At 61.0% G+C, this 57,671-nt stretch carries 46 protein-coding genes (2 of these 46 only partly in view); 25 read left to right on the forward strand and 21 right to left on the reverse strand.

The window, feature by feature from the left end; translation table 11 throughout:
- Positions 1–1,141 carry the 5' portion of an MFS transporter gene (locus tag CAF90_RS20970; RefSeq protein ID WP_085608351.1) on the reverse strand. Its footprint begins 68 nt before the window's first position, so only the first 1,141 of its 1,209 coding nucleotides appear in the window; the start codon lies at positions 1,139–1,141; its stop codon lies beyond the left edge, outside the window.
- 147 nt (positions 1,142–1,288) lie between these two features.
- Positions 1,289–2,440, reverse strand: a complete 1,152-nt coding sequence (locus CAF90_RS20975) for a M14-type cytosolic carboxypeptidase (RefSeq protein WP_007951522.1) — start codon at positions 2,438–2,440, stop codon at positions 1,289–1,291.
- Positions 2,441–2,537: 97 nt separating this feature from the next.
- On the opposite strand from CAF90_RS20975, the gene CAF90_RS29330 reads away from it, so the two are divergent.
- On the forward strand, positions 2,538–2,756 hold the full coding sequence (locus tag CAF90_RS29330) for a hypothetical protein (RefSeq protein ID WP_139834507.1): 219 nt from the start codon (positions 2,538–2,540) through the stop codon (positions 2,754–2,756).
- 163 nt (positions 2,757–2,919) lie between these two features.
- Here CAF90_RS29330 and CAF90_RS20980 read toward each other — a convergent pair whose 3' ends face one another.
- Positions 2,920–3,258: a DUF6124 family protein gene (locus tag CAF90_RS20980; RefSeq protein ID WP_007951520.1), complete on the reverse strand. Its 339-nt coding sequence runs from the start codon at positions 3,256–3,258 to the stop codon at positions 2,920–2,922.
- Positions 3,259–3,387: 129 nt separating this feature from the next.
- Here CAF90_RS20980 and CAF90_RS20985 point away from each other — a divergent pair, with 129 nt between their 5' ends.
- Positions 3,388–4,044, forward strand: a complete 657-nt coding sequence (locus CAF90_RS20985; RefSeq protein WP_085608381.1) for a LexA family transcriptional regulator — start codon at positions 3,388–3,390, stop codon at positions 4,042–4,044.
- A 39-nt stretch (positions 4,045–4,083) separates the two neighbouring features.
- Here CAF90_RS20985 and CAF90_RS20990 read toward each other — a convergent pair whose 3' ends face one another.
- The 4 genes from CAF90_RS20990 to CAF90_RS21005 are packed head-to-tail and all read right to left on the reverse strand — an operon-like array spanning position 4,084 to position 9,645.
- Positions 4,084–6,033, reverse strand: a complete 1,950-nt coding sequence (locus tag CAF90_RS20990; RefSeq protein ID WP_085608352.1) for an acetyl/propionyl/methylcrotonyl-CoA carboxylase subunit alpha — start codon at positions 6,031–6,033, stop codon at positions 4,084–4,086.
- A complete protein-coding gene (locus CAF90_RS20995; protein WP_085608353.1) occupies positions 6,033–6,848 on the reverse strand; it encodes a gamma-carboxygeranoyl-CoA hydratase in 816 nt (271 codons plus the stop codon). The genes CAF90_RS20990 and CAF90_RS20995 overlap by 1 nt, the downstream gene beginning before the upstream one ends.
- A 13-nt stretch (positions 6,849–6,861) precedes the next feature.
- Complete coding sequence (locus CAF90_RS21000) at positions 6,862–8,469, reverse strand: carboxyl transferase domain-containing protein (RefSeq protein ID WP_085608354.1); 1,608 nt, start codon at positions 8,467–8,469, stop codon at positions 6,862–6,864.
- Between the two features lie 12 nt (positions 8,470–8,481).
- Positions 8,482–9,645, reverse strand: coding sequence for an isovaleryl-CoA dehydrogenase (locus tag CAF90_RS21005; protein ID WP_007951514.1), 1,164 nt, complete (start codon positions 9,643–9,645; stop codon positions 8,482–8,484).
- Positions 9,646–9,846: 201 nt separating this feature from the next.
- On the opposite strand from CAF90_RS21005, the gene CAF90_RS21010 reads away from it, so the two are divergent.
- A complete protein-coding gene (locus tag CAF90_RS21010; protein ID WP_085608355.1) occupies positions 9,847–11,544 on the forward strand; it encodes an AMP-binding protein in 1,698 nt (565 codons plus the stop codon).
- A gap of 594 nt (positions 11,545–12,138) precedes the next feature.
- On the opposite strand, the gene CAF90_RS21015 is transcribed toward CAF90_RS21010, so the two are convergent.
- From CAF90_RS21015 to CAF90_RS21025, 3 genes are all read right to left on the reverse strand, one after another.
- On the reverse strand, positions 12,139–13,038 hold the full coding sequence (locus tag CAF90_RS21015) for a hydroxymethylglutaryl-CoA lyase (RefSeq protein ID WP_007951509.1): 900 nt from the start codon (positions 13,036–13,038) through the stop codon (positions 12,139–12,141).
- A 144-nt stretch (positions 13,039–13,182) separates the two neighbouring features.
- A complete protein-coding gene (locus tag CAF90_RS21020; RefSeq protein WP_007951507.1) occupies positions 13,183–13,584 on the reverse strand; it encodes a MerR family DNA-binding transcriptional regulator in 402 nt (133 codons plus the stop codon).
- Positions 13,585–13,639: 55 nt separating this feature from the next.
- A complete protein-coding gene (locus CAF90_RS21025; RefSeq protein ID WP_011334997.1) occupies positions 13,640–14,584 on the reverse strand; it encodes a LysR family transcriptional regulator in 945 nt (314 codons plus the stop codon).
- Between the two features lie 189 nt (positions 14,585–14,773).
- Here CAF90_RS21025 and CAF90_RS21030 point away from each other — a divergent pair, with 189 nt between their 5' ends.
- Positions 14,774–16,003 (forward strand): acyl-CoA dehydrogenase, encoded by a 1,230-nt coding sequence (locus CAF90_RS21030; protein WP_003223710.1) that lies wholly within the window; start codon positions 14,774–14,776, stop codon positions 16,001–16,003.
- Positions 16,004–16,143: 140 nt separating this feature from the next.
- Here the strand turns inward: CAF90_RS21030 and CAF90_RS21035 are convergent, their stop codons facing one another.
- Together CAF90_RS21035 and xthA are read right to left on the reverse strand one after the other, a co-directional pair.
- Positions 16,144–17,478, reverse strand: coding sequence for a substrate-binding domain-containing protein (locus CAF90_RS21035; protein ID WP_085608356.1), 1,335 nt, complete (start codon positions 17,476–17,478; stop codon positions 16,144–16,146).
- A 120-nt stretch (positions 17,479–17,598) separates the two neighbouring features.
- Positions 17,599–18,411, reverse strand: a complete 813-nt coding sequence (gene xthA, locus CAF90_RS21040) for an exodeoxyribonuclease III (RefSeq protein ID WP_007951504.1) — start codon at positions 18,409–18,411, stop codon at positions 17,599–17,601.
- 174 nt (positions 18,412–18,585) lie between these two features.
- Between xthA and CAF90_RS21045 the strand changes: the two genes are divergently transcribed.
- The 8 genes from CAF90_RS21045 to CAF90_RS21080 all read left to right on the forward strand — a co-directional run bounded on the left by CAF90_RS21045 (position 18,586) and on the right by CAF90_RS21080 (position 31,236).
- Positions 18,586–19,236 carry an N-acetyltransferase gene (locus tag CAF90_RS21045; RefSeq protein ID WP_007951503.1) on the forward strand — a complete coding sequence of 217 codons (651 nt, stop codon included), beginning with the start codon at positions 18,586–18,588 and terminating at the stop codon, positions 19,234–19,236.
- Positions 19,237–19,302: 66 nt separating this feature from the next.
- The gene (locus CAF90_RS21050) at positions 19,303–21,030 is read left to right on the forward strand and encodes an autotransporter assembly complex family protein (protein ID WP_085608357.1); all 1,728 of its coding nucleotides are present in this window, start codon (positions 19,303–19,305) and stop codon (positions 21,028–21,030) included.
- Complete coding sequence (locus tag CAF90_RS21055; RefSeq protein WP_085608358.1) at positions 21,027–24,701, forward strand: translocation/assembly module TamB domain-containing protein; 3,675 nt, start codon at positions 21,027–21,029, stop codon at positions 24,699–24,701. Before CAF90_RS21050 ends, CAF90_RS21055 begins: the two co-directional genes overlap by 4 nt.
- A gap of 116 nt (positions 24,702–24,817) precedes the next feature.
- Complete coding sequence (locus CAF90_RS21060; RefSeq protein WP_085608359.1) at positions 24,818–26,140, forward strand: DUF308 domain-containing protein; 1,323 nt, start codon at positions 24,818–24,820, stop codon at positions 26,138–26,140.
- 237 nt (positions 26,141–26,377) lie between these two features.
- Complete coding sequence (locus CAF90_RS21065; protein ID WP_085608360.1) at positions 26,378–26,860, forward strand: MarR family winged helix-turn-helix transcriptional regulator; 483 nt, start codon at positions 26,378–26,380, stop codon at positions 26,858–26,860.
- Positions 26,850–28,319 carry an efflux transporter outer membrane subunit gene (locus tag CAF90_RS21070; RefSeq protein ID WP_085608361.1) on the forward strand — a complete coding sequence of 490 codons (1,470 nt, stop codon included), beginning with the start codon at positions 26,850–26,852 and terminating at the stop codon, positions 28,317–28,319. The genes CAF90_RS21065 and CAF90_RS21070 overlap by 11 nt, the downstream gene beginning before the upstream one ends.
- Before the next feature lie 15 nt (positions 28,320–28,334).
- Positions 28,335–29,537: an efflux RND transporter periplasmic adaptor subunit gene (locus CAF90_RS21075; protein ID WP_007951497.1), complete on the forward strand. Its 1,203-nt coding sequence runs from the start codon at positions 28,335–28,337 to the stop codon at positions 29,535–29,537.
- Between the two features lie 169 nt (positions 29,538–29,706).
- Entirely contained in the window at positions 29,707–31,236 is a 1,530-nt protein-coding gene (locus tag CAF90_RS21080) for a DHA2 family efflux MFS transporter permease subunit (protein ID WP_085608362.1), read from the forward strand.
- A 117-nt stretch (positions 31,237–31,353) separates the two neighbouring features.
- Here CAF90_RS21080 and lpxH read toward each other — a convergent pair whose 3' ends face one another.
- On the reverse strand, positions 31,354–32,109 hold the full coding sequence (gene lpxH / locus CAF90_RS21085; RefSeq protein ID WP_085608363.1) for a UDP-2,3-diacylglucosamine diphosphatase: 756 nt from the start codon (positions 32,107–32,109) through the stop codon (positions 31,354–31,356).
- On the reverse strand, positions 32,106–32,612 hold the full coding sequence (locus CAF90_RS21090; RefSeq protein WP_007951494.1) for a peptidylprolyl isomerase: 507 nt from the start codon (positions 32,610–32,612) through the stop codon (positions 32,106–32,108). The genes lpxH and CAF90_RS21090 overlap by 4 nt, the downstream gene beginning before the upstream one ends.
- 250 nt (positions 32,613–32,862) lie before the next feature.
- Here CAF90_RS21090 and CAF90_RS21095 point away from each other — a divergent pair, with 250 nt between their 5' ends.
- The 3 genes from CAF90_RS21095 (at position 32,863) to CAF90_RS21105 (ending at position 37,470) form a co-directional block, all read left to right on the forward strand.
- Positions 32,863–34,563, forward strand: coding sequence for a glutamine--tRNA ligase/YqeY domain fusion protein (locus tag CAF90_RS21095; RefSeq protein WP_085608364.1), 1,701 nt, complete (start codon positions 32,863–32,865; stop codon positions 34,561–34,563).
- 20 nt (positions 34,564–34,583) lie between these two features.
- Positions 34,584–35,966: a cysteine--tRNA ligase gene (cysS, locus tag CAF90_RS21100; protein WP_007951492.1), complete on the forward strand. Its 1,383-nt coding sequence runs from the start codon at positions 34,584–34,586 to the stop codon at positions 35,964–35,966.
- Positions 35,967–36,258: 292 nt separating this feature from the next.
- Positions 36,259–37,470, forward strand: coding sequence for an MFS transporter (locus CAF90_RS21105; protein WP_085608365.1), 1,212 nt, complete (start codon positions 36,259–36,261; stop codon positions 37,468–37,470).
- Between the two features lie 16 nt (positions 37,471–37,486).
- Here CAF90_RS21105 and CAF90_RS21110 read toward each other — a convergent pair whose 3' ends face one another.
- The gene (locus tag CAF90_RS21110; RefSeq protein WP_085608366.1) at positions 37,487–39,352 is read right to left on the reverse strand and encodes a sigma-54-dependent Fis family transcriptional regulator; all 1,866 of its coding nucleotides are present in this window, start codon (positions 39,350–39,352) and stop codon (positions 37,487–37,489) included.
- Positions 39,353–39,622: 270 nt separating this feature from the next.
- Between CAF90_RS21110 and CAF90_RS21115 the strand changes: the two genes are divergently transcribed.
- The 6 genes from CAF90_RS21115 to CAF90_RS21140 are packed head-to-tail and all read left to right on the forward strand — an operon-like array spanning position 39,623 to position 45,590.
- Positions 39,623–40,717 carry an ABC transporter ATP-binding protein gene (locus CAF90_RS21115; protein ID WP_007951489.1) on the forward strand — a complete coding sequence of 365 codons (1,095 nt, stop codon included), beginning with the start codon at positions 39,623–39,625 and terminating at the stop codon, positions 40,715–40,717.
- Positions 40,717–41,829 carry an ABC transporter ATP-binding protein gene (locus CAF90_RS21120; RefSeq protein ID WP_007951488.1) on the forward strand — a complete coding sequence of 371 codons (1,113 nt, stop codon included), beginning with the start codon at positions 40,717–40,719 and terminating at the stop codon, positions 41,827–41,829. The genes CAF90_RS21115 and CAF90_RS21120 overlap by 1 nt, the downstream gene beginning before the upstream one ends.
- A complete protein-coding gene (locus CAF90_RS21125) occupies positions 41,826–42,692 on the forward strand; it encodes a carbohydrate ABC transporter permease (protein WP_007951487.1) in 867 nt (288 codons plus the stop codon). The genes CAF90_RS21120 and CAF90_RS21125 overlap by 4 nt, the downstream gene beginning before the upstream one ends.
- Before the next feature lie 30 nt (positions 42,693–42,722).
- Entirely contained in the window at positions 42,723–43,517 is a 795-nt protein-coding gene (locus tag CAF90_RS21130) for a carbohydrate ABC transporter permease (RefSeq protein ID WP_371915867.1), read from the forward strand.
- 10 nt (positions 43,518–43,527) lie between these two features.
- Positions 43,528–43,800 (forward strand): DUF2160 domain-containing protein, encoded by a 273-nt coding sequence (locus CAF90_RS21135; RefSeq protein ID WP_039767461.1) that lies wholly within the window; start codon positions 43,528–43,530, stop codon positions 43,798–43,800.
- 47 nt (positions 43,801–43,847) lie between these two features.
- A complete protein-coding gene (locus CAF90_RS21140; protein WP_007951484.1) occupies positions 43,848–45,590 on the forward strand; it encodes an ABC transporter substrate-binding protein in 1,743 nt (580 codons plus the stop codon).
- 43 nt (positions 45,591–45,633) lie between these two features.
- On the opposite strand, the gene CAF90_RS21145 is transcribed toward CAF90_RS21140, so the two are convergent.
- The 6 genes from CAF90_RS21145 to CAF90_RS21165 form a co-directional block, all read right to left on the reverse strand.
- Positions 45,634–46,512, reverse strand: coding sequence for an alpha/beta fold hydrolase (locus CAF90_RS21145; protein WP_085608367.1), 879 nt, complete (start codon positions 46,510–46,512; stop codon positions 45,634–45,636).
- Positions 46,509–47,459: a trans-aconitate 2-methyltransferase gene (locus tag CAF90_RS21150; protein WP_085608368.1), complete on the reverse strand. Its 951-nt coding sequence runs from the start codon at positions 47,457–47,459 to the stop codon at positions 46,509–46,511. The genes CAF90_RS21145 and CAF90_RS21150 overlap by 4 nt, the downstream gene beginning before the upstream one ends.
- A complete protein-coding gene (locus tag CAF90_RS21155) occupies positions 47,456–48,679 on the reverse strand; it encodes a YcaO-like family protein (RefSeq protein ID WP_085608369.1) in 1,224 nt (407 codons plus the stop codon). The genes CAF90_RS21150 and CAF90_RS21155 overlap by 4 nt, the downstream gene beginning before the upstream one ends.
- A 50-nt stretch (positions 48,680–48,729) precedes the next feature.
- On the reverse strand, positions 48,730–48,858 hold the full coding sequence (locus CAF90_RS29765; protein ID WP_007951477.1) for a hypothetical protein: 129 nt from the start codon (positions 48,856–48,858) through the stop codon (positions 48,730–48,732).
- A gap of 372 nt (positions 48,859–49,230) precedes the next feature.
- Entirely contained in the window at positions 49,231–50,640 is a 1,410-nt protein-coding gene (locus CAF90_RS21160) for a heavy metal sensor histidine kinase (protein WP_085608370.1), read from the reverse strand.
- Positions 50,637–51,311: a heavy metal response regulator transcription factor gene (locus CAF90_RS21165; protein ID WP_007951475.1), complete on the reverse strand. Its 675-nt coding sequence runs from the start codon at positions 51,309–51,311 to the stop codon at positions 50,637–50,639. The genes CAF90_RS21160 and CAF90_RS21165 overlap by 4 nt, the downstream gene beginning before the upstream one ends.
- A gap of 408 nt (positions 51,312–51,719) precedes the next feature.
- Here CAF90_RS21165 and CAF90_RS21170 point away from each other — a divergent pair, with 408 nt between their 5' ends.
- From CAF90_RS21170 to CAF90_RS21185, 4 genes are all read left to right on the forward strand, one after another.
- The gene (locus CAF90_RS21170) at positions 51,720–52,967 is read left to right on the forward strand and encodes a TolC family protein (protein ID WP_085608371.1); all 1,248 of its coding nucleotides are present in this window, start codon (positions 51,720–51,722) and stop codon (positions 52,965–52,967) included.
- A gap of 49 nt (positions 52,968–53,016) precedes the next feature.
- Entirely contained in the window at positions 53,017–54,210 is a 1,194-nt protein-coding gene (locus tag CAF90_RS21175) for an efflux RND transporter periplasmic adaptor subunit (RefSeq protein ID WP_085608372.1), read from the forward strand.
- 15 nt (positions 54,211–54,225) lie between these two features.
- Complete coding sequence (locus CAF90_RS21180) at positions 54,226–57,381, forward strand: efflux RND transporter permease subunit (protein ID WP_085608373.1); 3,156 nt, start codon at positions 54,226–54,228, stop codon at positions 57,379–57,381.
- 230 nt (positions 57,382–57,611) lie between these two features.
- Positions 57,612–57,671, forward strand: partial view of a co-regulatory protein PtrA N-terminal domain-containing protein gene (locus CAF90_RS21185; protein ID WP_085608374.1) — the 5' portion only. 141 nt of this gene lie beyond the right edge of the window; 60 of the gene's 201 nt are visible here — the first part of the coding sequence; it begins with the start codon at positions 57,612–57,614; the stop codon falls past the right edge of the window.

Raw genomic sequence — 57,671 nt, forward strand, 5'->3', positions numbered from 1 at the left:
ACAGCAACGCGACCATGTTGATTGCTGCACCCAGCCAGCAGACGCCCGGCCATCCTGCGCAGGCGTACATGGTTGTCGAGGCGATTGAGCCCAGCGCGCTGCCGATCGAATAAAACAGCATGTAGCCGGCGGTCAGTCGGCTCTGCGCCTCCGGGCGGACGCTATAGATCATGCTCTGACTGGTGACGTGCACGGCCTGCAAGCCCAGATCCAGAGTGATGACGCCAAGCAGTAGCGCCCATAGTGATAAATGGGTGAGCGCGATTGGCAACCACGAGCCCAGCATCAGCAGCAGCGACAGGCCGCTGACCCATTGTCCCCATCCTCGATCCGCCAGATGTCCGGCTCTGGCTGCGGCCAGTGCGCCTGCCGCGCCGGCGAGTCCGAACATTCCGATTTCACTGTGGGAAAGTGACAGCGGCGGGGCGGCCAGCGGCAACACCATCGGCGTCCACAGGACCATGGCGCTGGCGAAGGTGAGCAGGGCGAGGATTGCTCGTTGGCGCAGCACCGGTTCCTCACGAAAGAGGCTGAACACTGAGGCGATCAGTGCCACGTAACGCGTGCTCGGTCGTGCGTCTTCATCCTTGGGCAACACCCGAAACAGCAGCGCGGCCATCACCAGCGTCAATCCCGCCGACAGCAGATAGATCGAGCGCCAGCCGGCCAGATCAGCCATGCCGCCGGCCACCGTGCGCGCGAGCAGAATGCCGACGACAATGCCGCTGGTGATCACGCCCACAACCTTTCCGCGTTGTGCCGGGACGGCCAGGGTCGCGGCGTAGGCGACCAGCACCTGGGTGACCACGGCCAGCAGGCCGGTCAGTGTGACACCGATCAGCAGCCAGGCGCTGTTCGAGGCCAAGGCGATCATCAGCAAGGCTGCGGCGGATAACAGCGTTTGCGTGACGATCAGCCGCCGGCGATTGAGCAGGTCGCCGAGGGGCACGAGCAATAACAGACCGAGGCCGTAGCCGACCTGGGTCAGCGTCATGACGATGCCGATGCTGCCCGGCGACAGACCGAAGGCGTCGGCCATCGCATCCAGCAGCGGCTGGGCGTAATACACGTTGCCCACCGCGAGTCCGCAAGCGATGGCGAAAAGCAGTACGACACCTTTATCGAGTGTTGCAGTTTTCATGTCCCGGATCCTTTCAGGTTTCAAGTTGAAACGTGATTGACGGTAAGTAATCCAGTTTTGATTTGCAACCTGATTGGATAAAAGTCGGCGCAAAAAAAAAGATCGCAGACAGGCTGCGATCTTTCGTGAAGCGAAAATCAGGGGCGATCAGCGCAGGGTGTCGACCATGTCCGCGATGGTGGTCAGCACGTCTTTGCCCAGTTGCTTGGAGCGTTTGCCCGACCAGCCGGTGAGCGGGTTCGGCGCGTCATCGTGATCCTTGAACGGCATTTCCAGGGTCAGCGACAGGCAATCGAACTTCTGGCCGACGCTGTTGCAGGCTAGGGTCATGTTGGCCTGGCCCGGTTCGTCACGGGTGTAGCCGTACTTGGTCTGGAAGTCTTTGGTGGTGTGCTTCAGGTGGCTGCGGAAGTGCTCTTCGAGCTTCTCCAGGCGCGGGGTGTAACCCGGATTGCCTTCGCAACCGGCGGTGAACACGTGGGGAATTTCTTCGTCGCCGTGTACGTCGAGGAACAGATCGACGCCGTACTTTTCCATCTGCTGCTGTACGAAAAGCACTTCCGGGCTGATTTCCTGACTGGCGTTCTGCCAGGCGCGGTTCAGGTCCTGGCCCATGGCGTTGGTACGCAGGTGACCGTGGAAGGCACCGTCCGGGTTCATGTTCGGCACCAGGTACAGATCGGCGCTGGCCAGCAGTTTGTTCAGCACCGGATCGTCATGATGTTCCAGGCGTTCGATCACGCCTTCCATGAACCATTCGGCCATGTGCTCGCCGGGATGTTGCTGGGCGATGATCCAGATCTTGCGGCGACCTTCGGCGCCGGTGCCTTTGCGCAGCAGCTGGATGTCGCGGCCTTCGACGCTTTTGCCGGTGGCCAGCAGTTCGGTGCCGGCCTTGGTCAGCGCTTGCTCGATCAGCCAGTCATGACGGCCACGGCTGTAGGGTTCGAAGTAGGCGAACCAGGCGTGGGTCTGCTCGGCTTCGAGGCAGAAGCGCAGGCTGTCGCCTTCGAATTGGGTCGGAATGCGGAACCAGTTGACGTGGTCGTAAGAAGCGACCGCCTGATAGCCGGTCCAGGCTTTGTTGTAGGAGGATTGGCTGGCGTTGACCAGGCGGAACCAGTGTTCCTGATGAACATGCAGGCCGCTGGCCTTGAAGTGGAACCACTGGAAATGAGCGCTGCGGGTATCTGGCCGAATTGCCAGAACCGGGTTGAGCGGATTGCTGATGTCGATGACTTGGATGTTGCCGCTGTCGAAGTTGGCGCTGATGTCGAACGAAGATTTGGCCACGGTCATAATCGGTTCCTGAATATGATTTTTATGGCGGCTACTTTACACGCAAGACAGGGGTGAAACCGAGGGAAATTGCGGGTTGTGGCGGGGGGCGTCCTCCATGACGCGGATGCAGCTTAGTGGCTGTGCGATTGATTCTCAAGTGCTAATTGGCATTACTTTGCCCCAATGTGGCCGGGGTCTGCTTGCCAAGCAATATTCTTTTGATATTATCCGCGCCATCGAATTTGCGGCATCCAAAGACTTCATTAGCCTGAAGCCACAAGCCAGAAAACTGGCAAAAAAAAGACCCGGCAAAAAGCCGGGTCAAAAACCGTGATTAGCCTGATGAGGAGATAGTCCAGAAGACCGACCTAAGGTCTCTGGTCCATCGACTGATCTCGCGACCAGCTGCTTGCAATAATAATCATTATCATTTGCAAGTCAAATGTTTTTATCTGCGCGATTGGAAAATTCTTTCCCGTCCGTCCGAACTCCCGTCTTCAGCGAACCGCGCCATCGAGCGAGTGATCGACCATCGCCCGCGCCATGTCCACCATGTGCACGACCGAAAACGCGAGATCCCGACTCACGCCCTGCAAGCCGTCCGCCGCCTTGAACGCCGTAGCCGCTGCACATCGCAGCAGATCGGAGGCGTGGACCAGGGATTCTTCGCCACTCAGATTGCTGTTCACACCGAAAAAGCGCTCATCCACTTCCGGTTCTGACACAGCTGGTTTCAAGTAATAGTCCAACGCCCGTTGTGCAGCGGCGCACCCTTGCGGGGACGTGAAGGTGGTGTCCATTTGCAGGTCGGGCAAGTCTTTGCTGGTGATATTCATGGTGAAAGGTCACTCCTTGGTCGATTCAAATCCGTGACCCAAGCATAGTACTATCAGTATTTGTGACCAGAATTTAAATACTACAATATGTGTTTTGCCGGCCGCAGGCGTCCACGTATGGTGCCGCACATGGATAAATGGATTGAGTTGGTCAAGGCCAAAATGAGTGAGCTCAACGTCACTCAAGTCGAGCTCGGCGAGCGCGTCGGCATGTCTCAGGGCGGTATCGGCCATTGGCTGAACAAGCGTCGCGAGCCCGGCATCACGCAGATGAACCGCGTGCTGAAAGCGCTGGGCATGGAGTATCTCGAGGTCGCGGTGGTGATTCGTGAACCGCAGATCGATGCGGATGACGAAATGCCTCTGGCGCAGAAGTACAACCCTTACTTTCGCTATCCGGTCAGCGAGTGGAATGCGCCGGTCGAGGCCCGTGAGAACCAGCCAGCGTATTCGAGTGCCAAGGACAAGCGACGTTTCGAACTGACGGACTACCACGCCCGTGGCCCCGCGTTCTGGCTCACCGTGATGGGGAATGCGATGACTGCGCCCACCGGGCAGAGCATCGGCGAGGGGATGATGATTCTGGTGGATCCGGCGCTGGAAGCCGAGCCCGGAAAACTGGTGATCGCCCAGTGGCCGGACAGCGACGAGGCGATTTTCCGCAAGCTGATCGAAGAGGGCGGCCAGCGTTACCTGGTGCCGCTCAATCCGACCTGGCCGAAAGCCTTGTTGACCGACGAGTGCCGAATTATCGGTGTCGTGGTTCAGGCCACGGCCAAATACTAGTCAGATCGATCCTCGCCAGGCGTAGGATCGATCCACCTTTCACGCTTCTTCCAGTTCGACCAGTGCGCTGCCTTCGCTGACCATTTCGCCTTCCTGGCAATACAGCGCCTTGATCACCCCGGCGTGGGGCGCGCGGATGCTGTGCTCCATCTTCATCGCTTCCAGCACCACCAATTGAGCGCCGGCCTCAACCGATTGCCCGGCCTCCACCAGCACCCGCACGATGCTGCCGTTCATCGGCGCGGTCAGACCGCCCTGATGGCTGTGACTGGCTTCGACAGCGCTGATCGGGTCGTACGTTTCAACGCGTCGCAACTCGCCGTCCCATTGCAGAAACAGAACCTCTCCACGACGAATTGCTCGCAGCTGTCGACGCAGCCCATCGTGCTCGACCACCAGTTGTTCGCCGATCAGTTTTGCATTGCCGCCAGCACCGAGCGTCAACGCCCGATCCTGTCCCTCGCAACTCAAATGCAGAGTGATTTCACGGGGCAATCCGGCACGCAAACCGCTGTGAAGCGCCCAAGGCGAAGCCGGATCATCCGCCCGAGCCACCCCCGGCAGGCTCTGCGCAAAAGCCTGCGCCGCCGCCTCCCAGAACTCATCACTTAGCGCAGCAGGCGCTGGCAGCAACTGTTCCTGATAACGCGGAATAAACCCGGTATCCAGCTCGGCTGCCGCAAACGCCGGATGACCAATGATCCGTCGCAGGAAGTTGATGTTGGTCTTCAACCCACCAATCGCAAACTCATCGAGCATGCTCAGCAGCCGCAACCGCGCCTGCTCACGATCCTCGCCCCAGGCAATCAGCTTGCCGAGCATCGGGTCATAGAACGGCGAAATCTCATCGCCTTCCTCAACGCCACTGTCCACACGACGCCCCGGCCCTGCGGCGGATTCGCGGTACAGATCCAGACGCCCGGTCGCCGGCAGAAAATCATTCGACGGATCTTCTGCATACAACCGCACCTCAATTGCATGCCCGTTCAGCGGCACCTGATCCTGTGTGATCGGCAACGCTTCGCCACGTGCAACTCGAATCTGCCAGGCCACCAGATCGAGCCCGGTGATGGCTTCGGTGACCGGGTGCTCGACCTGCAACCGCGTGTTCATCTCCATGAAGAAAAACTCGCCACGTGCATCCAGCAGAAACTCCACCGTGCCGGCGCCGACGTAACCGATGGCCTGCGCCGAACGCACAGCCGCTTCACCCATCGCCCGACGCAGTTCCGGACTAAGGCCCGGTGCCGGCGCCTCTTCGACGACCTTCTGGTGCCGACGCTGAATCGAGCAATCGCGCTCGTTCAGGTACAGGCAATTGCCATGCTGATCGGCGAACACCTGGATTTCCACGTGTCGCGGCTTGAGCAGGTATTTCTCCACCAGCATCCGCGAATCGCCAAACGACGATTGCGCTTCACGCTGGGCGGAGGCCAACGCTTCAGCCAATTGACTGACGTCCTCGACCACCTTCATGCCTTTACCGCCACCGCCGGCGGTGGCCTTGAGTAGCACCGGATAACCGATGCGCTCGCAAGCATCGCGGAAGGTGTCCAGATCCTGGGCTTCGCCGTGATAACCCGGCACCAGCGGCACGCCGGCAGTTTCCATCAATGCTTTGGCGGCGGATTTGCTGCCCATCGCGTCGATGGCCGAGGCGGGTGGGCCGAGGAAAATCAGGCCGGCGGCTTCAATGGCGCGAGCAAAACCAGCGTTCTCCGACAGAAAACCATACCCCGGATGAATCGCCTGAGCGCCGCTGGCCTTGGCCGCTGCGATCAGTTTGTCGATTTGCAGATAACTGTCGGCCGCTTTGCTACCGCCCAGATCGATGCGAATATCCGCTTCACGGCTGTGCCGCGCTTCGCGGTCGGTGGCGCTGTGCACGGCGACGGTGGTCAGGCCCAGCGCCTTGGCGGTACGCATGACCCGGCAAGCGATTTCGCCACGGTTGGCCACCAGCAGGGTGGTGAGAACAGGTGCGCTCATCAACGCGGCTCCTTGGGGGTGGTTGCGGCTTGCCAGCTCGGCGGGCGTTTCTGCAGGAAGGCCCGCAAGCCTTCCTGGCCTTCCGGGCTGACACGGATGCGGGCGATGGCGTTTTCGGTGTAGCGGCGCAGGGCCGGGGTCAGCGCACCGTTGCCGACTTCACGCAGCAGATCCTTGCTGGCGCGCATGGCGGCGGGGCTGTTGAGCAACATGTTGTCGATCCATTGTTCGACTTTCTGTTCAAGCTCGGTCGCTGGATAGCTCTCGGACAACAAACCGATTTCCCGCGCCCGCTGCCCGCCGAAACGTTCGGCTGTCAGCGCATAACGCCGTGCCGCGCGCTCGCCGATGGCTTGCACCACGAACGGGCTGATCACCGCTGGCGCCAGGCCGATGCGCACTTCCGACAGACAGAACTGCGCGTCATCGGCGCCAATCGCCATGTCGCAGCAACTGATCAGCCCCAGCGCGCCGCCGAACGCCGCGCCTTGCACCACGGCCACGGTCGGGATTTTCAGTTTGGCGAGGTTGTACATCAGCTCCGCCAGTTCCCGGGCGTCGTCGAGGTTGGTGTGGTAATCGAGTTCGGCCGATTGCTGCATCCAGGCCAAATCCGCGCCGGCGCTGAAGTGTTTGCCACGTCCGCGCACCAGCAGGAAACGCAGGCTGGCGTCGCTGGCGACCTTGTCCAGCGCCAGGATCAGTTCGCGGATCATCTCGGCGTTGAACGCGTTGTTCTTTTCTTCGCGGCTCAGCCACAGGGTTGCGAAACCCCGTGGATCGCTCTGCAGTTCGAGGGTGTTGAAGTCGCTCATGAGGTTCTCCCGATCACATCCGGAACACGCCGAAGCGGCTCGGTTCGATAGGCGCGTTCAACGACGCGGACAAGGCCAGGGCCAGCACATCGCGGGTCTGCGCCGGGTCGATGACGCCGTCGTCCCACAGCCGTGCGCTGGAATAGTAGGGGTGACCCTGCTCTTCGTACTGGTCGAGAATCGGTTGCTTGATCTCGCTTTCCTGCTCGGCGCTGAACGCCTGGCCGCTGCGTTCGGCCTGCTCGCGCTTGACCTGAACCAGCACGCCGGCCGCCTGTTCGGCGCCCATCACGCCGATCCGCGCGTTCGGCCACATCCACAGGAAGCGCGGATCGTAGGCCCGCCCGCACATGCCGTAGTTACCGGCGCCGAAGCTGCCGCCGATGATGACGGTGAATTTCGGCACCTTGGCGCAGGCAACGGCGGTCACGAGTTTCGCGCCGTGCTTGGCGATGCCGCCGGCCTCGTATTTCTGGCCGACCATGAAGCCGGTGATGTTCTGCAGGAACAGCAGCGGAATCCCGCGCTGGCAGGCCAGTTCGATGAAGTGCGCGCCTTTTTGCGCGGCTTCGGCGAACAGGATACCGTTGTTGGCGAGGATCGCGATCGGGTAGCCGTGCAGGTGGGCGAATCCGCACACCAGCGTGGTGCCGAACAAGGCTTTGAATTCATCGAACACCGAACCGTCGACCAGCCGAGCAATTACTTCGCGCACATCGAACGGCTGCTTGGCGTCCGCCGACACCACGCCGTACAACTCATCGCTGGCGTACAGCGGCGCAATCGGCGCGCGCTGCTGCACTTCGCCGAGCTTTCGCCAGTTGAGGTTGGCGACACTGCGGCGGGCGAGGGCCAGGGCGTGCTCGTCGCTTTCGGCGTAATGGTCGGCAACCCCGGAAGTCTTGCAATGCACATCGGCCCCGCCGAGGTCTTCGGCGCTGACCACTTCACCGGTCGCGGCTTTCACCAGCGGCGGGCCGGCGAGGAAAATCGTCGCCTGATTGCGCACCATGATCGCTTCGTCAGCCATCGCCGGCACGTAGGCGCCGCCGGCAGTGCAGGAGCCCATGACCACGGCAATCTGCGGAATGCCCATGGCGCTCATGTTTGCCTGATTGAAGAAGATTCGCCCGAAGTGCTCGCGATCCGGGAACACTTCATCCTGACGCGGCAGGTTGGCGCCGCCCGAGTCCACCAGATAAATGCATGGCAGACGGTTTTGCTGGGCAATGGTCTGGGCGCGCAGGTGTTTCTTCACGGTCAGCGGGTAGTACGAGCCGCCTTTCACGGTCGCGTCGTTGGCGACGATCATGCACTCGACGCCTTCCACCCGACCGATCCCGGCAATCACGCCAGCGGCCGGCACGTCTTCGCTGTACACGGCGTGGGCGGCCAACTGACTGATTTCCAGAAACGGCGAGCCCGGATCGAGCAAGCGGTTGATCCGCTCACGTGGCAGCAGTTTGCCGCGCGAGGTGTGACGCTCCTGAGCTTTCGCGCCGCCGCCCTGGGCCACTTGGGCGAGCAGAGTGTGCAGGGCGTCGACCTGTGTGAGCATCGCCGCGCTGTTGGCAGCAAACTCCGCTGAACGGGGGTTGAGCTGGGTATGCAGGATAGCCATGGACAGCTCCGTTTAGCGGGTTTCGTTGAACAGTTCGCGACCGATCAGCATGCGACGGATCTCACTGGTGCCGGCGCCGATTTCGTACAGCTTGGCGTCACGCAGCAGACGGCCAGCCGGGAATTCGTTGATGTAGCCGTTGCCGCCGAGAATCTGGATCGCGTCCAGGGCCATTTGCGTGGCGCGTTCGGCGGTGTAGAGGATCACGCCGGCGGCGTCCTTGCGCGTGGTCTCGTTGCGCTCGCAGGCCTGGGCCACGGCGTAGAGGTAGGCGCGGCTGGCGTTGAGTTGGGTGTACATGTCGGCGACTTTGCCTTGGATCAGCTGGAATTCGCCGATGCTCTGGCCGAACTGCTTGCGGTCGTGGATGTACGGCACGATCAGGTCCATGCACGACTGCATGATTCCGGTCGGGCCACCGGACAGCACGACGCGCTCGTAATCGAGGCCGCTCATCAGCACTTTCACACCGCCGTTGAGCACGCCGAGGATGTTTTCTTCTGGTACTTCGACGTCATCGAAGAACAGCTCGCAGGTGTTGGAGCCGCGCATGCCGAGCTTGTCGAACTTGTTGCTGCGGCTGAAGCCTTTCCAGTCACGTTCGACGATGAACGCGGTGATGCCGTGAGGACCTTTTTCCAGGTCGGTCTTGGCGTAGATCACGTAGGTGTTGGCGTCGGGGCCGTTGGTGATCCAGGTCTTGCTGCCGTTGAGAACGTAGCGATCGCCGCGCTTATCGGCGCGCAGTTTCATCGAGACCACGTCGGAACCGGCGTTCGGCTCGCTCATCGCCAGAGCGCCAACGTGCTCGCCGCTGATCAGCTTCGGCAGGTATTTGGTTTTCTGTTCGTGGTTGCCGTTGCGGTTGATCTGGTTGACGCAGAGATTGGAGTGAGCGCCGTAGGACAACGCCACGGAAGCCGAGCCGCGGCTGATTTCTTCCATCGCCACGACGTGCGCCAGGTAACCCAGGCCGGCACCGCCGTACTCTTCCGGCACGGTGATCCCGAGCAGGCCCATGTCACCGAACTTGCGCCACAGATCGGCCGGGAACAGGTTGTCGCTGTCGATCTGCGCGGCACGCGGGGCGATCTCCTTGGCGACGAAGGACTGAACCTGATCGCGCAGCATGTCGATGGTTTCGCCGAGGGCAAAGTTCAGGGATGGGTAGCTCATGGGGCACCTTTTGGCTTTTTTGTAGGGTGGGGAGAAGGGCGTTTCAGTTCTCACCTTTACGTTAACGTAAGCCTGTGACGAATGGCTGTCAATCACCCTTTACGTTAACGTCAACTTGAGCGAGAGTAGAGCCAGTTCTGAATGGTCGGAGCTCATATGGCTCCGTTCCAACACCCACTAATAAAGACAATAGGGGTCGTCATGGATCAACCCAGTGCAAACCCGCAGCGCAGCTACACCCGCGGTTCCCAGGACAAAGCCTTGCTGGCGATGACCATCGGGCAGAAGTTCGACGAGACCGTCGCGCAGTACCCGGACGGCGAGGCGCTGGTGGTGCGCCATCAGCAGCTGCGTTACACCTGGCGGCAACTGGCCGACGCAGTGGATGTTCACGCCAGGGCCCTGCTGGCGTTGGGTTTGCAGGCCGGTGACCGGCTCGGCATCTGGGCGCCGAACTGCGCGCAGTGGTGCATCACTCAATTCGCCACCGCGAAGCTCGGCGTGATCCTGGTCAACATCAACCCGGCCTACCGCAGCTCCGAGCTCGAATACGTACTCAAGCAATCCGGTTGCCAATGGCTGGTCTGTGCGGGAGCGTTCAAGAGCTCCAACTATCACGGCATGTTGCAAGGCTTGCTGCCGGAACTGGCCGAGCAATCCATCGGCGAACTGCGCAGTGAGCGCCTGCCGGAGTTGCGTGGCCTGATCAGCCTCGATTCACAGCCGCCTTCGGGTTTTCTCCCGTGGTCGCAACTGGCAGATCTGGCCGCCAGTGTCTCTCCAGAACAATTGCGTGAGCGCAGCGACAGCCTGCACTTCGATCAACCGGTCAACATCCAGTACACCTCCGGCACCACCGGTTTCCCCAAGGGCGCAACCCTCAGTCACTACAACATCCTCAACAACGGTTACATGGTCGGCGAAAGCCTCGGCCTGACCGCTGCTGATCGGCTGGTGATCCCGGTGCCGCTGTATCACTGCTTCGGCATGGTCATGGGCAACCTCGGCTGCATCACCCACGGCAGCACCATGATTTATCCCAACGATGCCTTCGATCCGCTGCTGACTCTGAGCACCGTCGCCGAAGAAAAGGCCACCGCGCTGTACGGCGTGCCGACCATGTTCATCGCCATGCTCGATCAGCCGCAGCGTGCCGAGTTCGACCTGTCGACCCTGCGCACCGGGATCATGGCCGGGGCGACTTGCCCGATCGAAGTGATGCGCCGGGTCATCAACGAAATGCACATGAGCGAAGTGCAGATCGCCTACGGCATGACCGAAACCAGCCCTGTGTCCCTGCAGACCGGCCCATCTGACGAACTGGAACTGCGCGTCACCACCGTCGGACGTACCCAGCCGCAACTCGAAAGCAAAATCATCGACGAGGCCGGCAACCCGGTGCCACGCGGTACCATCGGCGAACTGTGCACCCGTGGCTACAGCGTGATGCTCGGTTACTGGAACAACCCGAATGCCACCGCCGAAGCTATCGACGCGGCAGGCTGGATGCACACCGGCGACCTGGCGAGCATGAACGACGAGGGTTACGTGTGCATCGCCGGCCGCAACAAGGACATGATCATCCGTGGCGGCGAGAACATTTACCCGCGTGAACTGGAAGAGTTCTTCTTCACCCATCCAGCGGTGGCGGACGTGCAGGTGATCGGCATTCCCTGCTCGCGTTACGGCGAGGAAATCGTCGCCTGGATCAAATTCCATCCCGGCCACAGCGCCACCGAACAAGAACTGCAAGCGTGGTGCAAGGAGCGTATCGCCCACTTCAAGACGCCGCGTTACTTCAAGTTCGTCGAGGAGTTTCCGATGACGGTAACGGGCAAGATCCAGAAATTCCGCATGCGCGAGATCAGTATTGAGGAGTTGCGCAGTAACGAGGGTTGAGGAGCAGATCTGTGGGGGCTTGGCTCCCACAGTGTCCTGCGGGATTTCGGAAAGCCAGACAGCACAAAGGGGAGCCGAAGCTCCCCTTTAATTTTGTCGTCGCGTGCTCTTTTTTATTATTGAGGGGCGGTCTGTTGTTGTTTTTGGCAACCGTGGCCCTTTACCGCTGTTTTTGGCGACCCCCATCCGGGGTCAAGAGCAAACGTATTTTTTTGAGCGCTGATCTGCTTTCTCGTCTAGCGATCCAACCGATTCGGGAGCTACCTGAAGGTAGTTTTATTGTTCTCTGCCCGGTTGCGGGTCATTCCGAGGAATACCCTGAAAAGCACACCTTCTCCAAAAAAATCTGTTAGCTGCGTCTCTGCCGTGTTGTTTTTGTTATGTCAGAGTCGGTACGTCTTATTTTTATTGGTTTGCTGCTTTTTATTCTTGTTATGCCATAGAGATAGCAGAAGCCGTGCCAACTTTTCAAAACCCTTGTAAATCAAGGGTTTGAGATTTTTGAAGGATTTTTCCTTCAGGCAAAACCAGACAATTTGTTTCCGTGTTACTCGCTTGTGCCCACGTTTCGCGCTCGGCGGTAACACCATCCCCTCACTGTGCGCTGCGAGCCTTGGCCACGCGCGAACCGGTCGGGCGACCCAGCACGGCGCTGATCTGCTGGCCGGCGGCAATCAAGGCGTCGAGGTCTATGCCGGTCTCGATGCCCAGGCCGTTGAGCAGGTACACCACGTCTTCGGTCGCGACGTTACCGCTGGCGCCCTTGGCGTACGGGCAGCCGCCGAGGCCGGCGATCGAGCTGTCGAACACCGCGATGCCTTCCAGCAGGCTGGCGTAGATATTGGCCATGGCCTGGCCGTAGGTGTCGTGAAAGTGGCCGGCGAGTTTCTCTCGCGGCACCTGCTTCGACACCACTTCGAACAGCCGGCGTGTGGCGCCTGCGGTGCCGGTGCCGATGGTGTCACCCAGCGACACTTCATAGCAGCCCATCGCGTACAGCTCGCGGGCCACCATCGCCACTTGTTCCGGCGCGACCTCGCCTTCATAAGGGCAACCCAGCACGCAGGAAACGTAACCGCGCACGGTAACGCCGTGCTGTTTCGCCGATTCCATGATCGGTGCGAACCGCGCCAGGCTCTCGCTGATCGAGCAATTGATGTTGCGCTGCGAGAACGCTTCGGACGCAGCCGCAAACACCGCGACTTCCTTGACCCCGGCCGCCAGCGCATCTTCAAAGCCGCGCAGGTTCGGCGCCAGTGCGCCGTAGGTCACGCCGGGCTTGCGCTGGATCTGCGCAAACACGTCGGCGGAACCGGCCATCTGCGGCACCCACTTGGGCGAGACGAAACTGCCGACTTCTATATAGCCAAGGCCGGCGGCACTCAGCGCGTCGACCAGTTGCACCTTGTCGGCGACGCTGATGGGCTGGGCTTCGTTCTGCAGGCCGTCACGCGGGCCGACTTCGATCAGGCGTACTTGGGAGGGGAGGGACATGGCGTTGACCTGCTCTTTTGAATTCGTGGAGAACCCTGTGGGAGCGAGCTTGCTCGCGATTGCGGTGGGGCAGCCAGCATCAATTTTGAATGTCAGACCGCATTCGCGGGCAAGCCCGCTCCCACAGGAGATGAATTGTGGCTGTTACTGCGCGACTTGCTGACTCTTGAGCGTCTGCTCCAGCGCCTGCACGCAGCGTTCTTCGGCGGTGTCGAGTTCCAGCTTCATCTGTTCGATGTCCAGCAATTGCTGCTCGAGCTGTTCCCGGCGTTCGCTGATTTTCGCCAGCATGCTGTTGAGTTGTTTGGTGTTACCGCTGGAAGGGTCGTAGAGCTCGATCAGCTCGCGGCACTCGGCCAGCGAAAAACCGATGCGTTTGCCCCGCAGGATCAGTTTCAGGCTGACCTTGTCGCGCGGCGAATAGATGCGTTCCTGGCCTCGGCGCTCGGGGCTGAGCAGGCCTTGTTCTTCATAGAAGCGGATCGCCCGGGTGGTGATGTCCAGCTCGCGGGCGAGGTCGGAAATGCTGTAGGTCTGGCTGCTCATGAAAGCGCTCGAAGAAGGGTCTTGGCGCTAAGCTAATGGCAGGTTGACGTTTACGTCAAGTAGCGGGCGCCTGCAGCTTGTCGAGCTTCTTCTCGTGCGCTGTCACTTGCTGGCACAACTCGATCATCTGCTCGCGCATCCAGCGGTTGGCCGGGTCCTGGTCGGTGCTTTCGTGCCAGTACAAATGGGTTTCCACCGGCGGTACATCGTTGACCGGCAGATTGAACGCATGCAGGTCATGGCGGCGGGCAAAACGCTCCGGCACGGTCATCACCATGTCGGTCTGCTGCAACACCTGGGACGCCATCAAGTAGTGCTGCGAGCGCAGGGCGATCTTGCGCTGGATGCCCATTTTGCCCAGCGCCAGATCGACGTGGCCCAGGCCACTGCGCCGGCTGGAAATATGAATGTGGGTCAGCGACAGGTAATCGTCGAGGGTGAATTTTTCCTTGGTCGCCAGCGGATGGCCCTTGCGCATTGCGCAGACGTAACGGTCTTCCATCAGCTTGACGTGGCGCACCTGCGGGTCGGTGTTGAGCGGCGCATCCACGGCAAAGTCGAGACGTCCGGCGGCCAGTTCCTTGGTGGTTTCCCGGCGCTTGGACAGGAAGCTTTCGATGATCACCGTCGGCGCCAGGCGGCGCAGGCGCTGGAACAGTGGCGGCAGAATCACCGCTTCGGTCAGGTCGGTCATGCTGATGCGGTAAGTCTTGACCGCTTGCGAGGGGTTGAAAATGCGGCTTTCCTGAACCGATACCCGCAGCAGCGACAATGCGTTGCGCACCGGGCCGATGATGTTCTGCGCCATGGGCGTCGGCACCATGCCCTGGGCGGTGCGGACGAAGAGCGGGTCGTTGAAGGTCTCGCGCAACCGTGCCAATGCGTTGGACACCGCTGGCTGGGTGATGCCGACAATCTGCCCGGCGCGGGTCAGGTTGGCTTCGGTGTAGATCGCGTCGAAGACGATGAAAAGGTTGAGGTCGACCTTGCTCAGATTCATTACGCGGCTCTCTTGTTATAGGTGCTTGTTATAGATGGATGGCGCGGGTCAGGGCGGCCAGGAAAATCAATCAATCATATATCGGTGATGAATGTTTATACACGCCGAGAATAGGCTAGGTAAATTATCAACGCTGTTCTAGCATCGATTGCATGACTTAAACAACCTGCCGAAAAAAGGTAATTGCTCATGGATTTCGCTTATTCGCCCAAGGTGCAAGAACTGCGTGAGCGCGTGACCGCGTTCATGGACACTTACGTTTACCCGGCTGAAGCCGTGTTCGAACGGCAGGTTGCCGAGGGCGACCGCTGGCAGCCGACCGCAATCATGGAAGAGCTCAAGGCCAAGGCCAAGGCCGAAGGTCTGTGGAATTTGTTTCTGCCTGAGTCGGAACTGGGCGCCGGCCTGACCAACCTCGAATACGCACCTTTGGCAGAAATCATGGGCCGTTCGCTGCTCGGTCCAGAGCCGTTCAACTGCTCGGCACCGGACACCGGCAACATGGAAGTGCTGGTGCGTTACGCCAACGAAGAACAGAAACAGCGCTGGCTCGAACCGCTGTTGCGCGGCGAGATCCGCTCGGCGTTCGCCATGACCGAGCCGGACGTTGCGTCCTCCGACGCCACCAACATGGCCGCCCGTGCCGTGCGCGATGGCGACGAGTGGGTGATCAACGGCAAAAAATGGTGGACCTCCGGCGCCTGCGATCCGCGCTGCAAGATCCTGATCTTCATGGGCCTGAGCAACCCCGACGCGCCGCGCCACGCCCAGCACTCGATGATCCTGGTGCCGGTCGACACCCCCGGTGTGAAGATCGTCCGTCCGCTGCCGGTGTTCGGTTACGACGACGCACCCCACGGTCACGCCGAAGTGCTGTTCGACAACGTACGAGTGCCGTACGAAAACGTTCTGCTCGGTGAAGGACGCGGCTTCGAAATTGCTCAAGGTCGTCTCGGCCCGGGCCGGATTCACCACTGCATGCGTTCGATCGGCATGGCCGAGCGTGCGCTGGAACTGATGTGCAAACGTTCGGTGAGCCGTACTGCATTCGGCAAACCGCTGGCGCGTCTGGGCGGTAACGTCGACAAGATCGCCGACTCGCGGATGGAAATCGACATGGCACGCCTGCTGACCCTGAAAGCGGCGTACATGATGGACACTGTGGGTAACAAAGTCGCCAAGAGCGAGATTGCGCAGATCAAGGTCGTGGCGCCGAACGTTGCGTTGCGGGTGATCGACCGGGCGATCCAGATTCATGGCGGGGCAGGGGTGTCGAACGATTTCCCGCTGGCCTACATGTACGCCATGCAACGCACCCTGCGCCTGGCCGACGGCCCGGACGAAGTGCACCGCGCGGCGATCGGCAAGTTCGAGATCGGCAAGTACGTGCCGAAGGAAATGCTGCGTAGCGGTCATTAAGACCGCGGCGCCTGCTATCGCGAGCAGGCTCGCTCCCACGGGTTCGCTGGTGTCCACATACTTTGTGTTCACTGGAGATCTAATGTGGGAGCGAGCCTGCTCGCGATGGGGCCTGCTCGTTCAGCGCATCAACATCAGATTCAGTAAACCCAAACCTCAACCCGCCGATTCTTGATCCTGCCTTCATCCCCGCTGTTGGTCGCCACCGGCATCAGCGCGCCAAACCCGCGCACTTCGCGCAATACCACGCCGTTCTTCACCAGTTCCCGCCGTACCGCCATCGCCCGCAGCTTCGACAGCAAATCCGCCCGCGCCGGGTCGTCCTTGGCGTCGCCGAATCCCACCAGTGTTACCGCGCGGTCGGTCTTGTCGTGGTGCTTTATATAGTCGAACACCCGAGCCAGATCCTGGCGGGCCTTGTTGTCGAGGCTGGCGCTGCCTTCTTCGAAACGGAAGTTCACCGTCAGACGCTGGGCGTGGCGGCTGAGGGATTGATAACCCTCGGGCATCAGCGCATTCGGCGTGACGGCGATGGCCTGCACGGTCTGGGCGATAAAACCGTTGGCCGCGACAATCGTCTGACCCCGACGGCTCTGCGCAAACTCCACCAAGGCCTTGGCCCACGGATTGTTGCTGTCGGGCGGCAGATAGAAGAACAGCCGCCGCGACAGCGGATAGTCTTCGGTGGCGATCAGGCTGGCGAGCGGCAGCATCGCCAGGGATTGCCCGTCGACAATCGCCACGGCTTTGGCCTGACGCACATAGGGCAGGCCGATGAAACCGATGGCCTGCGGGTCGGCACTGACGGCGTCGGACAACTGCTCGCTGGATTCAAACCGTTTCGCGGCATTGCTCAGCGATTTCCCACGACGGCTGAGGACAAGTTCCTTGAAGGTGTCGTAGGTGCCGGACTGATCATCCCGCGCATATAAATGAATTGTCCCACCCTTGCCGCCGACGTCTTCCCACGTCTTCGCCTCGCCGCTGAAGATTCGCGCCAGTTGTTCGGTGTTCAGTTGCACCAGCGGATTGTCGGGGTGAAGGATGATCGCCAGGCCATCGATGGCGATCACTTGCTCGGCGCCGGGGCTTTTCAGATCGCCCCGGGCTTGCAGGTTCAGCAGTTCGCTGTCCTTGATCGGGCGCGAGGAGGCGGCCAGATCGGCGCTGGAGTTCTTGAGTGCAGTGAAACCGGTGCTCGAACCGTGGGCGGCGATCTCCACCACGACCCTCTGGCCTTGGGCCGTCAGGCCGACGACCCGTTGTTCGTTGGCGGTGTCCGGGGTTTCGCTGTGGACTTTCAACAGTCCCTGGTCTTGCAACAGGCCTTCCACCAAAGCCGGACCGAGCGCCGCGCCAATGGTGTTGGAACCCTGGATGCGCAATACCGGGCCGTTCTCGGGAATGGGCAACGCCGCAACCGCAACTTGCAGCCAGGCACTCAGGAGAAAGACGAACAGAACACGCAGGGTCATGCCGGCACCGATTGCAGCCAAGGGGATTGCCGGGGAGATTAAGTCAAAGACGTTTCTGAAAAATGACAGCGCTCAAACTGTGGGAGCGAACTCCCACAGCGATTTGCGGTGATTGCGGTATCAGCTCAATTCCAGCCAGATCGGCGCATGGTCCGAAGGCTTTTCCATCCCGCGCAGTTCATAGTCGACACCGGCGGCTTTCACCCGTGGCAGCAAGCCATGGGACGCCAGAATCACATCGATCCGCAGACCACGCTTCGGCTCGTCTTCAAAACCACGGCTGCGGTAGTCGAACCAGCTGAACATGTCGGTCACATCCGGGTTCAGGTGACGGTAGCTGTCGGTCAGGCCCCAGTTTTTCAGGCGGGCCATCCACTCGCGCTCTTCCGGCAGGAAGCTGCACTTACCGGTTTTCAGCCAGCGCTTCATGTTGTCCGGGCCGATGCCGATGTCGCTGTCTTCCGGGGAGATGTTGACGTCGCCCATCACCACCAGCGGCTGTTCATTGTGGAACTGGCTTTCCAGCAGCGCTTGCAGATCACTGTAGAAGCGCTGCTTGGCCGGGAATTTGGTCGGGTGGTCGCGGCTTTCGCCCTGTGGGAAATAGCCGTTCATGATCGTCACCGGCACGCCGTTGGCGTCGGCAAAAGTGCCCCAGATAAAGCGCCGCTGCGCGTCTTCTTCATCGGTGGCAAAACCTTTATGAATGGCAATCGGTTCCTGGCGCGAGAGCAGGGCGACACCGTAATGGCCTTTCTGGCCGTGGAAATACACGTGATAACCCAGGGCCCGCACTTCTTCCAGCGGGAACTGGTCGTCGTGGACCTTGGTTTCCTGCAGGCCGATGACGTCCGGCTGATGCTTTTCGATCAGCGCCGCCAGCTGATGCGGGCGGGCCCGCAGTCCGTTGATGTTGAAGGAAACGATCTTCATGGTCGGCAGTCCTGGCAAAAGGGCGATGCTAGCTGACATGTAGGATCTGGGCCAGCGTGGCGGTAGTCCATATGCGCTGCTAATGTCTTTCGGGTGTGGGAACGATCCCTTCAGCCCAAGGCTCGTATAACAAGAACGGGGCCTGTTGAGTCCCGTCCAGGGAGAATCACCGTCATGCCTGAAACCCAAACCGCCATCGCCGACATCCACATGCTCGACCGCGGCTATTCCCGGGAAGCGCGATCCCTTCTTTATCAGGCTTACCGCCACGAGCCGACCTTCGCTTACCTGTTCGAAGCCGAGCGCCCGGGTTACGAGCAGCGGGTACGCGCCACGGTACGGGAGCTGGTCAAACAGCATTTCCTGCAGGATCTGCCGGCCATCGGCCTGTTGGTCAACGACCGCTTGATCGGCATCGCCCTGATCGCGCCGCCGCAACGTCGTTTGGGTGTTACCGAGAGCTGGGCCTGGCGTTTGCGCATGGTGTTGAGCACCGGTTTCCGTTGCACCCGGCGTTATCTGGAGTACCACGCCGCCGTCGAGGCCTGCGTGCCGACCGACTCGGTGCACATGCTGCCGCTGCTCGGTGTGCATCCGCAATTTCAGGGCAAGCATTTCGGCGAACAGTTGCTGCAAGCGGTGCACAACTGGTGCGCGGTGGACGAAAGCTCCCAAGGCGTGATCCTCGACACCGGCAACCCGCGTTACCTGGAGTTCTACAAGCGTCAGGGTTACGAGGAGATCGGCGAAGTGGCCGTCGGCCCGGTGCGCGAGCACGTGTTTTTCCACGCCAACCCGCAGGTGTTACAAACTGCAACGGGATAACCGTCGAACTTTTTCGGAAATTTCCTGTTCTATCACGCTCCCAAGCCCGTGATAGCATCCGCGCCTATGAAGTTTCCAGGAAGATTTACCAGTGGCGTGCTCATGCTGTTAACCAGCTGCGCGGCGCTGGCGCAAAGTGAATTGGATGTGCGGATCAAACCGTCCAACGATGAACTGAAAGCCAATATAGAAGGCTATATCGGCAGCCTCGGCGATCGTGACGAAGAAGCCTTGCAGCGCTTCAGTCGCGGCGCCGAAGAACAGGCGCGCAAAGCCGCCCAGGCCTTGGGTTATTACCAGCCGCAGATCGAAAGTGACGTCAAGGGCGGTGAAAAACCGCGTCTGGTGCTGAACATCGATCCCGGCGAGCCGATCCGCCTGCGCAACGTAACCGTGCGGGTCGACGGCCCTGCGGCCTCCCTCAAATCCTTTCGAGTCCCGAAAAGTGACGTGCTCAAGCCTGGCGCGGTGCTCAACCATGGGCGTTACGAACACGCCAAGCGCCTGATCCAGAATCAGGCTTCGCGCTATGGCTTCTTCAGTGGCCGCTTCACCAGCCAGAAATTGATGGTCGATCCACGCGCCGGGGTCGCCGACGTCGAACTGATCTACGAAAGCGGCCCGCGTTATGCGCTGGGCAAAGTCAGTTTCGAGGGCGACACCCCGTTCGACGAAGACCTGCTGCAACGCATGGTGCCGTTCAAGGCCGGCGAGCCGTATGACTCCGAGCTGATCGCCGAACTCAACCGCGACCTGCAATCGAGCGGCTACTTCGAAGGCGTGCGGGTCGACGCCGCGCCTACCGCCGCGAAAAACGACGTGATCCCGGTGGACGTCAAACTCGACACCCGCAAGCCGCGCACCATGGGCCTGGGTCTTGGTTATTCCACTGACGTCGGCCCGCGAATCAAGGCCAACTGGACCCGCCACTGGGTCAACCCGCAGGGCGACAGTTATGGCTGGGAGGCTGAACTGTCGGCGCCACGACAAAACGTCGGCCTGTTCTACGACATTCCGCTGGACCCGCCGCTGACCGACAAACTGCGCTGGGCCGGCGGTTATCAATACGAGGACATCGACGGTTCCGACACCTTGAGCAAGCTGCTGACCTTCGGCCCGGAATGGCACAGCAAATTGCCGAGCGGCTGGCAGCGGGTGATCTCGCTGAAATGGCAGCGCGAGGAATACCAGCTCGGCGACGACTCCGGTCTGAGCACCTTGCTGATGCCCGGCGTCAGCTATTCCTACCTCAAGAGCGACAACCGCATCGACCCGCACAACGGCTATCGCCTGACCTTCGAAAGCAAGGTGGCGAAAGAAGGCCTCGGCTCGGACAACAACCTGGTTTACGGCACAGCGCTGGTCAAAGGCCTGACCACCGTGTTCGACAAGCATCGCCTGCTTGGCCGGGTGCAGGTCGGCGGCAGCGCCACCAACGGCTACAAATCGGTGCCGCCGTCGCTGCGCTTCTTCGCCGGTGGCGATCAGAGCGTGCGCGGCTACGACTATCAGAGCCTGTCCCCGGAGAACTCCGAGGGCGACCGCATCGGCGGGCGCTACATGGTGGCCGGCAGCGTCGAATATCAATATTCGATTGCCGAGAAGTGGCGCGTGGCGACCTTCGTCGATCAGGGCAACTCCTTCAACAAACTCGAACTGCCGAACCTCAAGACCGGGGTCGGTATCGGTGTGCGCTGGGTCTCGCCGGTGGGGCCGATCCGCCTCGACCTGGCCCACGCGCTGGACGACGATGGCGGCATCCGGCTGCACTTTTCCATGGGGCCTGAGCTGTGAAGCGTGGTTTGAAAATTTCGGCGCTGGCGTTGTTGTCGCTGGTGCTGCTAATTGTATTGAGCATTACCGCTGTGCTCGGAACGCAGGCCGGCAGCCGTTGGGTGCTGGGACTGGTGCCGGGTTTGAGCGTCGACAATTTCCAGGGTCGGCTCGGCGGGCAATGGAGCGCCGATCATCTGTTGTGGCAGCAGGACAGCAGTCGCGTCGAGCTGAGCAAACCGATCTTCGAATGGTCGCCGCTGTGCCTGACGCGCATGACCCTGTGCATTCAACAGCTCAAGGCCGATACCGTCAGCCTGCAATTCCCGCCGAGCGAAGAAGTCACTGAAAGCGGTCCGATCACACTTCCTGATCTGCAATTGCCCGTGGCCATCGAGTTGGGCGATGTGCAGGTCGGCAGCCTGTTGTTCAACGGCAGCGAAGAGTTGAAAGGCCTGCAACTGGCGGCGCACTGGACCGCCAAGGGCATGCAGATCGACAGCGTGAAACTGCAACGCGAAGAGTTGAGCCTGAACCTGTCCGGCCTGCTGCAACCGACCGGCAACTGGCCGCTGAACATCACCGGTGATCTGACTTTGCCGTCGCCGGCTCCCGAGCCGTGGACGCTGGCGCTGAAAATCGACGGTGATCTGCTCAAGACCCTCAACCTGCACGCCGACAGCCGTGGCTACCTCGACGGCCAGTTGAGCGGCGAGCTGCAACCGTTGGCGGAAAACCTGCCGGCCAAGGTGCGGATCACCTCGGAAGCCTTCAAACCGAGCGCGGATCTGCCGGACACCCTGCAATTCAATCAATTGGTGTTGACCGGCGAAGGCGACCTGAAAAACGGTTACCAACTCCTCGGCAATGCAACGCTGCCTGCCGAGAAAGGCCCGGTGGCGCTGTTGCTCAAAAGCAAGGTCGACGCCAAAGGCGCGCAGATTGCCGGCCTCGATCTGACGGCCAACGACAAGCAAAGCCTCAAGCTCACCGGCAATGTCGACTGGAGCAAAGGCCTCAGCGCCCAGGCCAACATCAACTGGCTGGATTTTCCGTGGCACCGGCTCTATCCGGAGATCGACGAACCGCAGGTCACGTTGCGTACCTTCACGGGTGAAGTCTCCTACACCGACGGTCAGTACCTCGGTAACTTCGCCGCCGCCGCAGATGGCCCAGCGGGGGCGTTCACCCTGAGCAGTCCGTTCAGCGGCAATCTCAAGCAGATTTTCCTGCCACAACTGAAACTCGAAGCCGGGCAGGGCAAGGCCGAAGGCCATGTGAACGTGCAGTTCGCCGATGGCATTGCCTGGGACACAGCGCTGGAACTGTCGGCGCTCAACCCGGCGTATTGGGTCGCGGAGTTGCCGGGCACCCTGGCCGGCCCGTTGAAAAGCAAAGGCGAAATGAAGAACGAGCGCCTGAGCCTGAATGCCGATCTCGATCTGAAAGGCAAACTGCGCGGGCAACCGGCGGTGCTGCAAGCCAAGGCCGACGGGGCTGGCGAGCAATGGAATCTGAATGCCCTGCAAATCCGCCTCGGCGACAACAGCATCAACGGCAAGGGCAGCCTGCAACAAAAACTCACCGGGCAGATCGACATCAAACTGGCGCGTCTGGCCCAGCTCTGGCCGCAACTGCGCGGGCAGATCAACGGTCGGGTCGATGTCGCCGGTACGCTCAAGGCGCCGCAGGGCAAGCTCGGCCTGCAAGGTTCGCAACTGGCGTTCCAGGACAATCGCCTGCAAAGCCTCAACCTCGACGCCACGCTCGACAGCGCGCAACGGGCGAAAATCGATCTCAAGGGCAGCGGCATCCAGGCTGGCGATACGTCGCTGGGCACCCTGACCGCCAGCGCCCAGGGCGATATCAAAAACCAGAAACTCAACCTCGACCTGCTCGGGCCGAAGCTGAAACTGGCGCTGGGCCTGGACGGCAATCTGGATAAAGGCAACTGGCGCGGACGACTGGCCAGCGGCGACATTCAGGCCGGGGGGCAGGACTGGAAACTGCAAAACCCCGCGAAACTAGAGCGTCTGGCCGACGGCAAGATCAACTTCGGCGCCCATTGCTGGATGTCCGGCAATGCCAGCCTGTGCGGTGAAGATCAGCGCCTGATGCCGGAGCCGAAGCTGCGTTACCACCTCAAGGAATTCCCGATCGAAAGCCTGGCGCAGTGGCTGCCCAAGGATTTCGCCTGGCAGGGCAAGCTCAATGCCGACCTGCAACTGGACCTGCCGGCCAGCGGCCCGAACGGCCAGATCAGCGTCGATGCGAGCGGCGGCACCTTGCGCATGAAGGAAAAGGATCAGTGGGTCGACTTCCCGTACCAGACCCTCAAGCTCACCAGCAAACTCACGCCCAAGCGAATCGACACTGATCTGAATTTCGTCGGCGGCAAGCTCGGTGAGCTGATGGTGCAGGCGCAGATCAATCCGCTGCCGAAGAACAAGCCGCTCAGCGGTTCATTCCGCCTCAGCGGACTGGACTTGTCGGTGGCGCGGCCGTTTGTGCCGATGGTCGAGAAACTCACCGGGCGCCTGAACGGCAGCGGCACGATTTCCGGCGGGCTGCTCGCGCCGCTGGTCAACGGCACCGTGCAGCTCAGCGACGGCGAAGTGTCCGGCCCGGAATTGCCGCTGGAGTTGCAGGCGCTGCAACTGCAAGCGGTGATCGCCGGTGAAGCCGTGCAATTGAACGGCGGCTGGAAAAGCGGCAAGAGCGGGCAGGGCAGCCTGAGCGGTAACATCGCCTGGGGTCAGGCGTTGGTGGTGGATCTGGCGCTCAAGGGCACGCAATTGCCGGTGACGGTCGAGCCCTACGCCAAGCTTGAAGTGGCGCCGGACCTGAAGATTTCCATGGCCGGCGACGAGCTGGCGATTTCCGGCAAGGTGCTGGTGCCCAAAGGCGAAATCACCGTGCGCGAACTGCCGCCATCAACGGTGAAAGTCTCCGATGACACGATCATCGTCGGCGCGCAGACCGAAGAGGGCAAACCGCCGCTGGCGATGAAAATGGACATCGATGTGGTGGTCGGCCAGGACAAGTTGAGCTTCGCCGGATTCGGCCTGACCGCCAACCTGCAAGGCCACGTGCACATCGGTGACAACATGGACACCCGTGGCGAGCTGTGGCTCAACGACGGCAAATACCGCGCCTACGGTCAGCGCCTGACGGTACGTCGCGCGCGTCTGCTGTTCGCCGGTCCGATCGATCAGCCGTATCTGGACATCGAAGCGATTCGCCAGACCGATGATGTGATCGCCGGTATCCGCCTGAGCGGCAGCGCCGAGCAGCCGACCACGCAGATCTTCTCCGAGCCGGCCATGAGTCAGGAACAGGCGCTGTCCTATCTGGTGCTGGGGCGTCCGCTGAGCACTACCGGCGAAGACAACAACATGCTCGCGCAAGCGGCGCTCGGTCTGGGTCTGATGGGCAGTTCCGGGGTCACCAGCAGTCTGGCCAGTGATCTGGGCATTCAGGACTTCCAGCTCGACACCCAGGGCAGCGGCAACACCACCAGCGTGGTGGCCAGCGGCAACATTTCCGAGAAACTCAGTCTGCGTTACGGCGTCGGCGTGTTCGAGCCGGCCAACACCATCGCCCTGCGTTACAAGCTGAGCAAGAAGGTCTACCTAGAAGCCGCCAGCGGCGTGGCCAGTTCGCTGGACATCTTCTACAAGCGGGATTTCTAGCCCGCGTTCCCCTGGCCGGATCGTGTCAGCACGATCCGGCTTTTTCTGGATGTATTAGACTGACCGCAGCTTGAAGGGCGCCGTTTGCGGCTGCCCGAAACGCCCCGGGGGCGCCAATGGTTCGTTTGAGTATGGTCTTGCTCGGTCACGATTTTGTCCGTCGGCGCTGGTCCGCTCTGGCATTGACCGGCGTTGTCTGGGGCGCGGCCGGCGTGGCCATTTTCATCGATGCGCTGGACGGCGTTCTGTATTTCCCGCTGCATGTGTTCGGCTATCTGTTGTTACTCGAAGCCCTGATCATTCTGCTGGTGCCGGCCCCGAAAACCGGTACGGCGGCGGCTTTGCACAAGGCGCGGGGTCTGGTGTTTTTGCTGCTGGGGCTGCTGATCGTCGACCGACAGCATGCTGCCGGTGTGATTCTCGCGGTGCTGTTCGGTGCGGCTTTTCTGCTCGATGGCGGTTTTCGGCTGGCGGCTGCGGTGGTGGTGCGCTTTGTCGGTTGGCGAATGTCACTGCTGGTGGCGCTGTTCGAGATCGGCTTTGGCGTGTTCATCCTCGAACCGTATCCGAGCCTCTACAAGGGGACGGTGCCGTTCTGCATCGGCATGAGCATCTTTCTTTCGGGCTGTGCCTTGTTGCAGCAGGCATTGCGATTCAAGAACAGACCGTCGCCGGTGACGCCTCCTCCGGTTCATGCCCCTGCAGATAATGGCGCAATGGTGATCCATGTCTGGACCCCCAGCGGTACGGTTGAAGACACCCTGGTGCGCAATCGGTTGCTCAATCGTTACATCGCGGCGGTCGATATCAACGGCGTCATCTCTGCCGGCCACGCGGCACTGGAATGTGGGCCTGACATCTACATCAGCCATTACCCGCTGAACGATATCGATCGCTCGGCGGGGGATTTCGTACGCTTGCTGCGGGCCACGCCGAACAACGATGTGGCGGGGCGGTTTCTGCCGGACTACGCGAGCGAAGTGGCCGACTGGTGCCCGTCGTCGGTTCAGGTCAGTTTCGTGCATTACGATGCGGCACGGCTTCAGGCGTTCTGGGCGGACTATCGGCAGAACACCACCTACAACCTCACCAGCCGCAATTGTTCGAGTGCTGTCGCGCACAGCCTGGAGGCTGCCCTCGAAGGTGCGATGAACCGGGGGCATTCGAGCATGCTGGATTTTGCCCGGGTCATCATCAGCCCCGAATTCTGGGTCGCAGCTCAAGTGCGCAAGCGCGCCGAGGCCATGGCCTGGACGCCGGGCCTGGTGCTTGATTATGCGCGGGCGTTGCATGCCGCCATCGAGCCGGCACCGCCGGGCTGGCACGGTATTTACGCAGGAGCCAGGCGTGCCTGCGGTTATGTGGCAACTGCGTTGCGTGGGCGTGAAGTCCATCCCCTTCAGCCACCACCGATGAATCACCCCTCCGACAAATCCTGAACGGCTCTACACCGAGTCGCTGCCTTCGCGAGCAAGCTCGCTCCCACATTGATTCGTGCAGACATGAGATCCCTGTGGGAGCGAGCTTGCTCGCGAAGGCATTCGCCTGGGCACCCGAAAAACCCAGCCCACTGGTCAACTAATTACAAAGCAACCTAACTATTACGTTGACATTCGCTGCCTAGGCAGTAACATCTCGACATACATTCACTGCCTAGGCAGTTATTAGGTGAGCACATGAAGCATTTCACCCCCGACGAATTCAAGCATTGCCATCTCGGCCTGTTGCTCGGCCGTGCCGCCTTGCTCAAGGACAAGATCATCGACACCCACATGGAACCCCACGGCATCACCGCCGCGCAGTTCAAGGTGTTGATCATCATGGCCCAGTTCGGCGTCGACACCCCGGCCGAGCTGTGCCGGCACCTGTCGCTGGACAGCGGTTCGATGACCCGCATGCTCGATCGTCTGGAGCAGAAAGGTTTTCTGGTTCGCCAACGCAGCGAAGGCGATCGCCGTCAGGTGCAACTCAAACTCACCGAGCAGGGCCAGCAACTGGCCGATCGCCTGCCGCACATCGGCGCCGACGCCATGAATGAACTGGCCGGCGCCGTGACCCCGGACGAGTTGAAAACCCTGGAATACATCCTCAAGAAAATTTTGCTGGCAGCCGGTGACCCGATCACCATCCAGCGGTTAGGTGAACACAATGAGCGGTAAAACCTTGCGCAGCAGCCTGACACTGGTGCTGTCGGCGATGATCCTCGCCGGTTGCGCCAACTACAGTGGCCTCGATACCCAGGGCGCCAGCCTCGATGCGAAAACCCTGCAGACCGGGCAATCGCTCAACGGCGTCACCCTGTCCCAGGCCGCCTGGCCGAAGAGCGACTGGTGGACCAGCCTCGGCGATCCGCAACTCGACGGTCTGATCCGCGAAGCCCTGAAAGACAGCCCGGACATGCAGATCGCCGACGCCCGCGCCCATCAGGCCAGCGCCGCCGCGTACGCCGCCGATGCCGAGCGTTATCCGACCCTCGACGCCAGCGCCGGTATCAGCCGTTCGCGTCTGGCCCGGGATCAGGATCCGCTGGGGCAGGGCGGGGCTTACTCCACCGTGCGCAACATCAGCGCCGGCTTCAATTACAACTTCGACTTGTGGGGCGGTCAGCGTGACGCCTGGGAAGCCGCGCTCGGTCAGGCCCGCGCCGCCGAAGTCGACCGTCAGGCCGCGCAACTGACCCTGGCCGCCGACGTGGCTCGGGCCTACAGCGATCTGGGTCAGGCGCACATCGTCTATGACCTGGCCAACGAAGACCTCAAGCGCACCAAACAGATGCTTGACCTGAGCCAGCGTCGTTTGAGCTCGGGGATCGACAGCCAGTACCAGTTCCAGCAGACCCAAAGTCTGGAAGCCAGCTCCGAAGCCAGCCTGATCGACGCTGAAAAACGCCTGAACAGCGCAAAAATCGCCCTGGCCGTATTGCTCGGCAAAGGCCCGGATCGCGGCAACGAAATCGCTCGACCGAAAGTCCTGCAAGCCAGCGCTGTCGCACTGCCCTCGGTGCTGCCGGCCGAACTGCTGGGCCGTCGCCCGGATCTGGTCGCCGCGCGCTGGCGTGTCGAGGCGGCGAGCAAGGACATCGACTCGGCCAAGACCCGCTTCTATCCCAACTTGAACCTGTCGGCTTCCGCCGGTGCCGAATCCTTGTTGGGGGACGCGATGTTCGGTTCCGCCAGTCGCTTCTTCAACATTGCCCCGACGATTTCGGTGCCGATCTTCGATGGCGGACGCCTGCGCGCCAACCTCGATGCCCGCGACGCCGATTACGACCTCGCCGTGGCGCAGTACAACAAAAGCCTGGTGAAAGCCCTGGGCGATGTCAGCGACACGATCAACCAGTTGCGTGACATCGGCCGGCAGATCGGCGCCCAGCAGCACGCGACCGAGATTGCCCAGGATTCTTACAACACCGTCGTCCAGCGTTACGGTTCCGGCATCGGCAACTACCTGGACGTGCTCAGCATCGAGCAGCAATTGCTGCAGGCCCAGCGTCAGCTGGCCAACCTGAATGCCGAGCAGATCGACCTGTCGATTCAACTGATGCAAGCGCTGGGCGGCGGCTTCCAGGGGCAAACCCTGACCGCAGCCAACGCCACCCCAGCCACGCCGCACAACTAATTCAAGGTATTTGTCATGGCCACTGCCGAAAACACACAAGCTCAAGACAACGCCCAGGACACTGGCAATCCGCGCAAACGCAAGGTGATGCTGCTGGTGCTGGCCGTTGTGGTTGCCCTCGCCGGTGCCGGTGTCTGGGCGTATCACGAATTCATCGGGCGCTGGAGCGAAAGCACCGACGACGCCTACGTCAACGGCAACGTGGTGGAAATCACCCCGCTGGTGACCGGCACCGTGGTCAGCATCGGTGCCGACGATGGCGATCTGGTGCATGAAGGCCAGGTGCTGATCAACTTCGACCCGAATGACGCCGAAGTCGGCCTGCAAAGTGCCAAGGCCAATCTGGCCCGCACCGTGCGGCAGGTTCGCGGCCTGTACAGCAACGTCGACGGCATGAAGGCCCAGGTCAATGCACAACAGGCCGAAGTGCAAAAAGCCCAGGACAACTTCAACCGCCGGAAAAACCTCGCGGCCGGCGGGGCGATTTCCCAGGAAGAACTGTCCCACGCTCGCGATGACCTGACCTCGGCGCAGAACGCCCTGGCCAACGCCAAACAGCAGCTGAAAACCACCAGCGCGCTGGTCGATGACACCGTGGTCTCGTCGCACCCGGACGTGATGGCCGCCGCTGCGCAACTGCGTCAGGCCTACCTGACCAATGCTCGCAGCACTTTGATCGCGCCGGTTACAGGTTACGTCGCCAAGCGCACCGTGCAACTTGGCCAGCGTGTGCAGCCGGGCACCGCGCTGATGGCGGTGATTCCGCTGGATCAGCTGTGGATCGACGCCAACTTCAAGGAAACCCAGCTGCGTGACATGCGCATTGGCCAACCGGTGGAGATCGAGTCGGACATCTATGGCAGCGACGTGAAGTTCAGCGGCACCATCGACAGCCTCGGCGCGGGCACCGGCAGCGCGTTCGCCCTGTTGCCGGCGCAGAACGCCACCGGTAACTGGATCAAGATCGTGCAGCGTGTGCCGGTACGGATTCACGTCAACGCCGAAGAGCTGGCCAAACACCCGCTGCGCGTCGGTCTGTCGACCAATGTCGAGGTCAATCTGCACGACCAGAGCGGCCCGGTACTGGCCCAGCAACCGCCGCAAAAGGCCTCGTTCAGCACCAACGTCTACGACCGCCAACTGGCCGAAGCCGACGCGATGATCACCCAGTTGATCCACGACAACAGCGCGGCGGTCAGCAAGACCGCGCAACGCTGATCCCATTCCCTGTGGGAGCGAGCTTGCTCCGGGCGGCGTTCCGACGATGGCGATTTTCAATTCAACAGTTTTGTTGGCTGAACCGCCGTCTTCGCGAGCAGGCTCGCTCCCACAAGGGCGGCTGCGTCATTAACGGACGCAGCGTCAATCAGGTTCCAAAGGATTCGCGATGAGCAATAACGCCTCTTTTTCGCCGCCCAGCCTGTTGCTCAGCACCATCGGCCTGTCGCTGGCGACCTTCATGCAGGTGCTCGACACCACCATCGCCAACGTGGCGCTGCCGACCATTTCCGGCAACCTCGGCGTGAGTTCGGAGCAGGGCACATGGGTCATCACCTCGTTTGCCGTGAGCAACGCCATCGCGCTGCCGCTCACCGGCTGGCTGAGCCGTCGCTTCGGCGAGGTGAAGCTGTTTCTCTGGGCCACCATTCTGTTCGTGCTGGCCTCGTTCCTCTGCGGTATTTCCACGTCGATGCCGGAACTGATCGGCTTCCGCGTGTTGCAGGGTCTGGTGGCCGGGCCGTTGTACCCGATGACCCAGACGCTGCTGATCGCGGTCTATCCGCCGGCGAGGCGGGGCATGGCCCTTGCGTTGCTGGCGATGGTCACGGTGGTGGCGCCGATTGCCGGGCCGATCCTCGGCGGCTGGATCACCGACAGTTACAGCTGGCCGTGGATCTTCTTCATCAACGTGCCGATCGGGATCTTCGCGGTGATGGTGGTGCGCCAGCAGCTGGCCAAACGCCCGGTGGTCACCAGCCATCAGCCGATGGATTACGTCGGGCTGATCACGCTGATCATCGGCGTGGGTGCGTTGCAGGTGATCCTCGACAAAGGCAATGACCTGGACTGGTTCGAGTCGAACTTCATCATCATCGGCGCGGCGATTTCGGTGATCGCGCTGGCGGTGTTCGTGATCTGGGAAATGACCGACCAGCATCCGGTGGTCAACCTGCGGCTGTTTGCCCACCGCAACTTCCGCATCGGCACGCTGGTGCTGGTGTTGGGTTACGCCGGGTTCTTCGGCATCAACTTGATCCTGCCGCAGTGGTTGCAGACCCAGATGGGCTACACCGCGACCTGGGCCGGTTTGGCGGTGGCACCGATCGGCATTCTGCCGGTGCTGCTGTCACCGTTTGTCGGCAAGTACGCGCACAAGTTCGACCTGCGCCTGCTGGCCGGGCTGGCGTTCCTCGCGATCGGCTTGAGCTGCTTTATGCGTGCTGAATTCACCAACGAGGTGGACTTCCAGCACATCGCATTGGTGCAGCTGTTCATGGGGATTGGTGTGGCGCTGTTCTTCATGCCGACCTTGAGCATCCTGATGTCGGACTTGCCGCCGAGCCAGATTGCCGATGGCGCGGGTCTGGCGACGTTCCTGCGGACATTGGGCGGCAGCTTTGCGGCGTCGTTGACCACTTGGATCTGGATTCGCCGGGCGGATCAGCATCATGCCTATATGAGCGAGAGCATCAGCACCTTCGAGTCAGCGACTCGCGAGACCTTGCATTCGCTGGGTGGCGCGAGCCAATCGGCCTATGCGCAGATGGATCAGATCCTCACCAGTCAGGCGTACATGCTCTCCACAGTGGATTACTTCACGCTGCTGGGATGGGGGTTTATGGGGTTGATTCTGATTGTGTGGCTGGCCAAGCCGCCATTCGCAGCCAAGGCAGGCCCGGCCGCCAGCGGTCACTAACGTCGCCAGATCGTTCCCACGCTCCGCGTGGGAATGCAGCCCGGGACGCTCCGCGTCCCATGCCCAAGCGGACGCGGAGCGTCCATTGAGGCATTCCCACGCAGAGCGTGGGAACGATCAGGCGGTGGCAGGGGCGGGCAGTGCCGGCGGCGGTGCAAAATCAAACGGCGCCAACGCAAACCCGTTCTCATCCACCTGCAACGCCCAACCCTGACGATCCCAATCCCCCAGCACAATCCGCTTCGCCGCCTGATCGCCGATCTGCAACTTGTGGATCGCCGGGCGATGGGTATGCCCGTGAACCAGGGTTCTCACCCCGTACTCCTGCATGATCCGCGGAATTTCCTCCGGCGTGACATCGACGATGTCATTGGCCTTCATCCGCGTCTGCGCCCGGCTTTCGCTGCGCAGCTTGCGCGCCAGTTTGTGGCGGGTGCGCAAGGGGAGATTACGCAGGATGAACAGACTGATCGGGTTGCGCAGGTAACGGCGCAGCTTCATATAGGCTTCGTCACGGGTGCACAGGCTGTCGCCGTGCATCAGCAGCACCGGTTCGCCGTAAAACTGCACGACACTCGGGTCCTTCAACAGCGTGCAGCCGGCCTCTTTGCAAAAGGCCTTGCCGAGCATGAAGTCACGATTGCCGTGCATCAGAAAAATGGCCGTGCCGCTGTCGCTGAGTTCGCGCAGGGCCTGGCAGATGGAACGCTGGAAGGGGGTCATGGCGTCGTCGCCAATCCACGCTTCGAAGAAGTCGCCCAGAATGTACAACGCACTCGCCGAGCGGGCGCGTCCGGCGAGCAAATCCAGAAACGCCCGGGTAATGTCCGGGCGCTCCTCTTCCAGATGCAAGTCTGAAATCAGCAATATCACGCTTCGATGATCTCGGCTTTCTCGATGATCACGTCGTCTGCTGGTACGTCCTGGTGGCCTGCCTTGGACGTGGTGGAAACGCCTTCGATCTTGTCGACAACGTCGGTGCCCGCAACCACTTTACCGAACACGGCATAACCCCAGCCCTGAGCGGTCTTGGAGGTGTGGTTGAGGAAGCTGTTGTCGGTAGCGTTGATGAAGAACTGTGCCGAGGCCGAATGCGGATCCATGGTGCGAGCCATGGCCAGGGTGTACTTCTCGTTCTTCAGGCCGTTGTCGGCTTCGTTCTGGATGCTCGGGCTCTTGTCTTTCTTTTCTTTCATGCCTGGCTCGAAACCGCCGCCCTGGATCATGAAACCTTTGATGACACGGTGGAACACGACGTTCTCGTAGTGACCCTTTTTCACGTACTCGATGAAGTTGGCCACGGTGATCGGGGCTTTTTCAGCGTTCAGTTCGATGACGATGTCACCGAAGTTGGTGGTCAGTTTTACTTGAGTCATGATCGCTACTCTTTATAAGGAATTCGTGGGTATTGGGACATTTGCGCCCTTTACCGGTTCAGCCCGTGAGGGCCAAGGTGCGCAGTTTAGCGTGACAGGCGCGAATTTCGAGGCTGTTTTTCAAAACCCTGCAATTAAATGCATTCCTTTTAAGCCCTGCTCTGTCAGGGGCTTGACAGCATCGGCTATGATAGCGGCTTTGTTTTGTCAGGCCCGTGTCCCGGCCGCGCACTGTACGTTCAAGGATCCTATGAGCAAGCCCACTGTCGACCCTACCTCGAATTCCAAGACCGGCCCCGTTACGCCGGTCAATTTCCTGCGCCCGATCATCCAGGCGGACCTGGACTCGGGTAAGCACACGCAGATCGTCACCCGTTTCCCGCCTGAGCCCAACGGCTACCTGCACATCGGCCACGCCAAGTCGATCTGTGTGAACTTCGGCCTGGCCCAGGAGTTCGGCGGCGTTACCCACCTGCGTTTCGACGACACCAACCCGGCCAAGGAAGACCAGGAATACATCGACGCGATCGAAAGCGACGTCAAATGGCTGGGCTTCGAATGGTCCGGCGAAGTGCGCTACGCCTCGCAATATTTCGACCAGTTGCACGACTGGGCCGTCGAGCTGATCAAGGCCGGCAAGGCCTACGTCGACGACCTGACGCCCGAGCAAGCCAAGGAATACCGCGGCAGCCTGACCGAGCCGGGCAAGAACAGCCCGTTCCGCGACCGTTCGGTGGAAGAGAACCTGGACTGGTTCGCCCGCATGCGCGCCGGTGAGTTCCCGGACGGTGCCCGCGTACTGCGCGCCAAGATCGACATGGCCTCGCCGAACATGAACCTGCGCGACCCGATCATGTATCGCATCCGCCACGCTCATCACCACCAGACCGGTGACAAGTGGTGCATCTACCCGAACTACGACTTCACCCACGGTCAGTCGGACGCCATCGAAGGCATCACCCACTCGATCTGCACCCTGGAATTCGAAAGCCATCGTCCGCTGTACGAGTGGTTCCTCGACGCACTGCCAGTGCCGGCGCACCCGCGTCAGTACGAGTTCAGCCGTCTGAACCTCAACTACACCATCACCAGCAAGCGCAAGCTCAAGCAACTGGTTGACGAGAAACACGTCAACGGCTGGGACGATCCGCGCATGTCGACGCTGTCGGGCTTCCGCCGCCGTGGCTACACCCCGGCGTCGATCCGCAACTTCTGCGAGATGATCGGTACCAACCGTTCCGACGGCGTGGTCGACTTCGGCATGCTCGAGTTCAGCATCCGTCAGGACCTCGACGCGAACGCCCCGCGCGCCATGTGCGTGCTGCGTCCGTTGAAAGTCGTGATCACCAACTACCCGGAAGGCCAGGTCGAGAACCTCGAACTGCCACGTCATCCGCAGAAAGAAGAACTCGGCGTGCGTAAGTTGCCGTTTGCCCGTGAAATCTACATCGACCGCGATGACTTCATGGAAGAGCCGCCAAAAGGCTACAAGCGCCTGGAGCCGAACGGCGAAGTGCGTCTGCGCGGCAGCTACGTGATCCGTGCCGACGAAGCGATCAAGGACGCCGACGGCAACATCGTCGAGCTGCGTTGCTCCTACGATCCGGACACCCTGGGCAAGAACCCTGAAGGCCGCAAGGTCAAGGGCGTGATCCACTGGGTGCCGGCCGCTGCCAGCATCGAGTGCGAAGTGCGTCTGTATGATCGCCTGTTCCGTTCTCCGAACCCGGAGAAGGCCGAAGACAGCGCGAGTTTCCTGGACAACATCAACCCTGACTCACTGCAAGTGCTGACCGGTTGTCGTGCTGAACCCTCGCTGGGCAACGCACAGCCGGAAGACCGTTTCCAGTTCGAGCGCGAAGGCTACTTCGTCGCGGATATCAAGGACTCGAAACCAGGCCAGCCGGTATTCAACCGTACCGTGACCCTGCGCGATTCGTGGGGCCAGTGATCAAGTCTTAAGGAAACACCGTGCTTACGATCTACAACACGCTCACCAAGAGCAAAGAAGTCTTCAAGCCGCTGGATGGCAACAAGGTGCGCATGTACGTCTGCGGGATGACCGTGTACGACTACTGCCACCTGGGCCATGGCCGCAGCATGGTCGCGTTCGACCTGGTGACCCGCTGGTTGCGGTTCAGCGGTTATGACCTGACCTACGTGCGCAACATCACCGACATCGACGACAAGATCATCAACCGGGCCAACGAGAACGGCGAGTCGTTCGAAGCGTTGACCGAGCGCATGATCGCGGCGATGCACGAAGACGAAGCGCGCCTGAACATCAAGAAGCCGGACATGGAGCCGCGCGCCACGGATCACATCCCTGGCATGCACGCGATGATCCAGACCCTGATCGACAAGGGTTACGCCTACGCCCCGGGCAATGGCGACGTGTACTACCGCGTCGGCAAGTTCATGGGCTACGGCAAGCTCTCGCGCAAGAAGATCGAAGACCTGCGCATCGGTGCGCGGATCGAGGTCGACGAAGCCAAGGAAGATCCGCTGGACTTCGTGCTCTGGAAAGGCGTCAAGCCGGGCGAGCCGAGTTGGGAATCGCCGTGGGGCGCCGGGCGTCCGGGCTGGCACATCGAGTGCTCGGTGATGTCCACCTGCTGCCTCGGTGAGACCTTCGACATTCATGGCGGCGGCAGCGACCTCGAGTTCCCGCACCACGAAAACGAAATCGCCCAGAGCGAAGCGGCCACCGGCAAGACCTACGCCAACGCGTGGATGCATTGCGGCATGATCCGTATCAATGGCGAGAAGATGTCCAAGTCCTTGAACAACTTCTTCACCATTCGCGACGTGCTCGACAAGTACCACCCGGAAGTCGTGCGTTACCTGCTGGTGTCGAGCCACTACCGCAGCGCGATCAACTACTCGGAAGACAACCTCAAGGACGCCAAGGGCGCACTGGAGCGTTTCTACCATGCGTTGAAAGGCCTGCCGAGCGTGGCGCCGGCTGGCGGCGAAGCGTTCGTCGAGCGTTTCACCACGGTGATGAACGATGACTTCGGCACGCCGGAAGCCTGCGCGGTGCTGTTCGAGATGGTGCGTGAGATCAACCGTCTGCGCGAGAGCGATCTCGATGCAGCGGCCGGTCTGGCGGCGCGCCTGAAAGAACTGGCCAGCGTGCTGGGTGTGTTGCAGCTCGAAGCCGATGACTTCCTGCAGGCCGGCGCCGAAGGGCGTGTCGATGCAGCTGAAGTCGAGGCGCTGATCGCTGCGCGTCTGGCGGCACGTGCCGGCAAGGACTGGGCCGAATCCGACCGCATCCGCGACCAGCTCACCGCCATGGGCGTGGTGCTGGAAGACGGCAAGGGCGGCACGACCTGGCGTCTGGCTGACTGATTGCTGCGCCTGTTACAAACAAAACCCGCCTTGTGCGGGTTTTTGTTTTTCTGCTGCTTACTCCGGGTTGATCGTTCCCACGCTCCGCGTGGGAATGCAGCCCGGGACGCTCCGCGTCCCATGCCGAAGCGGACGCGGAGCGTCCATTGAGGCATTCCCACGCGGACGGTTCGACGCCTCGACGTGGGAACGATCCAAAATCAAAGTCCGTGATTGCTTTTGGTATTCGCATAGGTCTTGATAGCGCACGCGGCAGGATGCTCATCAGCGACGAATCCGGAAGGGAGGAATCATGGCTAATCACTATCGCGAGCTGGTATCGACACCCGGCGCCACCGGGCTGATCCTCGCGAGCTCTATCGCCCGACTGCCCCAGGCAATGATCGGCATCGGCATCATCACCATGCTGGTGCAGCAGACCGGCGTTTACTGGCTGGCCGGCGCAGTCGCCGGCACGTTTACTCTGGCCAACGCGCTGCTCGGCCCGCGCATCTCGAAACAGGTTGATCAGCGGGGTCAGAGCCGCGTGCTGCCCGTCGTCACGGTTTTCAGCATCGTCATGTTGCTGGCGCTGATTGTTGCCGTGCATCTGAGGGCGCCCGCCGCGTTGTTTTTTGTACTGGCGGCACTGGCGGGGACGATGCCGAGCATGCCATCCATGATCCGCGCACGCTGGACGCAATTGTTTCGTGGCAAGCCGCAGCTGCACACCGCGTTCTCGCTGGACACGGTCCTCACCGAACTGGCTTACATCGTCGGCCCGCCACTGGCGATCGGTTTGAGCGTGAGTTTCTTCGCGGAGGCCGGGCCGCTGGTGGCGGTAGGGCTGCTGGCCGTCGGCGTGACGGCGTTTCTCATGCAGCGTCAGACCGAACCGAAAGTGGTGGCAGGCAACCGGAAAAACAGCGGATCAACCCTGCTGATTCCCGGCGTTCGCACCATTGTCCTGGCGTTGCTGGCGATGGGAGTTATTGGCGGAGCGATCGATGTCGCCGTTGTAGCCTTCGCCAATGCCCAGGGCTGGCCATCCGCTGCCACCTTCATCCTCGCCGCCTATGCGTTCGGCTCGCTGGTGGCGGGCCTGACCTTCGGCGCGCTGCGGGTTTCGCTGGCGATTGAAAAACAGTTCTTTATCGGGATATTGGTCACGGCAGTCACCGGCGTATTGCCGGTGTTCTCACCGGATGTTTATGTCCTGTCCGCGATGTTGTTTATCGCCGGCATCTCGTTCGCGCCGACCATGGTGGTGGTCATGAAGCTGGGGACGATCATCATCCCCGCGGCGAGAATGACCGAAGGGCTGACGTGGATGACCACCGGGATCAGCATCGGCGTGGCGCTGGGCGGCATGCTGGCGGGGCTGGTGATTGATGCCTGGGGCGCACGGGCAGGGTTCGGCGTTGCGATAGCCGCAGGTCTTATGATGATGGTCGTGGTGTTGATGGGCCTGCGGACGTTGGCGGCCGCATCGGCTGCGCCCGTTGAGCCCGCCGTTTCGGCCTGACCCGCTATGGGAGCGCTCAGTTTTCAAGCTGCCGCAATCGCTTGTAGAGGGTATTGCGGCTCACCCCCAGCCGTCGTGCCAGATGGGAAATATTGCCCCCGGCCAACTGCAACTCCCGGTTCAACGCCTCGGCATCGTTCAGGTCGATGCCCAACGGCTCGGCCACTTCCACGGGCTCCATCTCCAGATCGACGAAAAAATCGTCCGGCAAATGCTCGGGCCGAATCGGTTGTTCCTCGGCCATCGCCAGCGCCACCTGCATCACGCTGCTGACCTGTCGCAGATTGCCCGGCCATGGATGCCGCTCGAACAGCTCCAGAACCTCGCGACTCAATCCCGCCCACTGCGACGGCTCGCGATGTTGTTCCCACAACCGCTTGAACAGCGCCTGCTTGTCGCTGCGCTCGCGTAACGGAGGCAGTTCCAAGGTCAAGCCGCCGATGCGGTAGTACAAGTCTTCGCGAAATCGCCCCAGTTGCACCTGTTCCCTGAGTGAACGGTTGGTGGCGGAGATGATCCGCAGATCCACCGGGAACAGCTCGCTGCTGCCCACCGGTTGCACGCAGCGCTCCTGCAACACGCGCAACAGGCGGGCCTGGGTCGGTAGCGGCATGTCGCCGATTTCGTCGAGGAACAGCGTACCTTTGTCGGCCTTGCGGATCAGGCCGATGCTGCCTTTCTGGTTGGCGCCGGTGAACGCGCCTTTCTCGTACCCGAACAGCTCGGACTCCACCAGTTCGGCGGGGATCGCCGCGCAGTTGACGGCGATGAACGCCTGTTTGCTGCGGGAGCTGGCCTGGTGCAGGGCCTTGACGAAGACTTCCTTGCCGACCCCGGTTTCCCCGTGAATCAGCAGCGGAATGTCCTTTTCCAGCAGGCGTTCGGCCTGGCGCACGGCTTTTTCCACGCGACTGTCGCCGAAGTGCAATGTGCTCAGGCTGATGGCCGTAGGTACGGCGACTTTCGGTTCAGCGGTTCTGGCTTCAGCGGTTCTTGTTTCAGTGAAGACGCGCGCCTGAATCGGCGCCTGTTTAGGCCGTTTCAACAAACACTGAAAACGATTGCGCCCGGAAGTCTGCAAGGCAAACGGCAAACCGTCCGGCTGATTGATCAACTCCAGCAACGACACCTTGAACAGGCTTTCAACGCTGACCCGCGACAACCGCACGCCCAACAGATTGTCGGCCCGACGGTTGGCCGACAACACCTGACCGCTCTCATCAAAGATCAGCAGCCCGGCCCACTGGCTGTCGAGGTTGTTCAACCCGGTGTTGAAGGTCAGTTGAAAGTGCTGGCCATGGAACAGGTTGAGGATCAGCCGGTTCTCCACGGTCTGGCTCATCATCTTGACCATGCCGAGGGTGTGCGACGGTGGCAGATAGCTGTCGCTGGACACATCGAGTACGGCGATGACCTTGCGCTCGGCATCGAAAATCGGTGCGGCGGAACCGGTCATGAAACGGTTGGCCTTGAGAAAGTGTTCATCGTGTTCAATGTGCACCGCCTGCTCGCAGGCCAGCGCCGTGCCGATGGCGTTGGTGCCGCTGGCGCGCTCGACCCAACTGGCGCCCGCCTGAAAACCACGCGCCAGGTTCGGCTCGATAAAGCGCTGGGTGCCCCAGGACGTCAGCACCTGGCCCTGATTGTCGGCCAGCATGATCAGGCAGTTGGAGTTGCTCAGGATGTTCTCGTAATACGGCAGCACTTCCTGGTGAGTGGTCTGCACCAGTGAATGATGGCGGTCGAGCAACTGCGCGATGCCGGCAGCGGGCAACTGATCGAAGGCCGGGGCGCTTTGATGATTGAGACCGAAGGCGCGGCAACGGGACCAGGAGTCCTGGACGATGGCGTCATGGGAAAGCGGCGGGGCAGGTGCGGCCATGATTGGCAGTCTCTGAAGGGTGCTTTGTTGTTTTTGTTATGGCTCGCTCGACGAGCAAAAAGCATCCATAGAGTGTTGTTCACTATTGTTCATTGTCAATCGCCCGACTGTTCAATTGTTCAGTCGCGACTGTTCACTTGTGTTCAGCTACGAACCCCGGTTCGCGTGGCCTCCAGCGAATTTTGCGGTAAATCAACAGCTTGCCGTTTCTGGCACGAATGTCGCTCTACAGCACAGGTCGCTTGACTCCAATAATAAAAAGGCCGAGCCATGTCACTCACCCTGGAGCACGTCAGCCGTACCGTCGAGGGCCAGACCTGGATCGACGATGCGAGCCTGAAATTCGAACCTGGATCCTTCAACGTTTTGCTCGGGCGCACGCTGTCCGGCAAGACCAGTCTGATGCGTCTGATGGCCGGTCTGGACAAGCCCGACAGCGGCCGCATCCTGATGAACGGCGTCGACGTCACCCAGCGCCCGGTGCGTTTGCGCAACGTGTCGATGGTCTATCAGCAATTCATCAATTACCCGACCATGACGGTGTTCGAGAACATCGCCTCGCCGCTGCGCCAGGCCGGGATCTCCAACGAGCAGATCCAGAGCAAGGTGCAGGAAACCGCGAAGATGCTGCGCATCGAGAAGTTTCTGAAGCGCTATCCGCTGGAACTGTCCGGCGGCCAGCAGCAGCGCACGGCCATGGCCCGGGCGCTGGTCAAGGATGCCGAACTGATTCTGTTCGACGAGCCGCTGGTCAACCTCGACTACAAGCTGCGCGAGGAGCTGCGCCAGGAAATGCGCGAGCTGTTCAAGGCGCGCCACACCATCGCCATCTACGCCACCACCGAACCCAACGAAGCGCTGGCGCTGGGCGGCACAACCACCATTCTTCATGAAGGCCGGGTGATCCAGAGCGGGCCGTCGACCGAGGTCTATCACCAGCCGCAAACGGTGCTGGCCGCCGAATTGTTCTCCGAGCCACCGATCAACCTGATGCCGGGGCGTATCGCCGGTAACGAAGTGAGTTTCGCCAACTTCGTGCACTTTCCGTTGAACGTCGACCTGCGGCCGGTGGGCGAGGGCGAGTTCCGCTTTGGCGTGCGCCCGAGCCACATCTCGCTGGTGCCGAGCAACGACGACGACCTGGAACTGGCGGTGACCGTCGAGGTGGCGGAAATCAGCGGTTCGGAAACCTTCCTGCACGTGCGCAACGAGCATTTCCTGCTGGTGCTGCATTTGCCGGGGGTTCACGAATACGACGTCGATGCGCCGATCCGCATCTATATCCCGACCCATAAACTGTTTGTGTTCGATGCGCAGGGCCGTCTGGTGCAGGCACCGGGCCGGCGCGTCGCGAGGGTTGCCTGATGGCCGAAATCCGTTTGCAGCACCTCGCCCACAGCTACAGCAAAACCCCGAGCGGGCCCGAGGATTACGCGATCCGCGAGATGGACCACATCTGGGAGCAGGGCGGCGCCTATGCCTTGCTCGGTCCGTCGGGTTGCGGCAAGTCGACGTTGCTCAACATCATTTCCGGTCTGCTCAGCCCGTCCCAGGGTCATGTGCTGTTCGACGGCAAAGCGGTCAACGATCTGACGCCGGAAAAGCGCAACATCGCGCAGGTTTTCCAGTTCCCGGTGGTGTACGACACCATGACCGTGTTCGACAACCTGGCCTTTCCCTTGCGCAATCAGGGCTTGGCCGAGGCGAAAGTACACAGCAAGGTGCAGGAAATCGCCGAAGTCCTCGACCTGCAAAACCTGCTGAGCAAAAAGGCGCGCAACCTCACCGCCGACGAAAAACAGAAAGTCTCCATGGGCCGCGGCCTGGTGCGTGATGACGTGTCGGCGATCCTGTTCGACGAGCCGCTGACGGTGATCGACCCGCACCTGAAATGGAAACTGCGGCGCAAGCTCAAGCAGATCCACGAGCAGTTCAACATCACCATGGTCTACGTCACCCACGATCAGCTGGAGGCTTCGACGTTTGCCGACAAGATCGCGGTGATGTACGGCGGCCAGATCGTCCAGTTCGGCACCCCACGGGAATTGTTCGAGCGGCCGAGCCACACCTTTGTCGGCTACTTCATCGGCAGTCCCGGCATGAACCTGATCGAAGTGCAGCCGCAACCGGGTGGGGTCGGTTTCAACTCGACCCACCTGCCGCTGTCCGACGGCTTGCAGCGCCATATCGAACACGGCCAGTGGAAAAATCTGAAGGTCGGCATCCGCCCCGAATTCATTCATGTGTGGGACGAACCGTTTGATGACGCGATGCAGGCACGGGTCGTACACGTCGAAGACCTCGGCACCTACAAGATCATGACCCTGGACCTGGACGGCGCGCCGCTGAAAGTGCGTCTGGCCGAGGACAAACCGGTGCCGCAGGGCACGGCATACATCAGTTTTCCGGCGCAGTGGCTGATGGTCTATGCCGACGAATTTCTGCTGGATGCCACCGACAGCGAGGTACAGCCATGAACAAGGTGCAGAACAACAAAGCCTGGTGGCTGGTGTTGCCGGTGTTCCTGCTGGTGGCGTTCAGTGCAGTGATCCCGATGATGACCGTGGTCAACTATTCGGTGCAGGACATCTTCGACCAGTCCAGCCGCTACTTCGTCGGCGCCGACTGGTACAAGCAGGTGCTGCTCGATCCGCGCCTGCACGACTCGTTGCTGCGCCAGTTCATCTACTCGGCGTGTGTGCTGCTGATCGAAATCCCGCTCGGCATCGCCATTGCGCTGACCATGCCGACCAAGGGTCGCTGGTCGTCGGTGGTGCTGATCGTGCTGGCGATTCCGCTGCTGATTCCATGGAACGTGGTCGGCACCATCTGGCAGATTTTCGGCCGCGCCGACATCGGCCTGTTGGGTTCGAGCCTCAACGCCATGGGCATCAGCTACAACTATGCGGCCAACACCATGGACGCCTGGGTCACCGTGCTGGTGATGGACGTCTGGCACTGGACTTCACTGGTGGCGCTGTTGTGTTTCTCCGGGTTGCGGGCGATTCCCGATGTGTATTACCAGGCTGCGCGCATCGACCGGGCCTCGGCCTGGGCGGTATTCCGGCACATTCAGTTGCCCAAGTTGAAGAGCGTGCTGTTGATCGCGGTGATGCTGCGCTTCATGGACAGCTTCATGATCTATACCGAGCCGTTCGTACTCACCGGTGGCGGACCGGGTAACTCGACGACCTTCCTGAGTCAGACCCTGACCCAGATGGCCGTAGGCCAATTCGACCTGGGGCCGGCGGCGGCATTCTCGCTGGTGTACTTCCTGATCATCCTGCTGGTGTCCTGGCTGTTCTACACCGCCATGACCCACAACGATGCCAACCGCTGAGGCCCGGCCATGAGCAAACGTCTTACCCCTATGAAAAAAGTGATCCCACTGCTGCTCTACATCCTGTTCCTGCTGGTGCCGATCTACTGGCTGCTGAACATGTCGTTCAAGAGCAATACCGAAATCCTCGGCGGACTGACTCTTTTCCCACAGGATTTCACGCTGGCGAACTACAAGGTGATCTTCACCGATCCGAGCTGGTACACCGGCTATATCAACTCGCTGTACTACGTCAGTCTGAACACGATCATTTCCCTGACCGTGGCACTGCCGGCGGCCTACGCGTTTTCCCGCTACCGCTTTCTCGGCGACAAGCACCTGTTCTTCTGGCTGCTGACCAACCGCATGGCGCCGCCGGCGGTGTTCCTGCTGCCGTTCTTCCAGTTGTACTCGTCGATCGGCCTGTTCGACACCCACATCGCCGTGGCGCTGGCGCACTGCCTGTTCAACGTGCCGCTGGCGGTGTGGATCCTCGAAGGTTTCATGTCCGGGGTGCCGAAGGAGATCGACGAAACGGCCTACATCGACGGCTACAGCTTTCCCAAGTTCTTCGTGAAGATCTTCATTCCGCTGATCGGCTCCGGCATCGGTGTGACGGCGTTTTTCTGCTTCATGTTTTCCTGGGTCGAACTGCTGCTGGCGCGCACGCTGACCTCGGTGAACGCCAAACCGATCGCGGCGGTGATGACGCGCACGGTGTCGGCGTCCGGCATTGACTGGGGTGTACTGGCGGCGGCGGGGGTGTTGACTATTCTCCCCGGCATGCTGGTGATCTGGTTCGTTCGCAACCACGTGGCCAAGGGCTTTGCCCTGGGCCGGGTCTGAGGAACTGATGATGGAATGGATGAGCTGGACCGTCCCGACGGCGGCGTTTTTCATCGTGATCGGGTTGATCCTGGTGGGCATGACCACCTGGGAATTGCGCTCGCCGAGCATCTTGCGGCGAGGGTTTCTGCCGATTGCCACCACCCGTGGCGATCGCTTGTTCATCGGTCTTCTCGGCAGCGCCTACCTGCATCTGCTGGTAATCGGCGTGACCGACTGGAGCATCTGGGTAGCGTCCGCGTTGTCCCTGGTGTGGCTGTTGGCTGTGATGCGTTGGGGCTAGTCGAATCGCTCGGCAATCTTGCTCCGAAAACCTAACAGGAGGTCTCTATGTTCGATAAGAAAAATAAGCTGCGACATAGCATTTCATTGGCAGCCATGCTGGCACTCAGCGGTTTGAGCGCGTCCGCCTGGGCCGACGCCTACGAAGATGCCGCAAAAAAATGGATCGGCAGCGAATTCAAGCCGTCGACCCTGACGGCCGAGCAGCAACTCGAAGAACTGAAGTGGTTCATCAAGGCGGCCGAACCGTTTCGCGGGATGGACATCAAGGTCGTCTCGGAAACCCTGACCACCCACGAATATGAATCCAAGGTGCTGGCCAAGGCCTTCAGCGAAATCACCGGCATCAAGCTGACCCACGACCTGCTGCAGGAAGGCGACGTCGTGGAAAAAATGCAGACCGTGATGCAGTCGGACAAGAACATCTACGACGGCTGGGTCAACGACTCGGACCTGATCGGTACGCACTTTCGCTACGGCAAGACCGAATCGATCACCGACCTGATGGCCAACGAAGGCAAGAACTTCACTTCGCCGACCCTCGACATCAAGGACTTCATCGGCATCTCCTTCACCACCGCGCCGGACGGCAAGATCTATCAATTGCCCGACCAGCAGTTCGCCAACCTGTACTGGTTTCGCGCCGACTGGTTCGAACGCGCCGACCTGAAAGCCAAGTTCAAGGAAAAGTACGGCTATGAACTGGGCGTGCCGGTGAACTGGTCGGCCTATGAAGACATCGCCAAATTCTTCAGCGAAGACGTCAAGGAAATCGACGGCAAGCGCATTTACGGGCACATGGACTACGGCAAGAAAGACCCGTCGCTGGGCTGGCGCTTCACCGATGCCTGGTTCTCCATGGCCGGTGGCGGCGACAAGGGCATTCCCAACGGCTTGCCGGTGGACGAGTGGGGGATTCGCGTCGAGGATTGCCACCCGGTCGGTTCCAGCGTGACCCGCGGCGGCGACACCAACGGCCCGGCGGCGGTGTTCGCCACCACCAAATACGTCGACTGGCTGAAGAAGTACGCGCCACCGGAAGCGGCGGGCATGACCTTCTCCGAGTCGGGCCCGGTGCCGTCCCAGGGCAACATCGCCCAGCAGATCTTCTGGTACACCGCCTTCACCGCCGACATGACCAAACCGGGCCTGCCGGTGGTCAACGCCGACGGCACGCCGAAATGGCGCATGGCGCCATCGCCGCGCGGGCCGTACTGGGAAGAGGGGATGAAACTCGGTTATCAGGACGTGGGCTCGTGGACCTTCATGAAATCCACGCCTGAGAAACAGAAACTCGCGGCCTGGCTGTACGCGCAGTTCGTGACCTCGAAAACCGTGTCGCTGAAGAAAACCATCGTCGGTCTGACGCCGATTCGCGAGTCGGACATCAACTCGCAAGCGATGACCGACCTGGCACCGAAACTCGGTGGTCTGGTCGAGTTCTACCGCAGCCCGGCCCGCGTGCAATGGACGCCGACCGGCACCAACGTTCCGGACTACCCACGTCTGGCACAACTGTGGTGGAGCCACATCGCCGAAGCCGCCAGCGGCGAGAAAACCCCGCAACAGGCCCTCGACGGTCTGGCCAAGGATCAGGACGCGATCATGACCCGTCTGGAACGCTCCAAGGCCCAAGCGGTGTGCGCACCGAAAATGAACCCCGAGCGCGACGCGCAATACTGGTTCGACCAGCCGGGCGCACCAAAACCGAAGCTGGCCAACGAGAAGCCGAAAGGCGAAACCGTGAGCTACAACGAACTGCTCAAGTCGTGGGAGGCGGCACGCAAGTAAGGTTTTTTGCGGGGCGGAACGGCACCTTCGGGTGCCGTTTTTTTTAGCCCTCGATTTCACGTTTCACCGCCCGACGCACCGCTTTGAGGAGGGCGTTTTCAAAGGCGTTGTGCCCGGCGTGCAGCAGCCGGCAGTGGATGTTCATGCGTTGCCTGAGCCAGCGCACGCTGGCCATGCCATGGGTATCGCGGATGCCCTGGATCAGCAGGGTGTTGTCGTCGAGGGTCAGGTCTTCATCCTTTGGTGTGAAGCAGTAGTTCTGCAGGTGGTAATGCAGTTCCAGACGAATCGCGAGCACCGCTTCCTGATCGACGAAGCGCTCCAGTGTGTCGGGGCAAATCGTCTGCCCTGTGCGACGTAGAACAGCGTTCAACCATTCGATGGCGGCGCGGTGCTGCTGCGATGGACAGCCTTCGCCGAGAATCCGGTAGATGTCCCTGGCGCGTTGGCCGGGTGACATTTGCGGCGATTGCACCAGCCCGTCATTGAGCGCCTGATCGTAGGCCCGGACATTGTCGGCAAACGGCACGAATACCGAGACCAGCGTGGTTTTCAGCAGGTGCTGCGGGTAACGCTGCTGGTACTGAATCGCCAGCCAGCTACCCCATGACACGCCCAGCACGCTGATTTTTTCGAAGCCGAAATGCTGGCGCAGGGCATCGATGTCTTCGACACACTGTCCGGTGCTGTTGTCCCGCAGTTCGCCGTAGGGCGTCGAGCGCCCGCAGCCCCGTTGATCAAACAGGATGATGTCGAACCGGCCCGTGTCGAAGAACTGCAAATGGTGGCGGCTGATACGCCCGCCGGGGCCGCCATGGAGGAAAAACACCGGTTCGTGTCCCGGAACACCATGGCGTTCCCAATAGAGTTGATGGCCGTCGCCGGTCGGGTAATAACCTCGGCTGTGCAGGGAAAAACTCATGGCGTCGGAACCGTCAGACGATAGAACTGGAACAGCTCGACCTGCCCGGGCCGTGCCGCGACGCTGGATTCAAGTTTCAGGTGGTGGAGGGAGGCAAGCCAGGTCACCGGAATCAACACCGGGGTGTGACCGAAAACGAGGATCGTGCCACCGGGTTTTACGCAGCGGATCAGCGATTCGAATGCGGCCTGGGCCTCACGGCGGGTCAAGACTTCGGCGTTGAGGAAACGCAGGATCAAGACATCGCAGCGAATCCCGGCATCGGAAGCCTCACTCGCCTCCAGCACGTCGAATTCGACGGAGATCCCGCTGTGACATTGCCTGGCGTGTTCGATCATCGAGGCCGAACGGTCACTGCCCAGGCACAGACAGTCGGGCAGGGCGCGGGCGAGGTGGGCGATGAACGCTCCGGTCGAACAGGCCGGGTCGTAAATCAGTGCGCCTTTTTCAGTGATGGCCTGGAGCAGCCCGGCGCAGTATTCGCGCAAGTGGTGTTCGTCAGTGTTCAGCTGTTCGGCCAGTGATTCGTTGCATTGCCAGAAGTCTGCCGGGCAGACCGCTTCCCGGCCCGCCTCATCCAGCAGCGGAAAGGGAAACAGGATCTCGCTGTCAGCCTGATGCAAGGCGTGCTCGAAGAACTGCGCTTTGTCTGCGGGAGAGACCGTCCGATAGCCGATCGACAACCCGTCATCACCCCACAATGAGTGGAGATGCGGGCCAAACAACATGCCGGGGTTGAGCGCGCTGCTGGCCTGCCATCGAAAATGCCGGTCACGTTGCAGGAGCTTGCGGCCGACCCAGAGCTCATCGTTCACCCGCAGCAAAAAAACGTGATGCAGTCCGCTGCCGCGTGGTTCGAGGTAGTGGCCAACAGCGCCGTTCTCGTTGAGGTAAAGGCGCATCGAACGAGCCAATGTCAGCTCCCGGGTGCGATCAAGTCGGTTCATGGGGCTGGCCTCTCCAATGTCCGGCCCCTCGCTTGCGGGATGACGACGTTGCCGCTGGAGACCACGAAGAAGCGCTCCAGTCCGGGGATCACCACGTTGAGCAGGGTGGTGCCGAGCTCGGTTCGCTGCAGGACGGCTGCACCCAGCGTACGGCCATGAATCCGCAGGTCTTGAGTCAGCAAGTGCAGTTGATTTTCCACCGACAGGTCTTTGGCGGAACCCGCCAGTCTCACCTCGTGTTGAACGCAGCGATGCAGCAGCGTCTGCGGATCGAACAGCGCACAGCGCAGCAGGCGCGGGAAAGGCTGCAGGTTGCGCAGCGCATTGTTCAGCGTCTGTCGGTATTCGGGTTCGGCGGCGCTGAGTTGCAACTGCACCAGTTCAGTGAGCGCCCGCCACGCCGCATGGCGCGGTTCGAGGGAGCTGCCACTACCGAATACCTGTGGATGAGGCCCCGGCTTCGTCGTGAACGCCAGAAAGGTCCGGGTCATGAACTCGGTGCTGATATCCACCAGCACGATTTCGCCGTCGATTTCCTGTTCGGCATCGGCCCACAGACGACCGAGTTCGTCGCTTTCAGTGAGGCGCGCCACCCGTCGCAGTGGTGGATGGTTCTGGTAATAAAAATGATCAAGCAGAAACAACGACAAGGCGTCGCGCTCGATGCACTCGTTGGCGGCGTGCAGCATCGCTTCGTTGTAAGTGGCGCCAATCGCGGTGCCGTTGTTGCTGGCGTAGCGCTGCACGGCGCTGTAGTCCGCCATGCCCGGTGACGAGGGCAAACGTGAGCCGTTCGGCGAGGTCAGCGCCAACGGATAGGAAAACCGGTCATGCCACGGCGGACAGACATAGGTCCGGCAGGTGATGCGCACTTTTTGCTGGCAGGTGAGCCTGTGCAGGAGCGAGTCATCGGCAAACACCGGCGTGTCTTTGAAATAGCGTTCCGTCTCGTGGTGAACATCGTAGGTACAGAGTTCATCCGTCCAGTAGTGCTCGAGCGCTTCATAAAGCGCGCCCAGGTGCGCCTGATCCGCATAGCCCTTGCCGGAGCCACGGGCATGACGGTTGTCGTCGCCATGAAGACTCGCCTGAACGGCAACCACTTTGCTGCCGAGGGTGCGGGTGTGCGGTGTGAGGCCCAGGCGTGAAAGTTCGGTGTGAATACGCCGTTCTGCCTGATCGGCCGTGAGCTCACGCTCGGCCAACGTTGTCTTGTCCATGATTCCCTTCCTGGAAAGCCCGCGAGGGCGCAAGGCCCCCGCGGGTGCTGTCACTCGGCGTTGAGTTCCGCCTGTTCTTCCTCGGTCAGTTGCAGCGCTTCGATCTGCTCTGGCGAGGGTGCTTCCTGCTCTTCCAGTTCATCGATAGGGTTCGCGTTCAAGCTGCCCATGTAGCCCATGATGTTGCTCCTTGGTTGTTGTTTGGGAGTGCTGTTGCAAGCACGAGCCGAATCTAAAAGGGCGGTGAGGGCGGGGTCAAAAATGTCCAGACGTTTCCAGCCGCGGGTTTCAGCGGTGTCGAAACACGTACTGATAAAACGTGAATTGACGCTGGGCGGACTTGTTTCTGGGGGGCAGCACTGCGTGGCAACGGGCGAACCATGCGAAAGGAGTCAGCGGTTTGAGGCGTTCTGTCGTCTGCCGCTGTCGGACGTTTCAGCGCGGGGACGACGCAAATTCGTACTGAAGGATTTACGGGGATGGATGCAGCACTTGTGCGGTGATTTTTCCCATGAGGTTTCAGAAAACACCGCACAAATCGGCTTGAAGGTTTAGTGCCGTTCCCGGTGCAACGCGGGAAACACCAGACTGAACACCGTCATCGCCCCCGGACGGCTTTGAACCTGCGCGGAGCCCTGATGCAAGGTCATGATCGAATGCACGATGGCCAGTCCCAGACCGGTACTGCCCTGTGAACGGGTGCGACTGCTGTCGACCCGGTAAAAACGGTCGAACAGATACGGCAGGTGCTGCGCTTCGATGCCTGTGCCGGGATTGCTCACCCGCAGCGACACCTCGTTCGGCGCCTGTTCGATGAACAGCGAAACGGTCTTGCCGGACGGGCAGTGGCGCAGGGCATTGGACAGCAGATTGGAAATCGCTCGCTGAATCATCAGCCGGTCGCCCGACACCTGAGCGCTGCCGATGACCTTCAGGTCGATCTGTTTGTCCTGTGCCGTCAGGGAAAACAGATCCGCCACCTTGGACGCCTCTTCCTCCAGCGCAATCGGCTCGAACGAAGCGTGCGCCGCAGGCTGGCTGGCCTGGGCCAGGAACAGCATGTCCGAGACAATCCGCGCGACCCGCTCCAGCTCTTCGGTGCAGGACACCAGAACGTTGGTGTATTCCTCGACCGAGCGCTCCCGCGACAGCGTCACCTGGGCCTTGCCCATCAGGTTGTTGATCGGCGTGCGCAGCTCGTGGGCCAAGTCATCGGAGAACTGCGACAACTGCTGCACGCCGCTGTCCAGGCGATCGAGCATGACGTTGATGCCCTGCGCCAGCTCGCTGAGTTCCTGGGGCATGTTCAGCACCGACAGGCGATGATCGAGATCCTGCGTCGTCACTCGCGCCGCTACTTTGCGGAATTCGCGCAACGGTGCCAGCCCTCGCTGCACGGCCCCCCATGCGGTCAGGCCGATGAACACCAGCAGCAACGGCAAAGCCATCAACGTCGAGCGCAAATAAGCGCTGAGCAGAGCCTGATCGTGGGCGTTATCCATCGACAGCAGCACTGGTACGCTGCTGCCGTCCTTGAGGCGAATCAGCTTGGAGACGGTGAGAAACTTCACGCCTTCAGCATCGGCGCTGTCGGTGTGGGTCAACTGATCGGTGGTCGCCCGTACCGCTTTCAGTTCAACCCGTGGATCGGTCAGGCCCGACCCGGATTTGAGCAGCGGGGTGCGCAGGTTGTTCAGGTCATAAATGGTCAGCGTCAGGTTGTCATGCCCCATGACCTGATCGAGCAGAATGTGCGGCTTGGCACTGATCTCACCGGTGTCGGCGTACAACGTCAGGCTGTGCTCGACCTGTTCCATCTTTTTTTCCAGGCTGTCGCGGGACAACGCGTTCAGCTCATGGGTCAGGGCGAAATACGCGAGGATCGCCAGGAACACCACCAGCAATGCGCCGAGAATACTGACCGTCAGACCCAGACGCAGCGACAGGCTGGCCGGCTTCATTCCCGGGCCTCCAGCACATAGCCGACACCGCGCAGGGTGTGGATCAGTTTGCTGTCGAACGGATCGTCGATCTTCGCTCGCAAGCGGCGGATCGAGACTTCTACCACGTTGGTGTCGCAGTCGAAATTCATGTCCCACACCAGCGAGATGATCTGGGTGCGGGTCAGCACTTCGCCGGACTGGCGCATCAACAGGTGCAGCAGGGCGAACTCCTTGGTGGTCAGGTCGATGCGCTGCGTGCCACGAAAGGCCCGGTGACGGCCCGGATCGAGTTCCAGATCGGCGACCTTGAGCACCTGCGGCACCGGGATGTTCTCGCTGCGGCGCATCAACGTGCGTACCCGCGCCAGCAGTTCCGGGAATTCGAATGGCTTGACCAGATAATCATCGGCACCCAGGTCCAGACCACGAATCTTGTCCGCGAGCCGCCCGCGTGCGGTGAGCATCATCACCCGGGTGGAGTGGGTGCGACGCAGTTGTTCCAGCACGCTCCAGCCGTCGAGTTCCGGCAGGTTCACATCGAGAATGATCAGGTCGTAAACCTGTTGTTGCGCCAGGTGCAAACCATCTGCGCCATTGACGGCGTGATCAACGATATAACCACTTTCGGTCAGGCCCTGATGCAAGTATTCGGCAGCTTTAAGCTCGTCCTCTACGACAAGGATTCGCATGATGTTTCACCACTTTTAATGAATGGGTATTTAAGTAAGTGAGTCTGGAAGTTGCAGTTTTTACAGGGACTTCCTGACGGACTTTGGAACTGGATGGCGTGCACGGTAAAGGCTGTAGTGGCTACAGAGTCAACGCCTGAGGCCTTTAAATCGGCCATCCGCGACAGCCTGTCGCAGCGAAATAGTGGGTTTTCCATGACTTCCATTTCGGCAAGTGCTGTTCGGCGGATAACTAACGCGCATTTGTTTCTATCTATTGCAACAAACTCATTCGAACTTCGAATCCTAGAGCAAAACAACTTCGATAAACCGTGGATAACGGATTTGTAATGTTCACGTCACCTTGTCGATAAGTTCAAAACCCTACCGTGGCGCCATCAACGATTCTTGATTGAAGGAAGCCTTCCATTGCCCGGTTTAATTGAACTGACGGCGCGATCACGCCTGAAAAAAACCGCCAGCGGCCTCTTGTTGCTGGCCTGTACCAGCCTTGCCAGTGCATCGACCCTGACCCTGGATCAGGCGCTGCAAACGGCCTTCGCCGGCAACCCTGATCTGGCCGCCGCGCAGTGGGAAATCGGCATTGCCGAAGGTGACCGCAAGCAGGCTGGCCTGATCCCGAATCCCGAAGTGTCGTGGGATGCCGAAGACACCCGGCGCGAATCGCGCACCACCACGGTGATGCTCAGCCAGCCGATCGAGCTGGGCGGCAAGCGTGGCGCGCGGATTGATGTGGCGAGCCGTGCGCAGGACGCCGCCGGCATCGAGCTGGAGCGCAAGCGCAACGCATTGCGCGCCGACGTGCTTCAAGCGTTCAACGGTGCGCAGACCGCGCAGCAACGTTTGCAACTGGCCCGGCAGTCGCTGCAGCTTGCCGAGCACGGTTTGCGTGTGGCGCAGGGACGAATCGAGGCAGGCAAGTCGTCGCCGGTGGAAGGCACGCGGGCGCAAGTGCAGCTCTCGGAAGTGCGCCTGGAATTGAGCCGCGCCGAGCGCGATCAGGCCAATGCGTACCAGCAATTGGCGCAGGTCATGGGCGCCCCGTTGCCGACGTCGACTACGGTGCAGAGCGCGACTCAAAGCCTGCCCAGCGTACCGCCGCCCACCCGTTTGCTTGAGCGCCTGAACGAAACAGCGGAGCTGCGGCTGGCCAGGTTGCAGATCGAGCAGCGCGAGGCGTCGCTGGGGCTGGAAAAGTCCCAGCGGATTCCCGATCTCACCGTCAGCATCGGCAGCCAGTACAGCGAAACCGAGCGCGAGCGGGTCAACGTGGTGGGGCTGTCGATGCCGATTCCGCTGTTCAACCGCAATCAGGGCAACGTGCTGGCGGCGGCTCGGCGTACCGATCAGGCGCGGGACCTGCGCAACGCCACCGAACTGCGCTTGCGCACGGAAATCCAGACCACGCTGGCGCAATGGCAGACCGCCAACGGCGAAATCCAGGCGTTCGACCGGACCATCCTGCCCGCCGCGCAAAGTGCCGTGGACAGCGCCACTCGCGGTTTCGAAATGGGCAAGTTCGGCTTCCTCGACGTGCTTGATGCCCAGCGCACATTGATCGCCGCTCGCAGCCAATACATCCAGGCGGTGAGCGAGGCGACCGACGCCCGGGTCCGCATCGAACGCATCTTCGGCGACCTCAGCGCCAACCCTTGAATTTCAACTTTCTGATCACTGCGCGATGGTTTGGCGCAGAGGAGTTTCCATGGATAAAAAACTGATCGTGGTCGCTGCGGCGACGTTGGCGCTGGGCATTGGCATCGGCTCGATGTGGAGCGGCAATGCGTCTATCGATGCGCATGCCGATGAAGCGGCGGAACACGCCGATCACGCCGAAGAAGGCGCCGCTGCTGACGGCGGGCACGCCGAAGAAGGGCACATCGAATTGACGGCCGAGCAGATCGCGGCGGCGGGGATTCAACTGGCCGCCTCCCAGGCGCAGAACTTCAGCCTCGGTCTGTCGTTTCCCGGCGAAGTACGTTTCGACGAGGACCGTACCGCACACGTCGTACCGCGTGTGCCGGGCGTGGTCGAGTCGGTGTCGGTCAATCTTGGGCAGTCAGTGAAGAAGGGGCAGTTGCTGGCCGTGATCGCCAGTCAGCAGATTTCCGATCAGCGCAGTGAACAGGCAGCCGCGCAACGTCGTCTGGCTTTGGCCCGCACGACGTTCGAGCGCGAGAAGAAACTGTGGCAGGACAAGATTTCCGCCGAGCAGGATTTCCTCCAAGCACGTCAGGCCCTGGAAGAAGCCGAAATCGCCGTAAGCAATGCCCGGCAAAAGATCAGCGTGCTCAGTGGCAGTGTGGTCGCCACTGGCGGCAATCGCTATGAACTGCGGGCGCCTTTTGACGGTGTGGTGGTGGAAAAACACCTGACGCCGGGGGAGGTGGTCGATGAAACCACGGCGGCGTTCACGCTCTCGGATTTGTCGCGGGTGTGGGTCACGTTCGGCGTGTCACCGAAAGACCTGAACAAGGTGCAGGTGGGCAAATCCGTCACCGTCAGCGCGGCGGAATTGAACGCCGAAGTCAGCGGCACCGTGGCTTACGTCGGCAGCCTGCTCGGCGAACAGACCCGTACCGCGACCGTGCGCGTCACCCTGGAAAACCCGCAAGGCTCATGGCGTCCCGGCCTGTTCGTCACCGCGCTGGTCGCCACCGACAGCCTTCAGGCCAAAGTCGCCGTACCGGAAACCGCAATCCAGACCGTTGAGGACAAACCCACGGTATTCGTGCGCACCGACGACGGCTTCAAGGCCCAAGCGGTGGAGCTGGGCAGTCGCGCGGCGGGTCGGGTGGAAGTCACCGCCGGACTGGAGCCGGGCGTGCAAGTCGCCAGCGCCGGCAGCTTCGTCCTCAAATCGGAGCTGGGCAAAGCCTCGGCCGAGCACAGTCATTAATCGCGGAAGACTCCCATGTTCGAACGCCTGATCCAGTTTGCCATCGAGCAGCGCATCATCGTGCTGCTCGCCGTTCTGCTAATGGCCGGCCTCGGCATCGCCAGTTATCAGAAACTGCCGATCGACGCTGTGCCCGACATCACCAACGTCCAGGTTCAGATCAACACCGGCGCGGCTGGGTTCTCGCCGCTGGAAACCGAGCAGCGCATCACTTTCCCGATTGAAACCGCGATGGCCGGCCTGCCGGCTCTGGAGCAGACGCGCTCGATGTCGCGCTCGGGCTTGTCGCAGGTCACGGTGATCTTCAAGGACGGCACCGATCTGTTCTTTGCCCGGCAATTGGTCAACGAGCGGTTGCAGTCGGCCAAGGAGCAATTGCCCGAAGGCGTGGAAGCGGTGATGGGGCCGATTTCCACCGGGCTCGGCGAGATCTTTTTATGGACGGTCGAGACCAAGGAAGGCGCGCTGAAAGGGGACGGCACGCCCTACACGCCGACCGACTTGCGGGTGATTCAGGACTGGATCATCAAGCCGCAACTGCGCAACGTCCCCGGGGTGGCGGAGATCAACACCATCGGCGGTTTTGCCAAGGAGTACCAGATCGCGCCCGATCCGAAAAAACTCGCGGCCTACAAGCTGACCCTCACCGATCTGGTGACGGCGCTGGAGCGCAACAACGCCAACGTCGGCGCCGGGTACATCGAGCGCAGCGGCGAGCAGTTGCTGATTCGCGCGCCGGGCCAGGTAGCGAGCACCGAGGACATCGCCAACATCGTCATAGCCAACGTCGACGGCACGCCGATCCGGATCAAGAACGTCGCCACCGTGGACATCGGCCGTGAACTGCGCAGCGGCGCCGCCACGGAAAATGGCCGTGAAGTAGTGCTCGGCACCGTGTTCATGCTGATCGGCGAAAACAGTCGCACGGTCTCCCAGGCCGTCGCCGCGAAACTCGAACAGATCAACAAATCCTTGCCCGCCGGCGTGATCGCGGTGCCGGTGTACGACCGCACGCATCTGGTCGACAAGGCCATTGCCACGGTGAAGAAGAATCTCGTCGAAGGCGCGATTCTGGTGATCGCGATCCTGTTTCTGTTCCTCGGCAATATCCGCGCCGCGCTGATCACGGCGATGGTGATTCCGCTGTCGATGCTGTTCACCTTCACCGGGATGTTCAGCAACAAGGTCAGCGCCAACCTGATGAGCCTCGGCGCGCTGGACTTCGGCATCATCGTCGACGGCGCGGTGGTGATCGTCGAAAACACCCTGCGACGGCTGGCCCATGCGCAGCAGCATCACGGGCGATTGCTGACGCGATCCGAGCGTTTCCATGAAGTGTTTGCGGCGGCGAAAGAGGCGCGGCGCCCGCTGATTTTCGGCCAGTTGATCATCATGGTCGTGTACCTGCCGATCTTCGCCCTGAGCGGCGTCGAAGGGAAAATGTTCCACCCGATGGCGTTCACAGTGGTCATCGCGTTGCTTGGCGCCATGCTCTTGTCGGTGACCTTTGTGCCGGCGGCAATTGCGCTGTTCGTGACCGGCAAGGTAAAGGAAGAAGAGGGCGTGGTGATGCGCGGCGCCCGTCGCGTTTATGCACCGGCGCTGGACTGGGTCATGTCCCATCGGACGATGGCGGTCGGTGCTGCGTTGGGTGTGATTGTGCTCAGCGGTGTGGTCACCAGCCGCATGGGCAGCGAGTTTGTGCCGAGTCTCAGCGAAGGCGATTTTGCCTTGCAGGCGTTGCGCGTGCCGGGCACCAGCCTGACGCAATCGGTGGATATGCAGCAGCGGCTGGAGACGTTGATCCTTAATAAGGTGCCGGAAGTCGAGCGTGTATTCGCCCGCACTGGCACTGCCGAAATCGCCTCTGACCCGATGCCGCCGAACATCTCCGACAGCTACGTGATGCTCAAACCGAAGGAGCAATGGCCGGACCCGGGCAAGTCCCGCGAAACCCTGATGGCCGAACTGCAACAGGCCGCGGCAACGCTGCCGGGCAGCAACTATGAACTGTCGCAGCCGATTCAGTTGCGCTTCAACGAACTGATCTCCGGCGTGCGCAGCGACGTGGCGGTCAAGGTATTCGGTGATGACATGGACGTGCTCAACGCCACGGCGGCGAAGATTGCCGCCGCGATGCAGAAGGTCAACGGCGCGTCCGAGGTCAAGGTCGAGCAAACCACCGGTCTGCCGGTGCTGACCATCAACATCGACCGCGACAAGGCCGCGCGTTACGGGCTCAACGTTGGCGATGTGCAGGACACCATTGCGGTGGCCGTCGGCGGGCAGAAGGCCGGGACGCTGTATGAAGGTGACCGTCGATTCGACATGGTGGTGCGGTTGTCCGACGCCATGCGCAAGGACATCGACGGGTTGTCGGCATTGTTGATTCCGGTGCCGGCGGCGGGTGGTGATGCCTCCAGTCAGATCGGCTTCATTGCGCTGAAGGACGTTGCCAGCCTCGATCTGGTGCTGGGGCCGAATCAGGTCAGCCGCGAAAACGGTAAGCGCCTGGTGATCGTCAGCGCCAACGTGCGTGGGCGTGACATCGGTTCTTTTGTCGCCGAGGCAGGCGAAGTGATCGAACGCGACGTGCAGGTGCCGGCGGGTTACTGGACCACCTGGGGCGGGCAGTTCGAGCAACTGCAATCGGCGGCCAAGCGTTTGCAGATCGTGGTGCCGGTGGCGTTGCTGCTGGTGTTCGGGTTGCTGTTCATGATGTTCAACAACCTCAAGGACGGCTTGCTGGTGTTCACCGGGATTCCGTTTGCGCTGACCGGCGGGGTCATGGCGTTGTGGCTGCGCGATATTCCGCTGTCGATCTCGGCGGGTGTCGGGTTTATCGCGCTGTCCGGTGTGGCGGTGCTCAACGGGTTGGTGATGATCGCGTTTATCCGCAACTTGCGGGAGGAAGGGCGCTCGCTGTCCGAAGCGATTCACGAAGGCGCGCTGACGCGATTGCGCCCGGTGTTGATGACGGCGCTGGTGGCGTCCCTGGGCTTCATTCCGATGGCGCTTGCGACCGGCACCGGGGCCGAGGTGCAGCGACCGCTGGCGACGGTGGTGATTGGCGGGATCCTGTCATCGACCATTCTCACGTTGCTGATCCTGCCGGCGCTGTATCAGCTGGCACATCGTCGGGACGAGGACACTGGTCAACTGAATAGATGATCTACCTGTGGGAGCGAGCTTGCTCCGGGCGGCGATCCGACGAAAGCGGTCTGTCATTCAATTCATTAGTCGACTGACACGGCCTCTTCGCGAGCAAGCTCGCTCCCACAGTTTTTGTATTGATCCAATAGGACGGTGGCACATAACGGATATGTAATTTCGGCGCCACCGTCACGAAAGGTTCGGATTGTTACCTTGATCCCGTCAGTGACTTGAATGAGGAATCAACGATGAAACTTGCACAGATTGGCGCGTTTGCCGTGGCTCTGATGATGTCTTCCCTGGTGTTG

The sequence above is a fragment of the Pseudomonas sp. B37(2017) genome, from assembly GCF_002112885.1.
GTDB classification, from domain to species: domain Bacteria; phylum Pseudomonadota; class Gammaproteobacteria; order Pseudomonadales; family Pseudomonadaceae; genus Aquipseudomonas; species Aquipseudomonas paraglycinae.

Bases quoted from the DNA above. Each gene is read 5' to 3' on its own strand.
- CAF90_RS20975 (WP_007951522.1), bottom strand. From the start codon at position 2,440: ATGACCGTGGCCAAATCTTCGTTCGACATCAGCGCCAACTTCGACAGC.
- CAF90_RS29330 (WP_139834507.1), top strand. From the start codon at position 2,538: ATGACGCGGATGCAGCTTAGTGGCTGTGCGATTGATTCTCAAGTGCTA.
- CAF90_RS20980 (WP_007951520.1), bottom strand. From the start codon at position 3,258: ATGAATATCACCAGCAAAGACTTGCCCGACCTGCAAATGGACACCACC.
- CAF90_RS20985 (WP_085608381.1), top strand. From the start codon at position 3,388: ATGGATAAATGGATTGAGTTGGTCAAGGCCAAAATGAGTGAGCTCAAC.
- CAF90_RS20990 (WP_085608352.1), bottom strand. From the start codon at position 6,033: ATGAGCGCACCTGTTCTCACCACCCTGCTGGTGGCCAACCGTGGCGAA.
- CAF90_RS20995 (WP_085608353.1), bottom strand. From the start codon at position 6,848: ATGAGCGACTTCAACACCCTCGAACTGCAGAGCGATCCACGGGGTTTC.
- CAF90_RS21000 (WP_085608354.1), bottom strand. From the start codon at position 8,469: ATGGCTATCCTGCATACCCAGCTCAACCCCCGTTCAGCGGAGTTTGCT.
- CAF90_RS21005 (WP_007951514.1), bottom strand. From the start codon at position 9,645: ATGAGCTACCCATCCCTGAACTTTGCCCTCGGCGAAACCATCGACATG.
- CAF90_RS21010 (WP_085608355.1), top strand. From the start codon at position 9,847: ATGGATCAACCCAGTGCAAACCCGCAGCGCAGCTACACCCGCGGTTCC.
- CAF90_RS21015 (WP_007951509.1), bottom strand. From the start codon at position 13,038: ATGTCCCTCCCCTCCCAAGTACGCCTGATCGAAGTCGGCCCGCGTGAC.
- CAF90_RS21020 (WP_007951507.1), bottom strand. From the start codon at position 13,584: ATGAGCAGCCAGACCTACAGCATTTCCGACCTCGCCCGCGAGCTGGAC.
- CAF90_RS21025 (WP_011334997.1), bottom strand. From the start codon at position 14,584: ATGAATCTGAGCAAGGTCGACCTCAACCTTTTCATCGTCTTCGACGCG.
- CAF90_RS21030 (WP_003223710.1), top strand. From the start codon at position 14,774: ATGGATTTCGCTTATTCGCCCAAGGTGCAAGAACTGCGTGAGCGCGTG.
- CAF90_RS21035 (WP_085608356.1), bottom strand. From the start codon at position 17,478: ATGACCCTGCGTGTTCTGTTCGTCTTTCTCCTGAGTGCCTGGCTGCAA.
- xthA (WP_007951504.1), bottom strand. From the start codon at position 18,411: ATGAAGATCGTTTCCTTCAACATCAACGGACTGCGGGCCCGCCCGCAT.
- CAF90_RS21045 (WP_007951503.1), top strand. From the start codon at position 18,586: ATGCCTGAAACCCAAACCGCCATCGCCGACATCCACATGCTCGACCGC.
- CAF90_RS21050 (WP_085608357.1), top strand. From the start codon at position 19,303: ATGAAGTTTCCAGGAAGATTTACCAGTGGCGTGCTCATGCTGTTAACC.
- CAF90_RS21060 (WP_085608359.1), top strand. From the start codon at position 24,818: ATGGTTCGTTTGAGTATGGTCTTGCTCGGTCACGATTTTGTCCGTCGG.
- CAF90_RS21065 (WP_085608360.1), top strand. From the start codon at position 26,378: ATGAAGCATTTCACCCCCGACGAATTCAAGCATTGCCATCTCGGCCTG.
- CAF90_RS21070 (WP_085608361.1), top strand. From the start codon at position 26,850: ATGAGCGGTAAAACCTTGCGCAGCAGCCTGACACTGGTGCTGTCGGCG.
- CAF90_RS21075 (WP_007951497.1), top strand. From the start codon at position 28,335: ATGGCCACTGCCGAAAACACACAAGCTCAAGACAACGCCCAGGACACT.
- CAF90_RS21080 (WP_085608362.1), top strand. From the start codon at position 29,707: ATGAGCAATAACGCCTCTTTTTCGCCGCCCAGCCTGTTGCTCAGCACC.
- CAF90_RS21090 (WP_007951494.1), bottom strand. From the start codon at position 32,612: ATGACTCAAGTAAAACTGACCACCAACTTCGGTGACATCGTCATCGAA.
- CAF90_RS21095 (WP_085608364.1), top strand. From the start codon at position 32,863: ATGAGCAAGCCCACTGTCGACCCTACCTCGAATTCCAAGACCGGCCCC.
- CAF90_RS21105 (WP_085608365.1), top strand. From the start codon at position 36,259: ATGGCTAATCACTATCGCGAGCTGGTATCGACACCCGGCGCCACCGGG.
- CAF90_RS21110 (WP_085608366.1), bottom strand. From the start codon at position 39,352: ATGGCCGCACCTGCCCCGCCGCTTTCCCATGACGCCATCGTCCAGGAC.
- CAF90_RS21115 (WP_007951489.1), top strand. From the start codon at position 39,623: ATGTCACTCACCCTGGAGCACGTCAGCCGTACCGTCGAGGGCCAGACC.
- CAF90_RS21120 (WP_007951488.1), top strand. From the start codon at position 40,717: ATGGCCGAAATCCGTTTGCAGCACCTCGCCCACAGCTACAGCAAAACC.
- CAF90_RS21125 (WP_007951487.1), top strand. From the start codon at position 41,826: ATGAACAAGGTGCAGAACAACAAAGCCTGGTGGCTGGTGTTGCCGGTG.
- CAF90_RS21130 (WP_371915867.1), top strand. From the start codon at position 42,723: ATGAAAAAAGTGATCCCACTGCTGCTCTACATCCTGTTCCTGCTGGTG.
- CAF90_RS21135 (WP_039767461.1), top strand. From the start codon at position 43,528: ATGGAATGGATGAGCTGGACCGTCCCGACGGCGGCGTTTTTCATCGTG.
- CAF90_RS21140 (WP_007951484.1), top strand. From the start codon at position 43,848: ATGTTCGATAAGAAAAATAAGCTGCGACATAGCATTTCATTGGCAGCC.
- CAF90_RS21145 (WP_085608367.1), bottom strand. From the start codon at position 46,512: ATGAGTTTTTCCCTGCACAGCCGAGGTTATTACCCGACCGGCGACGGC.
- CAF90_RS21150 (WP_085608368.1), bottom strand. From the start codon at position 47,459: ATGAACCGACTTGATCGCACCCGGGAGCTGACATTGGCTCGTTCGATG.
- CAF90_RS21155 (WP_085608369.1), bottom strand. From the start codon at position 48,679: ATGGACAAGACAACGTTGGCCGAGCGTGAGCTCACGGCCGATCAGGCA.
- CAF90_RS29765 (WP_007951477.1), bottom strand. From the start codon at position 48,858: ATGGGCTACATGGGCAGCTTGAACGCGAACCCTATCGATGAACTGGAA.
- CAF90_RS21160 (WP_085608370.1), bottom strand. From the start codon at position 50,640: ATGAAGCCGGCCAGCCTGTCGCTGCGTCTGGGTCTGACGGTCAGTATT.
- CAF90_RS21165 (WP_007951475.1), bottom strand. From the start codon at position 51,311: ATGCGAATCCTTGTCGTAGAGGACGAGCTTAAAGCTGCCGAATACTTG.
- CAF90_RS21175 (WP_085608372.1), top strand. From the start codon at position 53,017: ATGGATAAAAAACTGATCGTGGTCGCTGCGGCGACGTTGGCGCTGGGC.
- CAF90_RS21180 (WP_085608373.1), top strand. From the start codon at position 54,226: ATGTTCGAACGCCTGATCCAGTTTGCCATCGAGCAGCGCATCATCGTG.